43 protein-coding genes and 2 pseudogenes are annotated in these 46,154 nt (G+C 61.7%); 25 read left to right on the top strand and 20 right to left on the bottom strand.

Annotation, left to right across the window (positions count from 1 at the left end; genetic code table 11):
- Window positions 1-673 (top strand): IS3 family transposase (locus E2K76_RS17360; protein ID WP_136685715.1); only part of this gene is annotated, 673 nt, incomplete at its 5' end.
- A gap of 275 nt (window positions 674-948) precedes the next feature.
- On the opposite strand, the gene E2K76_RS17365 is transcribed toward E2K76_RS17360, so the two are convergent.
- Window positions 949-1,944, bottom strand: a complete 996-nt coding sequence (locus E2K76_RS17365; protein WP_136685716.1) for a tyrosine-type recombinase/integrase — start codon at window positions 1,942-1,944, stop codon at window positions 949-951.
- A gap of 198 nt (window positions 1,945-2,142) precedes the next feature.
- Here E2K76_RS17365 and E2K76_RS17370 point away from each other — a divergent pair, with 198 nt between their 5' ends.
- Together E2K76_RS17370 and E2K76_RS17375 are read left to right on the top strand one after the other, a co-directional pair.
- Window positions 2,143-3,219: a hypothetical protein gene (locus E2K76_RS17370; protein ID WP_136685717.1), complete on the top strand. Its 1,077-nt coding sequence runs from the start codon at window positions 2,143-2,145 to the stop codon at window positions 3,217-3,219.
- Window positions 3,220-3,415: 196 nt separating this feature from the next.
- A pseudogene (locus E2K76_RS17375) lies at window positions 3,416-4,194 on the top strand (IS5 family transposase); the annotation flags it as partial.
- 212 nt (window positions 4,195-4,406) lie between these two features.
- On the opposite strand, the gene E2K76_RS17380 reads toward E2K76_RS17375, so the two are convergent.
- Entirely contained in the window at window positions 4,407-6,017 is a 1,611-nt protein-coding gene (locus E2K76_RS17380; protein WP_136685718.1) for an ABC transporter substrate-binding protein, read from the bottom strand.
- Between the two features lie 57 nt (window positions 6,018-6,074).
- Window positions 6,075-6,752: a GntR family transcriptional regulator gene (locus E2K76_RS17385; protein WP_136685719.1), complete on the bottom strand. Its 678-nt coding sequence runs from the start codon at window positions 6,750-6,752 to the stop codon at window positions 6,075-6,077.
- A gap of 83 nt (window positions 6,753-6,835) precedes the next feature.
- Between E2K76_RS17385 and E2K76_RS17390 the strand changes: the two genes are divergently transcribed.
- The 8 genes from E2K76_RS17390 (at window position 6,836) to E2K76_RS17425 (ending at window position 16,052) form a co-directional block, all read left to right on the top strand.
- Window positions 6,836-7,831: an Ldh family oxidoreductase gene (locus tag E2K76_RS17390; RefSeq protein WP_136685720.1), complete on the top strand. Its 996-nt coding sequence runs from the start codon at window positions 6,836-6,838 to the stop codon at window positions 7,829-7,831.
- Complete coding sequence (locus tag E2K76_RS17395) at window positions 7,828-9,048, top strand: iron-containing alcohol dehydrogenase (RefSeq protein ID WP_136685721.1); 1,221 nt, start codon at window positions 7,828-7,830, stop codon at window positions 9,046-9,048. Before E2K76_RS17390 ends, E2K76_RS17395 begins: the two co-directional genes overlap by 4 nt.
- The gene (locus E2K76_RS17400) at window positions 9,048-10,520 is read left to right on the top strand and encodes an NAD-dependent succinate-semialdehyde dehydrogenase (RefSeq protein WP_136685722.1); all 1,473 of its coding nucleotides are present in this window, start codon (window positions 9,048-9,050) and stop codon (window positions 10,518-10,520) included. The genes E2K76_RS17395 and E2K76_RS17400 overlap by 1 nt, the downstream gene beginning before the upstream one ends.
- 5 nt (window positions 10,521-10,525) lie before the next feature.
- Window positions 10,526-11,635 (top strand): mandelate racemase/muconate lactonizing enzyme family protein, encoded by a 1,110-nt coding sequence (locus tag E2K76_RS17405; protein WP_136685723.1) that lies wholly within the window; start codon window positions 10,526-10,528, stop codon window positions 11,633-11,635.
- Window positions 11,636-11,699: 64 nt separating this feature from the next.
- Window positions 11,700-12,638, top strand: coding sequence for an ABC transporter permease (locus E2K76_RS17410; RefSeq protein WP_136685724.1), 939 nt, complete (start codon window positions 11,700-11,702; stop codon window positions 12,636-12,638).
- Window positions 12,635-13,513 carry an ABC transporter permease gene (locus tag E2K76_RS17415; RefSeq protein ID WP_246033006.1) on the top strand — a complete coding sequence of 293 codons (879 nt, stop codon included), beginning with the start codon at window positions 12,635-12,637 and terminating at the stop codon, window positions 13,511-13,513. Before E2K76_RS17410 ends, E2K76_RS17415 begins: the two co-directional genes overlap by 4 nt.
- Window positions 13,510-14,250, top strand: a complete 741-nt coding sequence (locus tag E2K76_RS17420) for a fumarylacetoacetate hydrolase family protein (protein WP_136685725.1) — start codon at window positions 13,510-13,512, stop codon at window positions 14,248-14,250. Before E2K76_RS17415 ends, E2K76_RS17420 begins: the two co-directional genes overlap by 4 nt.
- Window positions 14,247-16,052, top strand: coding sequence for an ABC transporter ATP-binding protein (locus tag E2K76_RS17425; protein ID WP_136685726.1), 1,806 nt, complete (start codon window positions 14,247-14,249; stop codon window positions 16,050-16,052). The genes E2K76_RS17420 and E2K76_RS17425 overlap by 4 nt, the downstream gene beginning before the upstream one ends.
- A gap of 22 nt (window positions 16,053-16,074) precedes the next feature.
- Here the strand turns inward: E2K76_RS17425 and E2K76_RS17430 are convergent, their stop codons facing one another.
- Window positions 16,075-17,142: a Gfo/Idh/MocA family protein gene (locus E2K76_RS17430; RefSeq protein ID WP_169053373.1), complete on the bottom strand. Its 1,068-nt coding sequence runs from the start codon at window positions 17,140-17,142 to the stop codon at window positions 16,075-16,077.
- Window positions 17,139-18,461, bottom strand: a complete 1,323-nt coding sequence (locus tag E2K76_RS17435) for an FG-GAP repeat domain-containing protein (RefSeq protein ID WP_136685728.1) — start codon at window positions 18,459-18,461, stop codon at window positions 17,139-17,141. The genes E2K76_RS17430 and E2K76_RS17435 overlap by 4 nt, the downstream gene beginning before the upstream one ends.
- 117 nt (window positions 18,462-18,578) lie before the next feature.
- Between E2K76_RS17435 and E2K76_RS17440 the strand changes: the two genes are divergently transcribed.
- Window positions 18,579-19,547, top strand: a complete 969-nt coding sequence (locus E2K76_RS17440; protein ID WP_136685729.1) for a LysR family transcriptional regulator — start codon at window positions 18,579-18,581, stop codon at window positions 19,545-19,547.
- Window positions 19,548-20,024: 477 nt separating this feature from the next.
- Here the strand turns inward: E2K76_RS17440 and ilvD are convergent, their stop codons facing one another.
- The 3 genes and pseudogenes from ilvD to E2K76_RS17455 all read right to left on the bottom strand — a co-directional run bounded on the left by ilvD (window position 20,025) and on the right by E2K76_RS17455 (window position 24,469).
- The gene (gene ilvD / locus E2K76_RS17445) at window positions 20,025-21,863 is read right to left on the bottom strand and encodes a dihydroxy-acid dehydratase (RefSeq protein WP_136685730.1); all 1,839 of its coding nucleotides are present in this window, start codon (window positions 21,861-21,863) and stop codon (window positions 20,025-20,027) included.
- Window positions 21,864-21,917: 54 nt separating this feature from the next.
- A pseudogene (locus E2K76_RS17450) lies at window positions 21,918-23,151 on the bottom strand (thiolase family protein).
- A gap of 55 nt (window positions 23,152-23,206) precedes the next feature.
- Window positions 23,207-24,469 carry a CaiB/BaiF CoA transferase family protein gene (locus tag E2K76_RS17455; protein WP_246033007.1) on the bottom strand — a complete coding sequence of 421 codons (1,263 nt, stop codon included), beginning with the start codon at window positions 24,467-24,469 and terminating at the stop codon, window positions 23,207-23,209.
- 171 nt (window positions 24,470-24,640) lie between these two features.
- Here E2K76_RS17455 and E2K76_RS17460 point away from each other — a divergent pair, with 171 nt between their 5' ends.
- The 6 genes from E2K76_RS17460 (at window position 24,641) to E2K76_RS17485 (ending at window position 30,423) form a co-directional block, all read left to right on the top strand.
- Window positions 24,641-25,402, top strand: a complete 762-nt coding sequence (locus tag E2K76_RS17460; protein ID WP_136685731.1) for an SDR family NAD(P)-dependent oxidoreductase — start codon at window positions 24,641-24,643, stop codon at window positions 25,400-25,402.
- A 59-nt stretch (window positions 25,403-25,461) separates the two neighbouring features.
- A complete protein-coding gene (locus E2K76_RS17465; RefSeq protein ID WP_136685732.1) occupies window positions 25,462-25,890 on the top strand; it encodes a VOC family protein in 429 nt (142 codons plus the stop codon).
- 39 nt (window positions 25,891-25,929) lie between these two features.
- Window positions 25,930-27,249: a 3-hydroxyacyl-CoA dehydrogenase gene (locus E2K76_RS17470; RefSeq protein WP_136685733.1), complete on the top strand. Its 1,320-nt coding sequence runs from the start codon at window positions 25,930-25,932 to the stop codon at window positions 27,247-27,249.
- Between the two features lie 68 nt (window positions 27,250-27,317).
- On the top strand, window positions 27,318-28,667 hold the full coding sequence (locus E2K76_RS17475) for an MFS transporter (RefSeq protein WP_220432286.1): 1,350 nt from the start codon (window positions 27,318-27,320) through the stop codon (window positions 28,665-28,667).
- A gap of 53 nt (window positions 28,668-28,720) precedes the next feature.
- Window positions 28,721-29,563 (top strand): hypothetical protein, encoded by an 843-nt coding sequence (locus E2K76_RS17480; protein ID WP_136685734.1) that lies wholly within the window; start codon window positions 28,721-28,723, stop codon window positions 29,561-29,563.
- Window positions 29,560-30,423 (top strand): IclR family transcriptional regulator, encoded by an 864-nt coding sequence (locus E2K76_RS17485; RefSeq protein ID WP_220432287.1) that lies wholly within the window; start codon window positions 29,560-29,562, stop codon window positions 30,421-30,423. Before E2K76_RS17480 ends, E2K76_RS17485 begins: the two co-directional genes overlap by 4 nt.
- An 81-nt stretch (window positions 30,424-30,504) precedes the next feature.
- On the opposite strand, the gene E2K76_RS17490 is transcribed toward E2K76_RS17485, so the two are convergent.
- From E2K76_RS17490 to E2K76_RS17535, 10 genes are all read right to left on the bottom strand, one after another.
- A complete protein-coding gene (locus E2K76_RS17490; RefSeq protein ID WP_136685736.1) occupies window positions 30,505-31,089 on the bottom strand; it encodes a carboxymuconolactone decarboxylase family protein in 585 nt (194 codons plus the stop codon).
- Window positions 31,090-31,184: 95 nt separating this feature from the next.
- Window positions 31,185-32,069 carry an NAD-dependent epimerase/dehydratase family protein gene (locus E2K76_RS17495; RefSeq protein WP_136685737.1) on the bottom strand — a complete coding sequence of 295 codons (885 nt, stop codon included), beginning with the start codon at window positions 32,067-32,069 and terminating at the stop codon, window positions 31,185-31,187.
- Window positions 32,066-32,383, bottom strand: a complete 318-nt coding sequence (locus tag E2K76_RS17500; RefSeq protein WP_136685738.1) for an antibiotic biosynthesis monooxygenase family protein — start codon at window positions 32,381-32,383, stop codon at window positions 32,066-32,068. The genes E2K76_RS17495 and E2K76_RS17500 overlap by 4 nt, the downstream gene beginning before the upstream one ends.
- A 168-nt stretch (window positions 32,384-32,551) precedes the next feature.
- Window positions 32,552-33,169: a nitroreductase family protein gene (locus tag E2K76_RS17505; RefSeq protein WP_136685739.1), complete on the bottom strand. Its 618-nt coding sequence runs from the start codon at window positions 33,167-33,169 to the stop codon at window positions 32,552-32,554.
- 89 nt (window positions 33,170-33,258) lie between these two features.
- Window positions 33,259-33,612, bottom strand: a complete 354-nt coding sequence (locus tag E2K76_RS17510) for a putative quinol monooxygenase (RefSeq protein ID WP_136685740.1) — start codon at window positions 33,610-33,612, stop codon at window positions 33,259-33,261.
- A gap of 155 nt (window positions 33,613-33,767) precedes the next feature.
- Complete coding sequence (locus E2K76_RS17515; RefSeq protein WP_220432288.1) at window positions 33,768-34,706, bottom strand: LysR family transcriptional regulator; 939 nt, start codon at window positions 34,704-34,706, stop codon at window positions 33,768-33,770.
- 58 nt (window positions 34,707-34,764) lie between these two features.
- Window positions 34,765-35,364 carry an alpha/beta hydrolase gene (locus E2K76_RS17520; protein WP_136685741.1) on the bottom strand — a complete coding sequence of 200 codons (600 nt, stop codon included), beginning with the start codon at window positions 35,362-35,364 and terminating at the stop codon, window positions 34,765-34,767.
- On the bottom strand, window positions 35,361-36,311 hold the full coding sequence (locus E2K76_RS17525; RefSeq protein WP_136685742.1) for a glutathione S-transferase family protein: 951 nt from the start codon (window positions 36,309-36,311) through the stop codon (window positions 35,361-35,363). The genes E2K76_RS17520 and E2K76_RS17525 overlap by 4 nt, the downstream gene beginning before the upstream one ends.
- 29 nt (window positions 36,312-36,340) lie before the next feature.
- Window positions 36,341-36,751 carry a DoxX family protein gene (locus E2K76_RS17530; protein WP_136685743.1) on the bottom strand — a complete coding sequence of 137 codons (411 nt, stop codon included), beginning with the start codon at window positions 36,749-36,751 and terminating at the stop codon, window positions 36,341-36,343.
- Between the two features lie 117 nt (window positions 36,752-36,868).
- Window positions 36,869-37,777 carry a LysR family transcriptional regulator gene (locus E2K76_RS17535; RefSeq protein WP_136685744.1) on the bottom strand — a complete coding sequence of 303 codons (909 nt, stop codon included), beginning with the start codon at window positions 37,775-37,777 and terminating at the stop codon, window positions 36,869-36,871.
- A 120-nt stretch (window positions 37,778-37,897) separates the two neighbouring features.
- On the opposite strand from E2K76_RS17535, the gene E2K76_RS17540 reads away from it, so the two are divergent.
- From E2K76_RS17540 to E2K76_RS17565, 6 genes are all read left to right on the top strand, one after another.
- Window positions 37,898-38,077, top strand: coding sequence for a tautomerase family protein (locus tag E2K76_RS17540; RefSeq protein ID WP_136685745.1), 180 nt, complete (start codon window positions 37,898-37,900; stop codon window positions 38,075-38,077).
- Window positions 38,078-38,133: 56 nt separating this feature from the next.
- Window positions 38,134-39,111 carry an alpha/beta fold hydrolase gene (locus E2K76_RS17545; protein WP_136685746.1) on the top strand — a complete coding sequence of 326 codons (978 nt, stop codon included), beginning with the start codon at window positions 38,134-38,136 and terminating at the stop codon, window positions 39,109-39,111.
- Window positions 39,112-39,178: 67 nt separating this feature from the next.
- The gene (locus tag E2K76_RS17550) at window positions 39,179-41,089 is read left to right on the top strand and encodes an FUSC family protein (RefSeq protein WP_136685747.1); all 1,911 of its coding nucleotides are present in this window, start codon (window positions 39,179-39,181) and stop codon (window positions 41,087-41,089) included.
- Window positions 41,090-41,160: 71 nt separating this feature from the next.
- Window positions 41,161-42,156, top strand: a complete 996-nt coding sequence (locus tag E2K76_RS17555; RefSeq protein WP_220432289.1) for a zinc-binding dehydrogenase — start codon at window positions 41,161-41,163, stop codon at window positions 42,154-42,156.
- Between the two features lie 122 nt (window positions 42,157-42,278).
- Window positions 42,279-42,560, top strand: coding sequence for a metal/formaldehyde-sensitive transcriptional repressor (locus E2K76_RS17560; RefSeq protein WP_136685748.1), 282 nt, complete (start codon window positions 42,279-42,281; stop codon window positions 42,558-42,560).
- Between the two features lie 15 nt (window positions 42,561-42,575).
- On the top strand, window positions 42,576-43,685 hold the full coding sequence (locus tag E2K76_RS17565; protein ID WP_136685749.1) for an S-(hydroxymethyl)glutathione dehydrogenase/class III alcohol dehydrogenase: 1,110 nt from the start codon (window positions 42,576-42,578) through the stop codon (window positions 43,683-43,685).
- A 50-nt stretch (window positions 43,686-43,735) separates the two neighbouring features.
- Here E2K76_RS17565 and E2K76_RS17570 read toward each other — a convergent pair whose 3' ends face one another.
- Together E2K76_RS17570 and E2K76_RS17575 are read right to left on the bottom strand one after the other, a co-directional pair.
- Window positions 43,736-44,425 carry a hypothetical protein gene (locus E2K76_RS17570; protein ID WP_246033008.1) on the bottom strand — a complete coding sequence of 230 codons (690 nt, stop codon included), beginning with the start codon at window positions 44,423-44,425 and terminating at the stop codon, window positions 43,736-43,738.
- Window positions 44,426-44,480: 55 nt separating this feature from the next.
- Complete coding sequence (locus E2K76_RS17575) at window positions 44,481-45,041, bottom strand: LacI family DNA-binding transcriptional regulator (protein WP_136685750.1); 561 nt, start codon at window positions 45,039-45,041, stop codon at window positions 44,481-44,483.
- A 113-nt stretch (window positions 45,042-45,154) separates the two neighbouring features.
- Here E2K76_RS17575 and E2K76_RS17580 point away from each other — a divergent pair, with 113 nt between their 5' ends.
- Window positions 45,155-46,045 carry a LysR family transcriptional regulator gene (locus E2K76_RS17580; protein WP_136685751.1) on the top strand — a complete coding sequence of 297 codons (891 nt, stop codon included), beginning with the start codon at window positions 45,155-45,157 and terminating at the stop codon, window positions 46,043-46,045.
- Window positions 46,046-46,154: the final 109 nt, after the last annotated feature.

The raw sequence follows: 46,154 nt of genomic DNA on the forward strand, positions 1-46,154 counted from the left end.
GATGACCTGGCATCTGCAAAACGAGGGGCACGGTGTGAACCAGAAGCGCATCCGGCGGCTGATGCGGCTCATGCGTTTGATGCCGATCTACCAGAAGCCCAACACCAGCAAGCCGAGAAAAGGGCACAAGACCTATCCCTATTTGCTGGGCGGACTGCGTGTCCATCGCCCAAGCCAGGTCTGGTGCGCCGATATCACCTACCTGCCGATGCGGCGCGGCTTTTTGTATCTGGTTGCCATCATGGACTGGTTCACACGCAAGGTCCTGGCCTGGCGCATCTCGAACACGTTGGAGGCTGACTTCTGCGTCGAGGCGCTGAACGAGGCCATCCACCGCTTTGGCGCCCCCGAGATCATGAACACCGATCAAGGCAGCCAGTTCACGTCCTTCGCCTGGACTGACCGCCTGAAGCGCGTTGGCACCCGGATCTCGATGGATGGCAAAGGCCGCTGCATCGACAACGTCTTCATCGAGCGCCTGTGGCGATCGCTGAAGTATGAATGCGTCTATCTGCACGCCTGGGAAACAGGATCACAGGCAAAGGCCGCCATCGGATATTGGATCACCTTCTACAACCATCGGCGGCCACACACTGCCCATGGCGGGCAGCCGCCTGCCGTGGTCTACTTCAACAGCATCGAAACCGATCAGCAGGCGCGGGCAGTAGCTTAAATCAGCCGGGAATCTGTCCAAGGATCGGGGAGTAGCTCATGTCACCGCTCCACTTCGAAGCCGTGAGTCACGCACAAAAGCGCAAATCAATGCGTCCTGACCCTGGCATGGGCCCAACAGCTAAAGAATTCCATTGTTATCAAATATGGACATATAGTTGGGTGCATTCGATCGTAAGTGTTCTGCCTATACAGTGGTGCTGCCGCGCATACCGACCGCGACCGCGCACCGTGCGGAGCCTCCATTTTTCAAAGCAATCTCTCCAAGTGAGGAGTTCAACCGAGAAGATCCGTCGCCGGGTTCCCCTCGATCTCCACATCCGCGTAGTAGCGCTGTGCCTGCAAGGCCGAGCTGTGCAGCGAGAGTTTCATAGCGGCCGCCAGCGGGACGCCATCAAGCGCTGTCTGGGTCAGGAACCCGGCGCGTAGCCCGTGCGGGGTGGCATAATCCTGAGGCAGCCCTGCCAGAGCCAGTCGATGCCGCAAGATCACCCGTAGCGCGTCGGATGCCAGCCGCCGTTTCAGGATCCGCCCGGAGCGCGAAACGGGCCGGAACAAGGTGCCGCTGGCGTCCGGGTCGAGATCCAGCCAGTCCTGTAGGGCAGCGGCGGCCCGCCCTTTCAGGGGCAGGCGCGGCGCTGCGTCCTTGCCGGTGGTTTTGGTTTCCAGCAACCGCAGCCAAAGCACGCCCTTCTCTTTCCAGTCTTTGGCGTCGATATCCGCATGATCGAGGCCGCTCACCTCGCTGCGGCGCCGGCCGCCGGAGGCGAAGGCCAGCATCAGCATGGCGCGATCGCGGATGCCGCGGGGGGTGGCATCACAGGTTGCGAGCAGCGCCTCGAGAACGTCGCGGGTGATCGGCCGCGGCGACTTCGGCTTGCGGGGCCGGGCCGTCGCGCGTCGGGCTTTCACCCGTGCCTGTGCCACGACAGGGGCCTCGAAGGGGGAGGGCAGGTTGCGCATCCGGTGAAACGCCCTCCAGCTGGCGATGCGGCGGTCCAGGGTGGCCGGGGCAGGGCAGGCAAGACTGCGGCGCAGCCCCTGCGCGATCAGCGCCATTGCCACGGCCTGCGCCGGGTGCCTCGGGTCCTTTAACGCAGTGGAGTGGTCGAGGACGAAGCGCAGGGCGACGGCATCGCCCTCCGGCCAGACCAGGTCGGCCCCGAAGCTGAGCCGCTTCCAGGCGGCGATGTAGACGAGATCGCGCTCCCAGGCCCGCAGCGTGTTCTCCGGGGTGCCGCGCCGGTATAGCTCGGTCAGGTCGGCCTGCATCTCGGGCAGGGCAAGAGCGGAGACGGCGGATGGGAGAGCAGGACGGGTCAAAGGCAATTTCCGGAGCGGGTTTTCCTGCCCGAGGATGCGGGCGAACGGGCGTGAAAGCAAGAGTCATGATAAGGGATACTTATCGTGACAAATGAGTTGCATTGATGGATATCGACATAAACCGCATAACGAGATTAAACTGCGGATATGAACTCGCACCGCATTGTTCCTGAATGGTCTGATGACGATCCGCGCTGGTCGCGGACCTCCCTCTATGACCCCCCGGAGACCGATGAGGCAGACAGCGGTGACGTATGGGATCTGCCCTTACCTCGCGCCGATCGCCGCGACCTGCTTGATCCGAGAGCCTGGCGCGCCGCCGAAGCCGCGTTGGCCGCCGATCTGGCGCGGACGGCCCAAGCAGTCGGACGTCTCGATGAAGCAGTGTTCCGGCTGGGGCCCGGGGCGATCCAGCGCCTGGCGTATCGGGAGGTGGAGGCGATGAGCCGCGCCGAAGGCGTCTGGCTCGACCGTGACCGGATCGGCCGGTCAATGCTGGCCGCCGGCGGCGATCCCGAACGCGCCCGGGTATTGGGCCGCGCCCGTTGGGCGCTGCGCCGGCTCTGTACTCCACCGGGAGCCGCCGGTGATCTGCGCCGCTTTTTGGGTTTGCACGAAATCAACGGGGCCGGGCGGGACATCGAGCCCGGGCTGCCGGAGGTGCGCCCGATCGGTCCGGCATTTGAGGCAGCCGAGGCCGATTGGCGGGCGGCGCTGGATCGGCTTGGCCCCGCGCATCCCCTCACTGCTGCGCTGTTTGGGCTGCGCGCCTGGCGCTTGGCCGGCCTGTCGGCACCCGAGGATGTGATCGAGGCCGCCACCGGCGCGGGCCGCGCCGCCGCTCTGGAAAATCGCGCGCTGCCGTTTGTGCCCCTCGCGCCGCGGGGGCTGTCCTGGGGCAGGGGCGGGGCGGTCGAGAATCTGCTCGCGCTCTGGCTGGCGGAGATCCGCGACGGCGCCCTGACGTCCCTCGCCGAGCTCGAGCGCGTCGCACTCTGGCAGCAACGGGCGCTGGCCGGGGTGGCCAATCTCGGCGGCGCCAATCCAGGGCGCGTGATCTCGGCGCTTGCCGCCCGCCCCTATGCCACTGCCGAAGATCTGGCCACCGCCGCCGGTGTCAGCCGCGACACCGCCGAGCGCCTGCTCCCAAAGCTGCTGGCGCGGGGGCTGGTGCGCGAGATCACCGGACGCGGGCGGTTCCGTCTCTGGGCGGCAGGAACGTGATGTGGACTTGGGGGCCTTTAATTGAGTTAGATAACCTCGGGACTCATCCGATATGGAAGGCCGAGTTGGGGTGGACCGTTAGACATACTGGCACTGACATGCTCGACAAACTGACCCGCGACCGGACTAGGTCGTGTTGAATAAAGGGATTCTGCTGGCTCGGGTCCTGTGATTCAAGCTCATCTCTACGTGGGAGGTGATCTTAGCTCGCAACCTTATATCCGACGGTGACTCAGCCTTCTTCGAAGGCTTTATTCGTTCAGTTCGTCGCCCGAACGGGCGTAGACCTGCGGAACATCATCCTGTTCTGGATGGCATATTCTGAATTGCGCGAACTGGTGCAGCTCGGCGTGACCTGCCCGAAGAGTTCGGCAAGTGGTCGTCGGTCTACCTCAAGTTCCGCCGCTGGACGTTGGCAGGGCTGTGGGAGGACATCTTGGACGCTCTCAACCATGCTGGAGTTGCGCCGGACAAGCTGCAGATGGTCGACAGCACTTTGATGCGGGCGCATCATCATGCACCGGGCGCAAAAGCGGGACTCTGAAAGAGGCTCTTGGCCGTTCAAGAGGTGGGGTTTCGACCAAGATCCATCTGCGCGTCAACGGTGCTGGCCTCCCGATGAGGACCGAGGTCACACCGGGGCAGGATTCCGACTTCACCGGCTATGATCTGGTGATGGCCGAAAACCTGCCGCAGCCCGCCATTCTGGTCGCCGACAGAGGCTATGACTCTGATAAAATCCGCGAAGATACCGAGAGTCGCAACGCCCTGACGATGATCCCGATGCGCAAGCACCGCAAGGTTCGCAAGAGTGTCGATATGACAATCTACACTCTGCGCAACATGGTCGAGCGGTGCTTTTACAAGCTGAAGAACAGTCGCCGGCTCGCAACCCACTACGACAAGACCGCAGGCAGCTTCATCGGTTTCGTCGTCATAGCCTGCATCAGACTATGGCTCCGTCATTTGTTAACATTACCTAGGCAGGTAAACCACAGGGTCATCATCACCGCCGTTGTCAGAAAGCTGGTCACCATCGCAAATGCATTCCGCAAAAGTTGTCAAAAATAGGCGGACCATCCATCCTGACCTGAGCGGTACGATTGCTAGGTCTTGGAGAATGGGCGCCGAATAACATGCCGATGGCAAATTTTAGTTGTGTTCGGCGCACAATCTCGTCCTCTGTCTCAAACCTCGGCGAACCGCGCCCTGTCATATCGCCAGTATGGGTGACCAGCTGAAATTTGATAGCCGAGATCGATCCGAGGGCTTCTTGCAACGATGTATGATAGTGTGATCACCGGGATGACCGGGACATCCTTATGGACCCGGACCTCCATTTCGTTCGCGAGCTCGGCGCGTTTCTCGAAATCTGCTTCATCCATCGTTTTGTTCAGCAGCTCGTCGCAGCCGGGGATCGCCACACCGTAATGGCTCAGGTTCCTCCCGCCGCTGCCATCCGCCTTCACCACGGAGAACCCCGCCAGCATGTCCTGGAACGGGCGCGTCGGCACCGGCGGATAGGTGAAGGAGGTCAGCGTCAGGTTGTTCTTGTCGCGGCGGTTGTCGGCAAGGAAGGTCGCATGATCCACGATCTGCAGGTCGAGCGTGATACCCGCTGCACGCAGTTGTTCCTGCAGCATCAGCATGATCGAGGCATAATCCTCCCGCGCACTGGTATAGCAGGGAATGGACAGGCCGTTTGGAAACCCTGCCTCGGCCAGAAGCTCGCGGGCTTTGGCGATCTTGTCCGGCACATCCGCATCGGCATTCTGTTCCGGCAAAAGGGTGCCGGGAATGCCCGGCGCGATGATGCCCAGCATGGGTTGGCCGAAGTCACCGAACGCACCGGCGATGGCCGATGCGTCGATTGCCAGCCGAAGGGCGTGGCGCACCCGCAGATCGTCCAGCGGTGGGCGGGTCAGGTTCAATTCCAGATAGTTATGGCTGCCCGGACGGGTGAAATCGAACTGCGTCTCCGGCGCCCAGTTCGCCAGTGCCGTCGCCCAGCCGGGCGAACGCGCACCCTCGATCACATCAACCTCGCCCGAGGCAAAGGCGAGCGTTCGGGCCGTTGTGTCGGCGATGAAGTCCATGCGGAAATAGGGGATCTGGGCAGGACCGTCGAAGTAATCGGGATTGGCCGCCAACAGCACGCTTTGCTCGGGTCCGGCGGATTCGACCTGATAGGGACCGCTGCCAATGGGGCCGTAGGCAAAGCCTGCCTCGCCCAGTTCCTCATATGCCTTGCGCGAATAGATATAGGCACCCGTCGGCGTCAAGCAGTCGCAGAACAGGGGGTCGGGCCGATGAAGGGTAAATACGACCTCGTGCGAGGAGGGGGCATCGACCGCGGCGATGTTGGAATAGCTCGTCTTGGTATAGGTCAGGATCGTGGGGTCGAGGTGTCGGGAAAAGACGAACGCGACGTCGGCGGCCGTCAACTCTCCGTACCCTTTGTGGAATTGCACGCCGCGACGAAGGAAAAATCGCCATTCGGTGCGTGTCTCGTTGGTTTCCCACCGTTCGGCAAGCAGCGGTTCGAATTGTTCGGGGGTCGTGGCGAATGTTCCGCTGGGCGATTTGACCAGCGTGTCGAAGATCTGGCAGATGCCGACCTGCACCGGACCTGCGATCTTGACCGAGGACGGGTCAAGCGTCGTGGCATACCGCACCGCTGCCCCGTATCTGATCGTGTTCTGCCGCGTCGCTGCCGCCTTTGCGGGCCGTGGTGCCGCGGCGATGACGCCAAGCGCCGCCCCGCCAGCCAGAACGGCCCGTCTTGAGAATTTCGTCATGCTTTCCTCCCTCGCGTGCCGTGTCCGTGCCGTTCTCCTCAGACGGCGCGGGCGGCATCAACTCTCCATGAATCGTTTGCTCGACGTCTCGATATGAACGCGCATCGCGGCTTCGGCGCCGGCGGCATCGCCGTCGCGTATCGCGGCCAGAATGGCGTCATGTTCGGTATTGGTCACGCTGGTGGTCTGTGCGTGGAACGACCGGCGGAACAGATGCACATGCGTGTGCAGCCGCCCGATCGCCTCTTGCAGCAGGTGGTTGCCCGATCCTGCGCAGATCATGTCGTGGAACTGGCCGTCCTTTCTGGCAAAATCGGCATAGCCGCGGCGTTCGGAAACGGCGGTGATGCGGTGCATCTCGTCGTTCACGGCGGCAAGACGACGTTTGTCGGTCGCCGTCATGCGGATGGCGGCCTGGGCGGCGGCAAAAGGTTCCAGCAGCAGCCGCAGTTCGTAAAGCTGGCGCAGCTGGTCATCCTCCATCTGCGTTGCGGCGCTGTATCCGATCAGATGCTCCTTCACGACGAGGCCCTGCACCTCCAGCCGCGAAAGCGCCTCTCGCACGGGGGTTTGCGATACGCCCAAGGCGCGCGAAAGCCCGTCAATGCCGATGCGGTGTCCCGGCGGGATCTCGTGCGACATCAGGCGCGCGTAAAGGGCGTTGTAAACCTCGTCCGCCAGACGCGCGGGGCGTGCCAGCTCGGTGTTCGGCGGGGCGGTATTTCTGGCGGCCATGGTTCCAAACCTCTTGACTTGATCCTGCATATCACCCTAGCGTCCACCTATCAATACCATATCGTATCGGATATGATAACCGAATGAACATCCAAGAATCAGTTTTACGCCGGGTTGCGATGCGCGCTTTGGTCCGCGTTGCGCCAGAAGAAAATGCCCGCCAGCAGGTCGATCTTCTGCTGGAGGCGGATTTGCGGGGCGTTCCCTCGCACGGGTTGCTGCGGCTGCCGCGGGTCATCGACCGGATCGCCAATGGCGTGACGGACCCTGCCGCAACAGGTCGGCACGAATGGCTGGCCGAGGGGTATCTGGATGTCGATGGCGGGCGGGGCCTCGGGCCAGTCGTCGCGCTGTCGGCTGTGGCTGCGCTGAAGGACCGCGTGGCGCGGACCGGCATTGCCGTCGCGGGGGTGCGCAATTCCAACCACATCGGAATGCTGGGCTATTATGCCGAGGCTGCGGCACGCGACGGTCTGACCATGATCGCGCTGTCCACCAGCGAAGCGCTTGTCCATCCGTGGGGCGGGCGGCGCGCGATGATCGGCACAAACCCCATCGCCATCGGCGTTCCGGTCGGCGCGGGAGAGGTGTTCATGATGGACACGGCCACGGGCGTCGTCTCGATGGGCGAAATCTACGATCACGCCAATCGCGGCCAGCCGATCCCTGACCACTGGGCGCTGGATGCCGAGGGGCGTCCGACCACCGACGCCACTGCCGCCAAATCCGGGGCCATCGCGCCGTTCGGGCAGGCCAAGGGCTATGCGCTCGGCCTTGCGTTCGAACTGCTGGTGACGACGCTGGCGCAATCGGCCATCGGGCGGGCGGTGCAGGGCACGCTGGACGACGACCGCGTCTGCAACAAGGGCGACGTGTTCATCCTGATCGACGGTCCTGCCGTCGATCTGCGCGGATATCTGGAGGAGCTGCGGGCCATGCCTGCGGTCGAAGGGGCGAACGGTGTCCTCATCCCCGGCGAACGGGGGCGGGCCTGTCGGGAGGATCGGTTGCGGTCGGGTGTGCCCGTCGCGGACGAGGTCTGGCACCGGATTGTCGAACTTGCGGGAGGGGAAGAATGAAGAATGCAACCATGTTCGGTGTGACGCGCGCACCTGCGAACCTGATTTTCGGGGCGGGGCAGCGCCATGCGCTTGGCGATTATGCCGCGCAGTTGGGCCGCAGCGCCTTGGTCGTGACGGATGCGCGGATGGCGGGCGATCCCGAGATGGCGGCGATGCGCAAGTCCTTGGAGGATCGGGGCGTTGCTGTCACCGTGTTTTCCGAGGTGGAAGCGGAGCTGCCGCTGTCCTGCATCGCGGCGGGCGTCGTGGCGGGGCAGGGGGCCGAGGTCATCGTGGGCATCGGCGGTGGAAGTTGTCTTGATGCCGCTAAGGTCATCGCGCTCTTGCTGAAGCATGGCGGGCAGGCGTCGGACTATTACGGCGAATACAAAGTGCCGGGGCCGGTGCTGCCGCTGATCGTCATGCCCACCACGTCGGGGACGGGGTCCGAGGCGACGCCCGTTGCCGTGCTGGCGGATGAGGGGCGCGAGATGAAGATCGGCATCTCTAGCCCGTTCCTGATCCCGCACACCTCGATCTGCGATCCCGAACTGACGCTGACCTGCCCGCCGGGACTGACCGCAGCCTCGGGTGCGGATGCGCTGACCCATGCGATCGAGGCGCTGACGGCCGCTGCCTTCGACCCCGCGCCGACGCTTTCGACCGAACGGGTTTTCGTCGGGCGCAACACCCTGTCCGACGCCCATGCGTTGGAGGCGATCCGCCACATCTCGGCCAACCTGCGGGCCGCCTGCAAACCGGATGCGAGCCTTGCGGCACGCGAGGGGATGATGATGGGCGCGACACTTGCGGGGCTGGCCTTCGGCAGCGCAGGGACGGCTGCGGCCCATGCGATCCAGTATCCGGTGGGTGCGCTGACCCATACGCCGCACGGCATCGGGGTCGCGGTGATGATGCCCTATGTCATGGCCTTCAACCGTCCCGCTTGCGAACCGCAGATGGCTGCCATCGCCGCCGCAATGGGCGCATCGGATGCCGTCGAGGCGGTGGCACGGCTGTTCGCCGATGTCGGCATTCCGCGCACGCTGGCCGATCTGGGCATCACCCCCGACCAGCTTCCGCAGATCGCAGAGAAGGCGTTCCTTAGCGCGCGTCTGGTCCGAAACAATCCCCGCCCCCTTGGCCCCGCCACCATGCTGGCACTGGTCGAGGCGGCTTTCGAGGGCCGCCTGGACGGCCTCGACCAACCCATTCTGGAAATGGAGACGATCTGATGAACGCCATGCAGGACATCCGCGCGAAGCTGGGCTTTGCCATCGAGGACGTGCCGACCGACCTGTGGATCGGGGGCGAATGGCGCAAGGGATCGGGGCGGCTCGACGTGTTCGACCCCTCGACCGGGGCGAAGATCGCCGATGTGGCCGATGCTTCGCTGGACGATGCGATGGACGCGGTGCGCGTCGCGCACGAGGCGCTGCCCGCCTGGGCGGCCACACCGCCACGCAAGAAATCCGAGATCCTGCGCCGCTGTTACGAGCTGATGATCGAACGCCGCGACATGCTGGCGGAATTGATCAGTCTGGAGAACGGCAAGGCACTGTCCGACGCACAGGGCGAAGTCACTTATGCGGCTGAATTCTTCCGCTGGTTCGCCGAGGAAGCCGTGCGTCTGAACGGCGAGATCTATCACGCGCCCTCGGGGGCGAACCGGATCATCGTGCAGCATCAGCCGATGGGCGTTGCGGTTCTGGTGACGCCGTGGAACTTCCCCGCTGCGATGGCGACGCGCAAGATCGCGCCCGCGCTGGCGGCAGGCTGCACCTGCGTTCTGAAGCCTGCAACGGAAACGCCACTGACCGCCTATGCCCTTGCCGCGATCTATGCCGAGGCGGGGGTGCCTGCGGGCGTCGTCAACGTTATCACCACCGGTAAATCCGGCGCGACGGTCAGTGCAATGCTGCACGACCCGCGCGTGCGCAAGCTGTCCTTCACCGGCAGCACCGAGGTGGGCCGCAAGCTGCTGCGCGAGGCGGCGGATTGCGTCATCTCCTGCTCCATGGAGCTTGGGGGGAACGCGCCGTTTCTCGTCTTCGACGATGCCGACATGGACGCCGCGATCGAGGGCGCGATGGTCGCCAAGATGCGCAACGGGGGCGAAGCCTGCACGGCGGCCAACCGATTCTACGTCCAGCGCGGTGTGGCCGATGATTTTGCGCGGCGGTTGGCGGACCGGATGGGTGCGCTGGTTGTGGGCACGGGTTATGACAAGGCCACCCAATGTGGCCCCGTCATCAACAAGGACGCGATGGACCGCATCGGCGGGCTGGTCCGCGATGCCGAGGGTCGCGGCGCCAAGGTGCTGACCGGCGGCACGGCGCTGGACCGCGACGGCTACTATTTCCCGCCGACCGTGCTGACCGGCGTGCCTGCCGATGCCGAGATCGCGCGCGAGGAAATCTTCGGCCCCGTCGCAGCCATCTTCACCTTCGATACCGAGGAGGAGGCCATCGAGGCCGCGAACGGTAGCGAATACGGCCTGATTTCCTACGTCTACACCACCGATCTGGCACGCGGTCTCCGCGTGTCCGAGGCGATGGACAGCGGCATGGTCGGTCTGAACCGCGGCGTCGTGTCGGACCCGGCAGCCCCCTTCGGCGGCACCAAGCAGAGCGGTCTTGGCCGCGAGGGCGCGCATCACGGCATCCTCGAATTCTGCGAAGTCAAATACATCGCCGCAAGCTGGTGACCGGCATGAAGATCAAATCGGTCGAGCCGTTTCAGGTCACCATGGGCGCGGGCACCGGCTGGATGCCCCGCAGCGCCTTCGTCAAGATCGAGCTGGAGGACGGCACGACGGGCTGGGGCGAGGCATCGCCGATGCACGGCGGGCTTGCCTCGCTCGGGATCATCGCGCGGGACATGGTGCCGTATCTGGTGGGCAAGGACCCGCTGGATCACGCTGTGCTGCTGGACACGCTGATGCATCGCTGCATCAAGCTGGGGCCCGACGGCGCTGTGACCGCGGCGCTTGCCGCGCTGGACATCGCCTTGTGGGACATCAAAGGCAAACTGCTGGGCCAGCCGGTCCATAAACTGCTCGGCGGGGCGTGGCGGGACGAGTTCACCTGCTATGCCTCCATCGGCGGCAATGCCGCGCGGACGGTTGATCAGGTGGTGGCCGAGGTTGCCCGCCGCGTGGAGACCGACCGGCCCGCTGCGGTCAAGATCCGCTGGGACGGCGACCGCACCAGGCTGGACGTGGATATTCCCGGCGACATCGCCAAGGCCCGTGCGGTGCGCGAATTGCTTGGCCCCGATGCGGTGATCGGCTTCGACGCCAATAACGGCTATTCCGTCGGCGGCGCGATCCGCGTCGGGCGGGCACTGGAAGACCTCGGCTACAGCTGGTTCGAGGAGCCTGTGCAGCATTACCACGTCCGCGCCATGGGAGAGGTGGCGCAGCGGCTGGACATCACCGTCTCGGCCGGCGAGCAGACCTATACCCTTCAAGCGCTGAAGGACCTGATCGAGGCCGGCGTGCGGATGATCCAGCCCGACATCGTGAAAATGGGCGGGATCACGGGCATGATGCAATGCGCGGCGTTGGCCCATGCCCACGGGGTCGAACTGGTGCCGCACCAGACCCAGCCCGCCATCGGGCATCTGGCGAACCTGCATGTGTTGTCCACCGTGATGCATCTGACGCGTCCCGTGGAGCTGGCCGACATGTGGGAACGCGGCGCGCCGGTGTTCCGCAGTTACGCCAAGCCCGACAACGGGCGGTTCGCGCTGCCGCAGGCGCCGGGTCTTGGCGTGGATATGGACGAAGAAGAACTGATGCGGCGCAAGCTGCCGATCTGACGCCGTGCCGGTCCCTTGGAGGAGGGACCGGCGTGGATGCCAAGCCATAGGGGAGGAGAGGGCGATGTTGCGCATTGTCTTGACGCGATTATTCGATGCGATACCAACAGTGCTGCTGGTGCTGACGCTGGTATTCGTCTCGCTCCGGCTGTTGCCGGGCGATCCGGCGCTGGTGGCGCTTGGCGATCAAGCGACGGCGGAACAGCTGGAGCTGTTCCGCGAACAGACGGGGCTGAACGCGCCGATCTGGGAACAGTATCTGACATTCCTGCGTGATGCGGTGACGCTGGATTTCGGCACCTCGCTGATTACGGGCCAGCCGGTTCTGGACACCATCGCCCGCAACCTGCCCTATACGCTGGAACTGACCTTCGTCGCGGTGCTGCTGGGCGCGCTGATGGGTATTCCCTTCGGCATCTTTGCCGCCGTGCGCAAGAACAAGCTGCCCGACCAGTCGATGCGGGTGTTCACGCTGATCGGCTATGCGATCCCCGATTTCTATTTGGGCGCGTTGCTGCTTTTGTTCTTCGGGCTGAACCTCGGGCTGTTTCCGGTGATTGGCGGCGGCGAGGGGTTCCTTGACCGCCTGCACCACGTCGCACTACCCGCGCTGACGCTGGCCTTCGTCAAGATCGCCTTCATCGGCCGCCTGACCCGCACTGCGTTGCTGGAGGTTCTGAGCAAGGAATACGTCCGCACCGCCCGCGCCAAGGGTGCGCCGGAACGCGACGTGCTGCTGAAACACGCGATGCGCAACGCGATGCTGCCGGTGACGACGGGGCTTGGCTTGTCGATCCTTGCAACCCTGTCCGGTTCCGTCGCGATCGAACTGGTCTTCAACCGTCCCGGCCTGGGCGAGATGTTGATGAGCGCCATCGCGCAGCGCGATTATCCCATGATTCAGGGCGGCGTCATCGTATTCGCGCTGTTCGTCGTCGTCGTGAACACATTGGTCGACATCGGTTACCAGATCGTCGACCCCCGTCTGAGGAAAGCGGCATGAGCAGCATTGACGCCAACCCCGCCCTGTCCCTGTCGCGCAGCCGGACCGACATGTTGCGCAAGACGCTGCTGTCGCGCCCATCGACCGTGTTCGCGGTCGTCGTCATCGGCATCTTCACCGTGGTCGCGCTGTTTGCCCCGTGGATCGCGCCCTATGATCCGCTGGCGCAAAGCTTCTTCAAGGTGAACCAGTATCCGTCATGGGAGCATTGGCTTGGCACCGACCAGTTCGGGCGCGACGTGCTGTCGCGCATCATCCATGGTTCGCAAAACTCACTGCTGTTCGGCGTCATGGCGCCGACCATCGCGATGGTGGTGGGCACGACGCTGGGCGTCGTCTCGGGCTATTTCGGCGGGATGGTGGATCGGCTGGTGACGCGGGTGATCGACATGCTGCTGTCTTTTCCCGAACTGCTGTTTGCGATCATCGTGGCGGCGGCGCTTGGCGGCGGATTCTGGAGCGTGCTTCTGGTGATGACGGTCGTGTTCATCCCCGGCTTTGCCCGCGTCGCGCGATCCGCCACGCTGGCCGTGCGGCAGGAACCGTATATCGAGGCCGCTGTCGCGATGGGCATCCGCACGCCGCTGATCATCATCCGCCATGTAGTGCCGAACATGTTCGCGTCGACCATGTTGATGATGACGCTGTGGATCGCATCGGCCATCCGGCTGGAGGCGACGCTGAGCTTCCTCGGCATCGGCACCCGCCCGCCCGAGGCAAGCTGGGGCAACATCATCCGCGACGGGCTAACCAACATCTTCGGCTCGCCCTGGGCCATCATCGGGGCGGGGTTTTCGATCACGCTGGTCGTGCTGGCCTTCAACATAATCGGTGACGCCCTGCGCGACGCGATGGACCCGGAGAGCGCGGAATGACCCGACATATCCGGTATGGCGAGGCGGGGCGCGAGAAGGCAGGCATAGCCGGTATCGAAGATGTGCGTCTTGGCGCCTGCGTGGCCGATGTCGGCAAGTTCATCTGCGTCGGGCTGAACTATCACTGCAATGCGCGGTCCTTGGGACTGCCCACGCCGTCCGAACCGGCCATCGCGATGAAGCCGCTTTCGGCCATTTGCGGCCCCAACGATCCGATCGAGCTGCCGCGCGGGTCGGTGCAGACCGACTGGGAGGTGGAGTTGGGCGTGGTCATCGGCAAACGCGCGAAATACGTGACCGAGGCCGAGGCGCGATCCCATATCGCCGGATACTGCCTCGTGAACGATCTGTCCGAACGCAGCCATCAGCGCGACAGGGGTGGCGATTCCAGCAAGGGAAGGGGGCATGACAGCTTCGGCCCCATCGGTCCGTGGTTCGTGACGGCGGACGAGATCCCCGACCCGCAGGCGCTGGACCTGTGGCTGGAGGTGGACGGCATACGCGTCCAGTCCGGCAACACCGCCGACATGATCTTCGGCGTCGACCACCTCGTCTCCTACATCTCGCAATTCATGACCCTGCTGCCGGGCGATCTGATCGCGACCGGAACGCCCGCCGGCATCGGCATCGGCATGTCGCCCCCGCGCTTTCTGTCCGCCGGACAGCGTGTCCAGCTGGGCGGAACCGGCCTTGGCACGCAGGATCACATCGTCATCGCATCGGAGGTTCCCGCATGACCGGCCCCGTCCTTTCCGTCCGCAATCTGGCCACCAGCTTCCGCAAGGGGCAGGGGTGGAGCCGCGTCGTCAACGGCATTAGTTTTGACGTGGCCCCGCGCCAGACCGTTGCCGTGGTGGGTGAATCCGGTTCCGGCAAAAGCGTTACCGCCATGTCGATCATGCGGCTGCACAATCCCGAGAAAAGCCGCGTCGAAGGGCAGGTCCTGCTGGAGGGTCGCGACATCCTTGCGCTGCCCGAGGCGCAGATGCGCCGCATCCGCGGCAACGACATCGCCATGATCTTTCAGGAGGCGATGACCAGCCTCAATCCGCTGCATCCCATCGGCAAGCAGATTTCCGAAGCGATCCTGCTGCACAACGATTGCTCGGCTGACGAAGCAAAGCAGCGCGCGGTGGCGCTTCTGGACAAGGTGCGAATACCCTCGGCGGCGTCTCGATACGACGATCTGCCGTTCAACTTCTCGGGCGGAATGCGTCAGCGCGGGATGATCGCGATGGCGCTGGCCTGCAAGCCCAAGCTCTTGATCGCGGACGAGCCGACGACGGCATTGGACGTGACCATTCAGGCGCAGATCCTCGACCTGATCCGGGAGTTGCAGCGCGAAGAGGGCATGGGCGTCGTCTTCATCACCCACGACATGGGCGTTGTGGCCGAAATCGCGGATCAGGTCGTGGTGATGAACCGTGGCGACGAGGTCGAATCCGGTTCGGTCCGCGACATCTTCTTCAATGCGACCCAACCCTACACACGCAAGCTGCTGGGCGCGGTTCCGCGTCTGGGCTCAATGGCGGGAGAGCCGCTGCCGCGCAAGTTCCCCGAGATCGACGGCGTGACGGGCGCGGCGCTGGAGCGTGACGTAATGCCCGACACGGTGCGCCACGACCAGCCTCCGGTCTTGTCGATCACCGGTGTGACGACGCGGTTCACGATCAACAAGGGCCGTTTCGGACGTGCCTCGGGGCGCGTGCATGCGGTGGAGAACGTCAGCTTCGATCTGATGGCGGGCGAGACGCTGTCCATCGTCGGCGAATCCGGCTGCGGCAAATCCACGCTTGGCAAATCGATCCTGCGGCTGGTCAAATCGCAGGAAGGCAAGGCCCTCTTGAACGGGCGCGACCTGTTCGGACTGTCGAAGTCGGAGCTGCGTTCGGCACGGCGCGACATCCAGATGATCTTTCAGGACCCCTTCGCCAGCCTCGACCCGCGCCAGAGCGTCGGTCGCGCCATCGCGGAACCCTATCTTGCCCACGGCATGGGAACCGAAGCCGAAGCAGGCCGCGTCGTCGGCGACCTGCTGGAGCAGGTGGGCCTGTCCGCCGACATGGCGCAGCGTCTGCCGCACCAGTTCAGCGGCGGGCAAAGGCAGCGCATCTGCATCGCGAGGGCGCTTGCCCTGTCGCCCAAGGTGATCGTCGCGGATGAAAGCGTCTCGGCGCTGGATGTCTCGGTCAAGGCGCAAGTTATCAACCTGATGCTGGACCTGCAGGCGAAATACGGCCTGTCCTATCTGTTCATCAGCCACGACATGGCTGTGGTCGAGCGCATCAGCCACCGCGTTGCCGTCCTTTACATGGGCGAGATCGTGGAGATCGGCCCGCGCGAGGCGATCTTCGCCAACCCGCAGCACCCCTACACGAAGCGGCTTCTTGCAGCCGTGCCAATCCCCGATCCCGACCACAAGCGGCCCTCCAAGGTCGCCGATGTGACGGAGTTGCGCAGTCCTATCCGCGATCTGGATTTTGCCCCGACCCGCCGTGATTACAGGCAGATCGGCGAAGGGCACCTTGTTATGGCGTGATGCATGTGGCTGACTAGCAGCGTCAGTCCAAGAATCGAGCCATGATCTGGTTAATCAGGATCATATCCTCAGTCGCATCGGCGATATCAGTCTGGACCTCTTCGCCGGACAGCGCCTGGTGGAAAGCCAGCCATTCGCCGACGAATGCGTCCTGACGTGGCGGCTGCATTGTGGTTTCGGTGACACCGCTGCCCGCGGCATCCTTCATATGCAGCCGTGCGGGATGGTGACGGATGAATGGCGAGTCGTAGTCCAAACGCACGATCCGCGTGTCGTTCATCACTTCCAGACAGGCGTCGAAACGGGCGATCTGGTCCACGCCCGTCTCGAAGTGGCAGATGAAGTCGCCGTAGTCGAAATCCACCTGCAGGAACCGCCCCTCTCGCCGGTGTCGAGCTGAAATCACGGCCTTCGGCATCCCCAGCACACCCCGCATCGTGGACAGACTGTGCGTGGATAAGCCAAGCAGCAAATTGTGCACAAAGGCGCGCGGCCCTTCGTCGGTGCCCGCCACGGCGATGGCGGCGGCCTTCGTCGCACGCGACACCTCGTCGTGAAGGTATTTCGGAACGTCGTTGCCGGTGATGATCGCCGCTGTTGGATCAACGAAAGCGCTGTTGGGGCCGATGATCTCGCGCAAACGAGCCATGTTGATGCCGCCCTGCATCGCGGCGACCAGATGCGCCGCGTCGTGGAAGGCGGGTGTGTGGCGGCGCATGTAGCCGATCTGCACCGTCGCGCCCGTTTCACGCGCGGTGGTGGCAAGAAGGTCCGCTTCCTCGACCGTCAGGCACATGGGCTTTTCAATCAGCACATGCTTGCCCGCCTGCATCGCGGCGACGGCGTGGGGCCCGTGCAGCGCCGAGGGGCTGGCGACCAGCACAGCGCGGACGTCGGGATCGGCCAGCAGCGCCTTTACGCTGTCATGCGGCGCTGCGCCGGGCAGGCGACCCGCCACCCCGCGCAGGACGGTGGGCGAGGCGTCATGAAGCGCTGCGATCCTGAACCGGTCAGAAAGTTGCGCCAGCGCGGGGATGTGTAGGTGCTGCGTGACCAGACCGCAGCCGATCAGCCCAATACCGACGGTCACCGTGCCACCTCCGGCGCGGGGGCGGGCAAGGATGGCATCGGGGGCAGTGCCGCCTCAAACCCCGCGATGTCTGACAAAAGCAGGCGGGCCTGCGTGCCCCAGCCGTCGATGACGACATCGGGATGACCGTCGCCGTCCAGATCGCCTTGGCTCATGCTCCAGCTGCGGCCCACGGTGATGCCGGGCACAACATCGCCTGTCACGTCGGTGAAGCCACCGTCACCGTCATTCTGCCACGCGCGTAGTTGCAAGGGCACGAAGCCCGGCACCTGGATCGCGCCGACCAGCAGATCCGGCGCGCCGTCGCGGTTGAAGTCCACGACCGTTCCCGCCCAGCTAGAGAATGTGTGCTTCGGTAGACGTTCCGCCGTCTCATCGCTAAATCGGCCTTCACCGTCGTTGATCAGCAGGCGGGTCTGGGGATCCTTCTCCCACCCCTGATTGTTGCTGGTGATGCTGAAGAATACGATGTCGTTCCAGCCGTCGCCATTGGCATCGAACACATGAACCTCGCGCGTTTCCATCGGAACGGGCAGGTCCAGCCGGTCCGACGCGTCCGTGAAGACGCCGCTTCCGTCGTTCAGAAGCAGCCGATTTGGGTGCGAGGGACTGGCGATGACCACGTCCAGATCGCCGTCATTGTCCATGTCGGCCAGCGCCACCCCCTCGGTCTGGTCGTCGGTTGCGGGCAGGTGGCTGTCGGTCGCGTCAATGAAGTGGCCCGGGTTGTGGGAATCGTTTAGAAACAGAATGTTGCGGGCCGGAACGATGGAGGCGCCATGGTCGACCTCGCCCGTGCTGCCGATGAAGATATCGGGCAAGCCATCGCCGTTCAGGTCGCCCAAGGCAAGACCATTGGCCTGACCCATGCGGGGCAGCCTGTCGCTGGCATCGGTGAACCCACCCTGCCCGTCGCCAAGGAACAGCTGGCTCACCTCGTCGGATTCGGCCACGGACACCACATCGGCATTGCGGTCACCGTCGAAGTCCGCCGTTCGCACATGCTCACTGTCATGCATAACGGTGCCGAACGCATCGGGTTGGTAGCTGAGCGTGCCACCCTCGTTGAGGTAAAGCCGATTGACCCCGTATTCGACCGACAGCACCACATCCAGATCGCCATCATTGTCCGCATCCAGCATGGCCGAATCCGTTGCGTGAAGGCTGGATGCGAGGGGCATTTTCGTCGCCGTCGCATCCACGAAGGCCGAGGATGGCGCTTCGGGGATAACGGCGAAGGCGTCGGTGGCGGGATCGCGGTCTTGCGCGGCCAAGGGGCCAGCGGCAAGACAGGTTGCGGCAAGGAGTAGACGGTTCATTCTGGACCTTTCTGGCAAGGGCTTTCCGTCAAAACTGGTGCCGGGCAGCGACCGGACTAGATGGCCTTCGTTGCATGGACATATGAAAACCATGCATGCAATTAGTTGGGCGCCCCGATGGTTTTGAAGAACGAACTTCCCGATCTCGCCACCTTCGCCGCCGTGGCCGAGGCACGGAGCTTCACCCGTGCTGCGGGGCAGCTCGGCATGTCGCAAAGTGCCCTCAGCCACGCGATCCGCCGGTTGGAGGAACGGATGGGCGTGCGCCTTCTGACACGCTCCACCAGAAGCATCGCGCCAACCGAGGCGGGCGAGCATCTGCTGGCAACGCTTCGGCCCGCGCTGGACCGGATCGAGGGGCAGGTCAATGCGCTGACGACCCATCGCGACCAGCCGGCGGGAACGATCCGCATCTCCAGCGCCGACCACGCGGCAGAGACGATCCTATGGCCTGCATTGCAGCGGTTCCTGTCCGAATACCCCGGCGTCACTGTCGAGGTGCAGGTCGAGAATGGTTTCGTCGACATCGTGGCGGAGCGGTTCGACGCGGGCATTCGGCTGGGTGCGAACGTGGCCAAAGACATGATCGCCGTGCCAATCGGGCCGCCGGAACGATTGGTCGTCGTTGCCTCTCCAGCGTATCTTTATCGCCACCCCGCGCCTAGTGCCCCACGCGAGCTTGTGGATCACCTTTGCATAGACCGGACCTATCCCAGCCGCGGTGGCGTCTCGACCTGGACATTCCAGAAGAATGGCATCGAGGAGAAGCTTCGTGTGAACGGCCGGCTTGTCTTCAACCGGCCGGAGATGATCGTCGACGCAGCTCTCGCGGGCTTCGGAATTGCCTATCTGCTCGAATCTCAAGTGCAATCGCATATAGACAGCGGCAGGCTGGTCAAGGTGCTGCGCGACTGGTGTCCCTCGCTTCCGGGGTATCACCTTTATTACGGCAGCAGGCGCCAGCACGCTGCAGCCTTCAAGCTATTGGTTAATGCGCTGCGGTTTCACACCGACAAAATGGCTGAGTTTCCGCGCGGCTCCGAAACGTCAGCGGGCTCGAAGGAAATAGATCGGGGGAAGGTGTAGCAGCTTTCGTATAGGCTTTGCGTCACCGCTGGACGCTATCAAAGTCACAATTACTTGGATCCTACTCGTGGAGATCAAACATCAGGCGAACTATTTTGAGGTTGTGCAAAGCATTTGGGGTCGCTGCCGTTGTCTCATCAGCTTTTGTAACCACTGTCCGGCGCTCCAGCGATCGAAAGGTGGTTCATGGCCTGTGTATAGGTGACGTCTCGCTGGTAAGGTTCGCCAGCCTTAATGTAGGCGTTGGTGCCGCTAAATATCTTCGGCATAGCCACGCTTTCATTTAGGTCCCACCAAATTCTGATCGACGAATTGGTGAGCTGTCCTGCAGGATGGCTTTGCTACACAGTGTGCGCAAGCACCTAGTTCCGCAGTGACCAGAGAACCGTAATGCCGCCACAGTTTTGCAGAGTGATACAATCTCCAGACTGAGTCTGCAGGATAGCTTAGCGTCGTAAACGAAAATCCCCTGAGTGGTCACGCCTTCGGCAGAATCCGCACCGCGCCCCTGTCGGCCGAGGAGGCAAAGGCAGCATAAGCTTTTAGCGCCGTCGTCACGTTGCGCTTGCGCGGGGCCGAGGGTTTCCAGCCGGCCGCGTTCTGCGCGGTGCGACGCGCCTCAAGCTCCGTTTCCGGCACGGCAAGGTTGATCGTGCGGTTCGGAATGTCGATCTCGATCAGGTCGCCGTTGCGCACCAGACCGATCAGCCCGCCCTGCGCCGCCTCGGGCGAGGCATGGCCGATCGACAGCCCCGAGGTCCCGCCCGAGAACCGCCCGTCGGTGATCAGCGCACAGGCCTTCCCCAGCCCTTTGGATTTCAGGTAGCTGGTCGGATACAGCATCTCCTGCATCCCCGGCCCGCCCTTCGGCCCCTCGTAGACGATGACGACCACGTCGCCCGCCTTGACCTTGTTCGACAGAATGCCTTTGACCGCGTCGTCCTGCGATTCATAGACCACGGCGGGGCCGGTGAACTTCAGGATGGATTCGTCCACGCCCGCCGTTTTGACGATGCAGCCGTCCAGCGCGATGTTGCCCTTCAGCACGGCCAAACCGCCATCTGCGGAAAACGGCGCGTTGACCGACCGGATCACGCCGTTCTGGCGATCCAGATCCAGCGTTTCCCACCGTGCGCTCTGGCTGAAGGCGGTCTGCGTCGGCACGCCGCCCGGGGCCGCGCGAAAAAAGTTGTGGACCGTCTCGCTGTCGCTGCGGCTGATGTCCCAACGGTCGATGGCGTCGCCCAGCGTGGGGGTGTGGACGGTCGGCGTATCGCGATGGATCAGGCCGCCACGCTCCAGCTGGCCGAGGATCGCCATGATCCCGCCTGCGCGGTGGACATCCTCCATATGGACATCGTTCTTGGCGGGGGCGACCTTGGACAGGCATGGCACCTTGCGGCTCAGCTGGTCGATATCCTCCATGCCGAAGTCGATGCCGCCCTCATGCGCGGCGGCAAGGATGTGCAGCACGGTGTTAGTCGATCCGCCCATCGCGATATCCAGCGACATCGCATTCTCGAACGCCTTTTTGTTCGCGACGTTGCGCGGCAGGACGGATGTGTCATCCTGTTCGTAATAGCGACGGGCGATGTCGACGATGACATGCCCCGCCTCCAGAAACAGCCGCTTGCGGTCCGAGTGGGTCGCCAGCGTCGATCCATTGCCGGGCAGAGACAGGCCAAGCGCCTCGGTCAGACAGTTCATCGAGTTCGCGGTGAACATCCCCGAGCACGACCCGCAGGTCGGGCAGGCCGACCGTTCGATCGCGTTCACGTCTTCGTCAGACACGCTGTCATCGGCGGCGGCAACCATCGCGTCGACCAGATCCAGCGCCTTGGTCTTGCCGTTCAGCACGACCTTGCCAGCTTCCATCGGACCGCCGGAAACAAAGACCGACGGGATGTTCAGCCGCATCGCCGCGTTCAGCATGCCGGGCGTAATCTTGTCGCAGTTGGAGATGCAGACCATCGCATCGGCGCAATGCGCGTTGACCATGTATTCGACGCTGTCGGCAATGATCTCGCGCGAGGGCAGCGAATACAGCATGCCGTCATGACCCATCGCGATACCGTCATCGACGGCGATGGTGTTGAATTCCTTGGCGACACCGCCCGCCGCCTCGATCTCGCGCGCGACAAGCTGGCCGAGGTCCTTGAGGTGGACGTGACCCGGCACGAACTGCGTGAACGAGTTGACCACGGCAATGATCGGCTTGCCGAAGTCCCCGTCCTTCATGCCGGTGGCGCGCCAGAGACCACGGGCCCCTGCCATGTTGCGGCCATGCGTAGTGGTGCGAGAGCGATAGGCTGGCATGATACTACCTGCGTTGGTTGTTCGACGCGCACTGAGCGCGGATCTTTGGCTTGGCTAGACCCGCTGCAGTGCGATGGCAATGCCTTGGCCGACACCGATGCACATGGTGGACAGGGACTTCTGCCCCGGCACAAGTTGCAACGCCGCCGTTCCGGTGATCCGCGCGCCGGACATGCCCAACGGGTGACCCAATGCGATGGCGCCGCCGATCGGGTTCACGCGCGGATCGTCGTCGGCAATTCCCAGATCGCGCAGCGTGGCGATGCCCTGGGCGGCGAACGCCTCGTTGAGTTCGATTACTGCGAAATCTGCTTGGGTCAGGCCCAGCCGAGCCATCAGCTTTTTTGACGCAGGTGCCGGCCCGAAGCCCATGACGCGCGGCGCAACGCCCGCCGTGGCCCCGCCCAGAACGCGGGCGATGGGTGTCAAGCCGTGCTTTTGCGCCGCTGCTGCTGAGGCAAGGATCAGCGACGCCGCGCCGTCATTGACACCGCTCGCGTTCCCAGCCGTCACCGATCCGTTCGGGAACAGCGGCTTCAACTTCGCCAAGGCTTCGGCGGTGGTCGCACGGGGATGTTCATCCTGCGTCACCACCAGCGGGTCGCCCTTGCGCTGCGGAATGGTGACGGGCGTGATCTCTTGGGCCAGACGGTCGCGCGCGGCGGCGGCTTTGGTCTGCGAGGCCAGCGCCATTGCGTCCTGCGCCTCGCGGCTTATGCCGAAATCATCCGCCACGTTCTGTCCCGTCTGCGGCATGGAATCGACGCCATAGGCCGCCGCCATCGCAGGGTTCACGAAACGCCAGCCGATGGTGGTGTCGTGAATCTCGGCAGCGCGGCTGAACGCGCTTTCGGCCTTGGGCATCACGAAGGGTGCGCGGGACATGCTTTCGACCCCCCCCGCGATCATCAGGTCCGCCTCGCCCGCAGTAATCGCCCGCGCCGCCGTCAGCACCGCATCCATGCCCGACCCGCACAGACGGTTGATGGTCGTGCCGGTGACCTCCACCGGCAGNCCCGCACAGACGGTTGATGGTCGTGCCGGTGACCTCCACCGGCAGCCCCGCTAGCAAGGATGACATGCGCGCGACGTTGCGGTTGTCCTCGCCCGCCTGATTGGCGCAGCCGAAGATCACGTCGTCCACCGCCTCCCAATCGACGCCCGCGTTCCGCGCCATCAGCGCCCGCAGCGGGATCGCGCCAAGATCGTCGGCACGCACCGACGAGAGTGCCCCGCTGTAGCGCCCGATGGGGGTGCGGATGTAATCACAGATATAAACGTCTTTCATCTCACCACTCCGATAGATTTCGTCCCGTTCGATGGCGTAGCCAAGTGCAGAACGACTAGATCAGCGGTTGGGGGGCGCTCGAGGTATTTGAACCGAGTGCCCCACTGGCAAATAAAACCTGAATTGCTTCGTCGTCACAGCCCAGATCTTTTAGGATTTCCTTTGTATCCCAGCCTTTAGGATGCGCAGTCGTCTGAAGCCTTGAATATACACCATTGAAGCGCGCCGTGGATCGGATCGCTGTTACCGTGCCTTCCGTGGGGTGTTCCTCGCTCGACAAGAGGCCGACCGCTTCCAGGTGCTGATCCTGGGGCAGTGTTTCGAGGGTATGACAGGGCATAGCTGCGACATCTGCTTGCTGGAAGATATCCAGCCACTCTCGTGTCGTCTTCCCGAACAGTCCCGCTCCCCGCACAGCAAACCAAGCATCAACGTTCTTTGCGCGGGCGGAAACGGTCTTGAACCGCGGGTCATCCAGTAGCTCTGGCCGGTCAATTGCCTTCAAGAAAGCACGCACCTGAGAATCGGTGTTAATAGTCACCGAGATCCAGCCGTCCGACGTCTGGAGTGGCTTATTCTTGGGGTTTAGGAGCCGTCTGTCGCCGGCCGCACCTACCGGAGGATCAAAGGTAGCCTGAGCCAGATGTTCCTGCAGCACGAATGCCGCCATTGTCTCGAACATTGGAATCTCAAGCGTCGTCCCGATTCCCGTAGACTGTCTATAGACATAGGCGGCCATGATTGACCCGGCCGCGATTTCACCGACAGCATGGTCGCAAATTACCATCGGCACGTAGGATGGCACACCATCCCGCCCGAGGAACAATCCTGGAATGCCGGCCGCGCCCTGCACTACACTGTCGTATGTTGGACGCCCGGCATAAGGCCCATCTGTGCCATATCCGGTGATAAGGCAGTGTATCTTTTCGGGATGCCGCGTCCGAATGGTAGCTCCGTCCAATGATAGGCGCTCCAAAGCCTGGGGGCGCATATTAGCAACGATGACATCCGCCCATGCGACGAGACGTTCCATAAGGTCTTTGGATTCTGGCGCCTTTAAATCGATGCAAATGTTTCGTTTGCCCCGATTCAGGTGAAGGTAGGTGCCGGAATGCTGACCTGTCGGAGATAGCCCTCCTAGGCCACGCATCAGATCGCCGTCTGGCGATTCGACCTTGATGACCTCTGCTCCGTATTGCCCCAGGCGCCACGTGCAGATGGGTCCCACCACAACGCTTGTTAGATCTAAAACGCGCATCCCGCGAAGCGGTGACAGTGCGCCTTCATCGAGAACCGTTTTCTGGCTGCCCATACTCATAATATCCAATCCTCCCTTAGGCCACACTTCCGAACTGTGCGGGCGCCGCGCCCCCACGCGGTCGTTCCAAATCGACGCCACTGTGGCTTCATTATTTTCACCTATGCTATAGTTGACATCAAATATGAAATGCTGCAAGAGGTGGAGAGCGAGGTAGGGGAGGACTGCGCAATGCTCATGAAAGATAAGGTTTGCGTTGTAACGGGAGCCGCATCGGCCTCCGGAATTGGCAGGGCAACCGCAGAGCTTCTTGCCGCGAACGGTGCGGATGTCGTCATGCTGGATATGAGCGATGCAATTCAGGCCGCTGCTTGCGACATTGCTTCACGCCATGAAGGGCGGACGATCATAGGCTATCAATGCGATATCACTTCGCCGGTAGCCTGCACGGCTGCAGCGCAGAAAGTGTCCAGACGTTTTCCGAAGATCAACGCGCTAATACACTGCGCGGGCCTGATCAAATCCGGCCGGTATGATGAGATCGAACCTCAGGATTTTGATCTCGTCGTGGCAGTGAACCTGACGGGATCGTTTAATATTGCGAAAGCTTTTGCGCCTACACTGATTGCCAGCGGAAAAGGATCGATTATCAATCTCGCTTCGGTCGCCGGACAACGAGGGGGCGGACTGGTGGGAGGCGCACATTACGCCGCTTCGAAGGGCGGCGTTCTCGGCCTGACCAAATCCCTGGCGCGAGAGTTGGGTCCTCAAGGTGTTCGAGCGAACGCAGTCTGCCCTTCGCTGATTGAAACGGGGTTTGTGACGGGATCCGTATCAACGGAACGCATCCGTGACTTGACGTCCTCAATCCCGCTGGGCCGGCCGGGCCTACCTGAAGAGGTGGCATCAGTCTGCATGTTCCTTGCGTCGGATCTTTCATCCTACATCACTGGCGCGACGTTGGACGTCAACGGCGGCAGCCACATCCACTGACGGCTCCCGCACTCGGGATATGCTGACAGCAATGCCTCTACATAAAATTGGAGATCAAGATGGCGACTAAATTCCATCACATCAATCTGTGCTCCACGGACATTCCCGGATTGGCACAATTCTATCAGAATGTTCTGGAGCTGGATGAAACCTTCTACGGCAGCCAAGGATCGGATCGCAAGCAGATCACGAACCAAGGTTATGGCGGTCATGTGACCTTCCTCACGGATGGCAACACGGAGATGCACCTCGCCACCCGAGATCTGACGGTCGCCTTCAAGACCAAGCAAGCAATCAACCCTCTTGATCGTGGCCACATCGCATTCCGCACAGATGATATTGAAGGCGTTAAGCGTCGCTTGACCGAGAGGGGCATCCCTTTCTCCGACTTTGGGACTTGGGCGATCGAGGGATGGCAGCAGATCTTTTTCTACGACCCCGACGGAAACATCGTCGAGGTTCAACAGGTCGAAGACGCGAAGGTCTGATCACTACACCTGTGGGGATTGAAAGGTCCGGGAGGGACAATGATCGAACCAGACACAAACGCCCAAACATACCTGGAGCGGGCTGAAAAGATCGCGGGGGACCTGCCTGGAGCAGCATGGCAGACCCGGTCGTTGGACCGGGTGGCTGTAATCGGTGCCGGCACCATGGGTGCGGGTATCGCGGTCAGTCTGGCCGACGGGGGGCTTCGGGTCGATCTTCTGGAGCGTGATGCGGCCGCCAGCAACGCCGGCGCGGAAAGAGTCCGCAACATCTACGCCGCGCGTGTCAAACGCGGGCGGATCGATGAAGCGACCGCTCAATCCCGTCAACAGCAGGTCACATCCGGTTTTGACTGGAGCGTCGTGTCGGATGTCGATTTGGTCGTCGAGGCCGCCTTCGAAGACATGACCGTCAAACAGGATATCTTCGCGCGTTTGGCCGGGATTGCCCGCCCGGATGCGATCCTGGCAACGAACACATCCTACCTCGACATCGACCAAATTGCGGCGGTGACACGGCATCCGGAAAACGTTCTGGGGCTGCACTTCTTTTCGCCCGCCCATGTCATGCGCCTGCTGGAAGTCGTTCAGGCGCGCCGCACCAGTGAGGAAGCGCTTGCGGCATGTCTGGAGCTTGGACGGCGCATAGGCAAACTGCCTATCGTGGCCAAAGTGTCCGACGGATTCATCGGCAATCGTATCTTCGCAATTTACCGCCGCCACGCAGAATACCTGTTGGAAGACGGCGCGTCCGTGCAGGACATCGATGCAGCACTAAAAGCCTACGGCTTTGCCATGGGGCCGTTCGAGGTATCAGATATGTCCGGCCTCGATATTGCCCGCGCCATGCGGCAAAGACGTGCCGCGACCCGCGATCCCCTCGAACGGTATGTCGATATCCCCGACCGCCTGTGTGACGCCGGTCGTCTGGGGCGGAAGGCGGGCCGGGGATGGTATGATTACATCGACGGCAAACCCGTGCCGTCAAACGAAGCAGACACGCTGATCACACAGGAACGGCGGCGCAAATCGATCAATCCCCGCTCCTTCACGGCAGAGGAGATCCAGCACCGGATTCTTGCTGTCATGGCGAACGAAGGAGCAAAGATCCTTGCCGAGGGTATAAGCCTGCGCCCGTCGGACATCGATCTGGTTTTCGTGAATGGCTACGGCTTTCCCGCTGGCAAAGGGGGGCCGATGTTCGCGGCGGACCGGAGGGGTCTGGATACCCTTCTTCGCAACGTCCAAGAGGCGTCGCAGGTGGGTGGCGCAGGATCCGACCCGGCACCATTGCTGATCGAACTCGCCCGATCGGGCGGCTCCTTCCAAGCGTGGCAAGCTGCAAAAACAGAAATCTAAAGACCTCATCCGGCGGCCGTGTCTCGTCAGCCGCACTCAATGACGGGCATCAGGGGGGAGGAACCCATATGTCTTCATCAGATCACGCGATCTCTTCTTCAAGAGAAGTCACCGACGATACCAAGCTGACGCCAATGGCTCGACGTGCCGCTCTTAGCAGCGCTTTCGGGGCCGCTTTGGAGTGGATCGACTTTGCAGCTTACGGCGCAATTTCGGCGACGGTTCTCCCGGTGCTGTTCTTCCCGGCCATGGATCCGGGAACTGCCATCCTGGCATCCTTTGCCACGTTCGGGGTGGGATTCTTTGCTCGACCATTGGGAGGTATCGTGTTCGGAATGCTCGGCGATCGCTACGGTCGCAAAAGTATTCTGATGGTTACGCTGGTCCTGATGGGCGTGGCATCGACCTTGATCGGGGCCATGCCAACCTATGCGTCCATCGGACTGTGGGCTCCGACACTTCTGGTTCTGCTGCGCTTCCTTCAAGGTTTCGCCCTTGGCGGGGAAGCGACAGGTGCCCAGCTTCTCACGATGGAACATGCACCTGCATCACGCAGAGGCTTCTTCGGGTCGCTCATCAATATCGGCAACTCGCTTGCGCAAGTTGTTGCGAATGCCATGCTGTTCCTGATCGCCGCCGTTCTCACGGAAGAGCAATTCATGGCTTACGGCTGGCGCATACCGTTCCTGATGAGCGTCATTCTGGTCTTCCTGGGCGTCTACATCCGCCGGAATGTCGCTGAAACTCCCGCGTTCAAGCAAGTTGTCGGAGACACCGCCAAAGCGGCACCACGCGTCCGATTGACCTTGGGGCAACTCCTGAAGACCCAGGGCCGCACAATCCTGCGCCTGATCCTGGTATGGGCGGCCATCGCTTCGTGCTTCTGGATCGTCGCCGTGTTTTCGCTGGGCTATCTCCGGAACACGCTTCAGGTCGACAACCGCACCGTCTACATGTGCCTGATGGGCGCCAACATGGTCGGGGTCGCGGCAGTGCTTTTGGGCGGATACATCAGCGACCGCGTGGGCAGGAAGCCGATCTTCATCGTCTCCCTCGCATTGATGGCCGTGATGTCGCTGATCTACTTCCCGATGATCAACACCGGAAACGGCATTCTGATCTTCCTCGCGATGGCGCTGTTCATCGGCATCATGCAGCTTCAGGGTGGCGCGCAACCTGCTTTTTTCGCCGAGCATTTTCCGACACCGGCGCGATACGCAGGCTCGGCCATGTCCTATACGGGGGCGAACCTGTTCTTCGCTGGTCCCACACCGTTCGTGGCAGCGTGGTTGCTTCAGGCCGCAAACGGTCATGTCATCGTCATCACGATTATGTGCCTCACCTTGGTCGCGATCTCCTTCATCGCCACGATGATGAGTCCCGAAACGCGTCACTTCGATATGGAACGCGAGGTCTGACCCGAAGCGCCCGGCCCATCGCCGGGCGTTCAACTGTCTGCCCGGAGATTGGGATGAGCGAACTACCCTTGGACGAGCGTGTCACGAGATACGAACACTGCAGCCTTCCGCAAGTCAGGCGCGTGGCCGCGATGCTGGATCAGAACCCTGACCGATGGTCAAACGGTGATCATCTGCCACGCGGATGGCAATTTATTCTTATGGGGGCCGATACCACGCGCTCGCAGTTACGAGCGGACGGTTTCCCCGGCCTTGGCGTCGCATTACCGGATGTCGGCCTGCCGCAGCTTGTGCTCGGGGGGCGGTCCGTCGAATTCATGAACGATATCGTGATCGGGCAGGCATACCGCCGGGAAAGTTACGTTCAAAGCGTGAAACACAAGGAGGTATCTTCGGGCCCCATGGCCATCGTCACGGTGGCACACGAAGTGTTTTTGGAAGATGGCGAGGATGCGGCATTCGCCGAAACTCAGACCTACATTCTTATGGCTAAGCGTCCGGAGTCCGGAAACACGCCCTCCCGCGAGTCTATCTCACCCCATGCCGCGATGAAAACTGTCACTCCGGATGACACCTTGCTGTTTCAATATTCCGCTCTCGGGTTCAATTCGCATCGCATTCACATCGACCGAGCCTATGCTCGTGAGGTCGACGGTTATCCGGACCTCGTGGTGAATGGAGGTCTGGCGACGCTCCTCTTGACGGAATATCTCCGAACCGATCTCGGGCATCAAATCAACGGACTTAAGGCGAGGCATATGGCACCCCTGTTCGTGGACCGCCCTCAAACGCTCATTGCGCGGCAAGAGGACGATTTGTGGACACTGCGCATCCATGACGAAAACGGACGATTGGCAGTCGACATCCAAGCACGCGCCACACCATGCGGGGGTTGAGGACGCTTGGCCGCGATCTTAAGACGGTATCGATACACACCGTTTTGAAGGCCATCCACGACATGCCACACGACCAAGAAGAGTCCGGAGAGTCGAAGCAGACTCAATACAATGCTCCTGCGTTGGAAAAGGGCCTGGACATTCTCGAGCTTCTGGCTCAGGGCCATCATGGCCTCACGCGCAAGGAAATCGCCGAGCGCCTCGGGCGCTCGGTGGGCGAGGTCTTCCGCATGGTGGAGACGCTCACCCGTCGCGCTTATATCGTCCAACGCGATGACAGTTACGTCCTTGGGATGAAACTGTTCGAGCTGGCGCATGAATTTCCTCCTTTGCAAAGACTGCTCAGACTTGCAATTCCGCGTATGGAAGTGCTTGCGGCAACGTCCGGACAATCTTGTCACCTATCTGTCCGGAACGGCAACAAGCAACTCGTGGTCGCACAGGTCGACACGCCTACCGGTGTCGGCTTTGGAGTTAAGATTGGAAGTGCGCTCGACATGCACCAATCAGCCTCGGGGCGCGTGCTGCTCGCATTCGACGAACGAGAGGTTGCCGATCGTGTCCTGTCTGCAGATGTTTCTCTCAACTCTGCCGAACGTTCGGCAGTTCTCGATGATCTTACGAAAATCGCCGAGATCGGCTTCGCCTTCATGAAAAGCCGACAATTCAGCGGTGTAGAAGCCATGAGCTTTCCGATCTTCGATGCGCGCCGTCATGCTTTGGCAGCCTTAACGGTGCCTTACGTCACCCGTCTGGATGATCAAACGAAGATGGCATCAAGTGACGTGTTGAGCCAATTATCTTTGATTGCTAGCGAACTCAATACGCATCTTCTAGGTAACGGGGCTGGCCCTGCCTAGGCCAGGATCATAGAAACGTTTAAGTTAGGTTGCTAATCGAGACCAATGCTTCGGCGTTAAGCCAGTCGACTCCAAATGCCGTCAGCCCTTGATCCATTTCCCGTCCTCTTGGGCGTCGATCGGAATGTCGAACGTCCGGATGTAGCCCGCTAGCATCCGATAATACCCCAAGACAATAATCGCATCACTAAGCTCGGATATCGAAAAGTGCTCCAGAGCATGCTTGAATAGCACTCCAGGCGCCTTGCCTTTTAACAGAATACTCTGGCCGAAGCGAAGCAGGATGCGCTCCTGTTCGTCGAAGGCCGACGTGTCGTCGATGCGGGCTTCCGCGATCGCGACAAACTGGTCTTGGCGCACACCAGCTGCTTGCGCGATGGAGACGTGCTGCTCCCATTCGTAGGTGACGCTTTCATGCGCCGCGACGAGAAGAACGATGAGCTCCTTGTGGTAGTCCGAGATGTTCAGATTTCTGAAGATGGCATTCGTCAGGTCGATCATCGGGATGAACGCACCCGGGCTGTGGCCGACCATGCGAAAGAAGTTCACCTTCGTCGGCAGTTCGTCGAACTTCTTGCGCACATCGGCGGGCAGTTTGGTGAAGTCGGGATACTCGATCGACACCTTGGAGGTGATCTTCTCGTTCGATTTCGATGTGTCGGACATGTTCTTTTCTCGATCTGTGTGTTTCGAATAGTGCGAAGCGGTTGACGGCAATGCGTCTTGCCAAAGTCGAACCTTTTTAAGTTCTGCGTTCTGATTCAGGACAGGTGGTCCTTGATCCACTGATGGACGCCCGGACCCGATGGCGACCAGCCAAGTCCTTGTGTGCGCAGACTGCGGACACGGCTGTTCGACGCTAATGAATATCGCGCCCTAGCCCGTCCCCAGAGAGCCTCGGCCTTGTCCAAAGTGATCGAGACCGGCTCGTCCAGACGCAGACCGTTTGCAATGGACTGCGCCAAGTCGCGGAAGGACGCCTCCCCGCTCTCCACGAATGCGAACATGCGAGGCGGAGCGCGATCAAGAGCAAGCAGATAGAGATCGACGACATCAGCGATATGAACCGTCGACCATTTGCTGAGACCCCGACCGATATACGGTGCTTGTCCCGTCTCGCGCGCGTAGTGGATCAACAGCGGAAGCTGAACGCTGTGTGCGTCTGGTCCCATGGCATCACCGTAAACCATGGAGTTGCACAGGACGATCGACCGTATTTCGGGTTCCGACAAGATCGCTTGATCGAGGGCAACGCGTGCAGCTTTGTCCGCATTTGGCGTGGGAAGGTGATCTTCGTCGTATATGGCTTCGCCGAGCTCGCCATTCGCGTCGTCTGCCACGATGCTAGTGCCGCTTGTATGCAACATAGTCTTGCCGGATCCGCGCAACGCCTTCAGCAACGCATCGATCGCCGGCCTGTCATCGCTGCTTGCAGCGTTCACGACCGCGTCCGAACGGCGCGCCTCATCTGCGAGAAGATCATGATCCGTAAGCGTGCCGCGGACAGGCGTGATTCCAAACGCTCTGCACGCTTCAGCTTTTTCATCGGACCGCACCAGGCCACGAACCTGATGCCCGCGGCGCACGGCCTCTGCAGCAAAGGATCCTCCGATGAACCCGGTGGATCCGGTGACGAAGATTTTCAAGCCCCCACCCGTTCTTGAAAGCCATTGATCACAACTTCGGTGTGGTCCACCACCGGAGGGGACGAAAAATATCCGCCGACGAGGTCTCGCCAGACTGCGTAATCGGCCGAGCCACGAAACCCCACCACATGGTCTTCAAGCGTTTCCCAATCGGCGACAACATAATATTGCAGGAGTTCTTCGACCGACCTCTCGAGCCGAAGACTCATGCAGCCCTTTGCCCGCTCGAATAGAGGAACTGCCTTGGCGAAGGCCCCTTCGAATTGACTTTCGGACCCGGGACGAATTGATATCTTGGCGACTTCGCGGATCATGTGGACGCGTTCTCCTGCAGCTATGAAAGCATTCCGTGTCCGAAGGGACGTATGTCACTCGACGCAGATGGTAAGTAGAGCCTCAGTCTACACTGAGTAGCATTCACTCTTATGAGTATCTTCACCCCGTCCTTTCTGTCGATGGCCCGGTTTCACTACGACAGTCCCTCAAACAAAGTCGAGCACGTCCGACAGCGGGCGGCGGGGCTTCTGCGGCCAGTTCTCGGGTGCGGCGGGGCCGACGGCCAGAAGCAGCGCCGGAATGTCCGTCTCGGACAGGCCGAACCCTTGCGCCACGGCGTCGGCATCGAACCCGATCATCGGGGCGGAGCCGAGGCCCATCGCCTGTGCCGCGAGGATCAGGGTCATGGCACCGAACGTCGCCGTCCGGATCGCCTCGTCCCGCTGCCGTTGTGGCTGGTTGTCGTAAAGGCTGCCCGCGGCGCCCTCCCACCCCGACGGCACCTCGGCCGGCATGAACCCGGCATCGACGCTGGGTGCCAGCCGTGCGGGGATGGTGCGGTGGTCGGCAAGCTGCCCGCAGATGATGAAGGTCACGGCCGCATCGGTGACCTTGGCCTGATCCCAGGCCATGGACCGGAGACGCGCCTTCGCCTCGGGCGTGCGCACCGCGATGAAGCGCCAGTTCTGCAGGTTGAACGATGTCGGCGCCTTGGTGGCCAGATGAACCAGTTTCTCAATCTCGGCGTCGGTCAGGTGTCCGGCAGGGTCGAACATGTTGGTGGTGCGACGGTCGTCGATCGCCGCAAGCATGGAATGTGTCATCGGGGATCCTTTCTGAATCAAACGCGCCGCCAGACATGCCATGAACGGCATCTCCGACGGATCCTTCTGTCTTGGTGACGAAGCGGATGTCAGCGCGTGAAGCCGTTCATGCTTGCGAAATACGTCGCACCGAACGCATCCAGCTTGGCGCGGATCTCCGGCGTGGGATCGCCGTAGACGAAGACGTTCTCGATCGTCACGAGCGAGAGGAACGTCTCCGCGAAGGGCGAGAACGTCTGCTCGACATGCGGCAGCACGCCCTGGATACGATAGCGTTCCATGATGTGGATGGCCGTCTTGTCGGCGTTGACCACATATTCGTAGGTCAGCGTATCTGCTTCGAGGCGGGTCGCCTCGACGATCTTCGCCACGAGCGCTTCGAACGCCGGGAAGTTCGAGGGTTCGATCGACATGTGGTAGATGGAATAGAGTTCGCCGTTCATCGGGTGCCCTTTGCGAAAGTCGGCCGGCCGTCACAGGCTGATGCAGAAAGCCCGCGACGTGCCCGCCCCAGAACCCGAGAGGTATTCACACGGGCGACCGCGGTAAATGCCGAGGAAAGCGACGCAGAGTATCCCTCGGTGCTACACCCGAACGGTCACCATCCACGGTCCCAGTCGGGCTGGCCCTGCAAGCGCCCGACTAGAAAGTCGATCAGGGCCCGCACCTTCAGCGCGAGGTGCCGCGCCGCGGGATAAAGCACGTGAATCTCCAGCGAAGGGCACGGCGTGTCGGTCAGGACCTGCAGCACGCGGCGGTCGCGCAGATGCGGACCCGCGATGAAACTCGGCAGGCGCGCGATGCCCAGCCCCGCCGCCGCCGCGTCAAGGCAGGTCTCGCCGTTCGAGAAGCGCAGCCGGCCCTGCACCGCCACGGACCGGGTGGTCTGCGCAGCGGGCTCCAGGAACTGCCAGCGGTCCGGCTCCAAAAAGTTCGTGTCGATGATGCAGTTATGGTCAGTCAGGTCCGACGGCATCGCGGGAACGCCATTGCGCACGAGGTAATCCTCCGAAGCCACGGCCACGATCCGTGCCTGACATAGCCGCCGCGCGATGAGGGAGCTGTCCAGCGGCGTGCCGATCCGGATCGCGAGGTCGAAGCCTTCGTCAACGATGTTCACCGCGCGGTCGGAGAACCTCACGTCAAGCTGGATGTCCGGAAAGGCCGCCGCGAAGTCCAGCAGCAAGGGCGACAGCACGATGCGCCCGAAGGACATCGGCGCGGTCAGGCGCAAGCGCCCCGAGGGCGTCCCCGAGGCGTTGCGGATGGAGGTATCGAGCGCGTCGAACTCGTCGATCAGCGGCTTGATCTGGGCGTGGTAGGCCAGCCCCGCCTCGGTCGGGCGCAGTGCGCGGGTGGTGCGTTGCAGAAGCCGCACGCCCAGATCCGCCTCCAGCCGCGACACCAGCTTCGAGGCTTGCCCCGTGCTGGTGCCGAGCCGTGCCGCCGCCGCCGCGAAGCTGCCGGTGTCGAGGACGGCAACGAACATCCGCTCTCGATCGAGGCGGTCCGGACGGGGCGTGTGATCGGCGGACATGCGGGCCTGCGCTGTGATGTCCCCTGTCTGTGGCATCCGACGGGGCATGGGGCAAGGCTCAGCTTCGGAACGCCTGGATCAGGAAATGCCCGATAGCCTCCGCCGCCTGGCGGTCGATCGTGTGCGGCATGCCGGAAATCAGGGTCAGGTCCGTCGCGACACCGGCCTCTGTCAGGCGCTGTTCGGCAAGGACCGACATGGCGGGCGGGATCACGTGGTCGTCGCTTCCGTGAATTAGCAGGGCACGCGCGTCGGTCGCGGGCGTCAGTGGCGCGGGCGTCGTCAGCCGTCCGGCCACCGCCACGACGCCCGCAAGCGGCAGACGGCCCGACGCGACCAGATCCAGCGCCATGATCGCCCCTTGCGAAAAGCCGACGAGGACCGTGCGCTCCGGGCCGACCTCGTGTTCGCGCATCAGCTGGCCCAAGACGGCGTCGAAGCTGTCACGGGCCGCGATGACCCGGGCCGGGCGTCCGTCCTCGGTGATGCCCTTGATAGAGAACCACTGATGCCCCCGCCCACCGTCGAACGGCACCGGAGCGTCGGGTGCCGCGAAGACGGTCTGCGGCAGCGCCCGGCGCCACATGTCGGCAAGCGGCGAGAGATCCGCCCCTTGCGAGCCGATACCGTGCAGGAAGATGACCAGAGAGCGGATCATGCTGTGCCTCCGATGCAGATGTCCAGCGCTGGTCCCACAGGCACGATGCCGGTCGGGTTCAACGCCTTGATAGAATAGTAGCCGCGCTTGATGTGGTCGATGCTCACCGTCTCCCGCACACCGGGAAGTTCAAGCACCGCGTGAAGGTGTCGGCTCAGATGCGGATAATCCGCGATGCGCCGCAAGTTGGTCTTGAACAGCCCGTGATAAGCGGCGTCGAAGCGAACGGTCGTCACGAACAGGCGGATGTCGGTTTCCGTGAACCGGTCGCCGAATAGGAAGGTGCGGCCGTCGGAGAGGCGATCCTCCAGCTCGTCCAGTTGGGCGAAGACGTCGTGGAACGCCATGGCGTAGGCCACCTGGGTGGTGGCGAAACCGGCGCGGTAAACGCCGTTGTTCAGGCGCGGATAGATTCGGTCGTTCAGCGCGTCGATCTCGGCGGCAAGGTCGGCCGGATAGAGGTCCGGCCCGCTGGCAAGCGCCCCGAACCCTGTGTTGAACATCCGCACGATATCGGCGGATTCGTTGCTGACGATCGTGCCCGTCGCCTTGTCCCACAGAACCGGAACCGTCGCGCGGCCCGTATAGGCCGGATCAGCGAGAGTGTAGATCTCGTGCATGTAAGTCTTGCCGTTCACCGGGTCGGGCGTGGCGAAGCGCCAACCCTGATCGCCCAGCTCCGGCTCCACCACCGTGACGTCGATCAGGTTGGACAGACCCTTTAGCTTGCGCGCAATCAGCGTGCGCGAGGCCCAAGGGCAGATCAGCGCGACATAGAGGTGATAGCGCCCGCCCTCGGCCTCGAAGCCTGCGGCTCCGGTCGGCCCGGCGGTGCCGTCCGGCGTGATCCAGTTGCGGAAGCCGGAGATCTGGCGGACGAAGCCGCCCTGATCATCCTTGGCCTGAACCGGTTGCCAGTTCTCGACCCATTTTCCATCGACGAGCATGTTGAGGCCTTTCTTAAGGTTGCTGAGGTTCAGGCGCGGCGCAGGGCAGTTGCCTTCAGCGCATGCGCGCCGTCGCCGGCAAGGGCCAGGACGACGAGACCGACGATCCAGAACGCGGGGAATTCCCAGCCGCCGTTCGGGTTGTTGAAAAAGAAACCTGCGGCCCCGTGGACGGTAAAGATGGTCCCCAGCAGCACGGGGATCATTGCGACGGCGGCGGCGCGGGGCATGATGCCGAAGATCAACGCGGCGGCACCGGCCAGTTCCCAAAGGATGGTGACATAGGCCAGCCAGCCCGGCAGGCCGAGCGATGCGAAGAAGCCGGCGGTGCCAGACGGCGTGAAGACGAAGATCTTGAGGCCCGCGTGGGCGAGGAACAGGATCCCGAGCGCAATGCGCAGCGTCAGAACGGCATAGGGGGCGGTGCGTTGGTCGATCATGGCGTGTTTCTTTCATGGCAATGTGTTGTTGCCACCGAGATAGCCGATACGCTCCCCCGTGATTATCCGGTCGAATGGACGTTTATTGCTTCCATTATGGAAGCAATCCAGCTCAAATCAAAGGAGACCATCGCGCCCTTTGGCCGCCAGCACGTCGACGACATGCCTGACGCGTGCCAGAAGATGCCGTGTTTCCGGCCACAGCGCATGGATGCCGACCGTCGCTCTTGCATCGTCAGCCAGAACTTCCACCAACCGTCCGTCTGCGAGAGGACCTGCCACCAGCGACCAAGGCATCTGCGCGATCCCGAGGCCCGCTATGGCTGCGTCGACGACCGCCGAGCCATCACCGATCTCGTGCGTCGGCGTCACGCGCAACCGCTCGGCCGGGCCGCCTTCACGTGCGATGCGATAGCCGATAGGCACATCACGGCGCACCCCCGTGATGCAGTCGTGCCGTGTCAGATCCTCGGGCATTTGCGGCGCGCCTCGGCGCGCGATGTAGGACGGTGCTGCAACCAGCGGCGCCCGCTGCTCAGCAAGCTTTCGGGTGATCAGGCCGGTGGTGTCTGCCGTTTCGCCGAAACGGATGACAAGGTCCATCTTCTCCTCCACCGGATCGATGATGCGGTCGGTGAAGGACAGGGACAGATGCAGGCCCGGATGCTCATGCGTGATGCCTGTAAGGATCGGCAGCAGAACCTGTCGTCCCCAGGCGGCGGGTGCGTCGATCCGCAGACGTCCCGCAATCTCGCGGTTGCCGGTCGACAGCGAGGTCTCGGCCGCACGGATCTCGTCCAGCGCCCGGCGCGCGACAGAGAGGTAGGCCTCACCATCCGGCGTCAGGACGAGGCGGCGGGTGCTGCGGTGGATCAGCGTTATGCCAAGGCGCGCCTCCAGCCGGCTGACGCTTTTGCCGACCGCAGATTTGGTTAGGCCCAGCACTTGGGCGGCTTCGGTGAAACTGAGATGTCGGGCGGTTTCGACGAAGGCTTGAATGCCCGCGAAGTGTTCCGATGAAGCCATAGTATCCTCCGAAGATACTCTGAACGTAATCTCGAAGAATAGTTGTTCGCAAGTGCAACGGTTATCTTCTGATTGCAAGCACGGCAGTCCGCCGCTGCCATCAATCAAAAGGAATATGAGATGCCCGTAGTGCGCGTAAGCTGGTTCGATGGAAAGACCGCCGAAGAGAAGGCAAAGGTCGCTCAGGAGATCACAGACAGCATCGTCAAGAACACCGGCACGGATGCCAGCTACATCTATGTCATTTTCGAGGATGTGAAGGCCTCGGACTGGGCGGGCGGCGGCAAACTGTTCGGCTGACCTCCGGCGCGCCTGGCTTGATCGGGCGCACCCTCTTTCTTGAAGTGGAGTTTCCGATGAAGCACCTGACAGCGACCGTCCTTCTGGCGTTGGCGCTCTGCGGCCCTGCATTTGCGGAGACTGCAGTTGACGTCATCGGCGACTACACCTTCCCTAATACGATCGAAGGAATGCCTGCGAAGCTTTCTGACATCGATGGCTTGGAGATCAACAGCTTCACCACCAATGACGGCGTGCGGCTGAACTACTGGGAAGTGGGATCAGGCGATCCGATCGTGTTCGTTCCCGCCTGGGGCGCAGGTGGTGCCGAACTGATCAATGAACTCGTGCTGCTTTCCAAAACGAACCATGTCTACGTTCTCGACGCACGCAATCAGGGCACGTCGGAACAGACCCTCAAGGGCCAGCGGATTGCTCGTCAGTCGATGGATCTGAACGAGTTTCTGGACCACGTCGAGATCGAGAAGACCGTGCTTGCGGGCTGGTCGATGGGGGTTTCGGTCATCTGGGGGTATGTCGACCTCTTCGGAACCGACCGCATCTCAAAAGCCGTCTTCGTGGATGAGCCCGTGTCGATCTACACCCATGCCGACTGGTCGGAAGAAGAGCGCCTGAACGCAGGTGGCATGACCACCTCGCCTGAACGCATGATCGAAGCCTACAAAGGGGCCCCGACCAATCAGCAGATCGTCGACATGAAGGTGGTGCATCGGTCGCAGATGCTGGACTCGCCCTATGCCCAGAACGCGATGGGGTTGGCAGCACAGGTTGGAACCGATCCAGAATTTACGATGCTGGTGCTGTTTGATCATGCGATGAACGATTGGCGCGATGTCATCCAGCACAAGCTGGACATTCCCGTAGCCGTCTTTTCGGGCGAGGAAAGCAACAACCTCCCTAGTCAGGAGTGGATTGCGAAGACTGCTCAGGACGGGCAGATGTTCAGCTACAGCAGCGAGGAGGAAGGCGATCATTTTCTCATGCTGAAGAATCCGCTGAAGTTCGTAGCCGACCTGAGGGCCTTCATCGACTAAACCGAGCAAGAGCAGCAGCGCGTCTGTTGGAACTGAGCCGCCGCGTGGTCAGGTTGAGGAGCGAGCGTTGACGAACTTCTGGCATGCCCTGCGCGATCCGGTGCTACGGCTGACTGCAATCCGGCTGACGCTCGCGGCAATGATTGCTATCATTGCCGCAACCATTTTGGGCATGAGCAACCCTTGGTGGGCTGCCATGGCCACATGGATGATCGGGCAGCCGCCGCGTGGCCTATTGCTGGAACGCAGTCTCGCCCAGATTGCGGGAACGATCGCGGGGGCGATCGCCGGGCTTATGATCGCCCTGACGTCCCAAATTGCCGTCGAGATCGGACTGCTGGCCCTTTGGTTGGGGGGTTGCTGCGGGCTGGCAAACACCTTGCGCCACCAGCGCGCCTACGCGGCAGCGGTGGCAGGACTGACGGCGAGCGTGATGGTTTCCCTGACAGCCGGCACGACCATCGATCTTGCGCATTTCGCGATGTCCCGCATCGGTGATACCTTCATAGGCGTGGCTGCGGTGATTGGTGTCGCCGCGATATCTGATCAGGGGCGTGCATCAACAGCTCCTTTCGATCGCATTGACGATGCCATAGCGCGCGGCCTTCGGCTTGCCGGCGCGACATTGCGGCTCGAGGATGACGAACTTCACGTGCTGGAGGCCGAGTTTCTCTCGTTGCTGGCCGTGATTTCATCGACTGCAGAGGATCTGGCCGCGGGCTCATGGCAGGCGCGCGGATATCTGAAGACGCAGCGAAATCTTCTTGCAGGTTTGCTCGATCTCGTCGTTCTGACCCGGCTCATCAGGCGTGTGGAAGGTAATTTGGAGCCGGGGACCCCTCTGCATCTCCTACAATCCGAGCTAGACGGTTTGGCGACCCTCCTTGATACGCACGGGACGTTTGAGACTGACGCTCTGCGAGCAGTCGCATCCCGTCTAACATCGAAATACCCTGAGCTTTCTGATTTGCTGGCCGACCTCGTCGACGAGGTTGAAAGCATTGGTGCAGATCAAGCCGCAATTGCGCTGAAAGCTGCCGATCACCGAGGACACAGCCTAGGCGCAACCTCTCGAATCGTTCCCCGCTCGGATAAGTATGCGATGCGCAACGCGGTTGCACGTGGCGTTGCTATCATCAGCTTGAGTGGCTCGATCTGGCTGACAAGCGGTTGGGAAGCAGGACGATTCCTAGTGCTCGGGGCGTCGATCCTGACCGCGCTCTTTGCAATGCTCGACGAGCCGCTGCCACTGGTTCGCCAAGCGCTGGCGGGCGGTATGGTGGCCGTTCTGGCAGCCGTAGGGTGGAGGTTGGAGGTTATCCCAGCCGTCGGCCATCATTGGATATCGCTTGCCCTCACAGTGCCATTGTTTTTCATGGCTGCGCATCTGCAAGCAAAACGCAGCGCAATGTTTTTGGGTCTGACGTTCAACATGTTCTTTGCGGTCATGTCGAGGCCTGTCGAGATGATGCCAGCAGCGCCTATGGCGGTCACGGGCGCAGGCCTGATGCTGGTGGCTGGGGTCATGCTGAGCTACATCTTTTATCGCTGGCTCATCCCGATGACTGCTTATCACAAGCGCCGGAACCTCGAGGCATCTATACGGTTCGAACTGGCTGCGATTAGTCGTCGGCGCGGTGGCCCATGGGCGGTGCGGCATCTGGCACGCCTTCGCCATCTAGTTTTGGAACTGAGTGTTCGAACACGCAGTAACGCCGCGCTCGGCGATGCGATGTCGGCGATGTCTATGGGGCACATCGTATACCGCATGGGACGCGTTTCCTCCGGGCAGGGCCGAGAGAGGCTGAGGGAATACGGCCTTGCGCAAATCGCGGATCCTATATCGGATCCAGCGGCGCTTGCTCGTGATCTCAGGTCGCGAAACGTAGCGGGAGCAACCGGAAGATTAGAGGGAAGACTGATATCTCTCATGAGCCAAGAGCTTGACGCACGCCCTAAGATATTCACGACTCGCTGATATCAGGCTGACACACATCGGCTGGTCGGAATATCGCCATCCGAAACGCCGCTGCCCAGAGGAATTTGACCATGACAATGCGCGCAGTCGTTCTTGATGAACCCGGCCCGCCGGAAGCTCTTCGGGTCAAAGACGTGTCAAAGCCGATACTTCTTCCCGGCACTGCGATCATCCGGGTAGGAGCTTTCGGGCTAAATAGATCCGAACTCTTCACGCGACGCGGTCAATCGCCCGGCATCATCTTTCCCCGCATTCTTGGTATTGAAGCAGTAGGCGAGATTGTGGAAACGGATAGCCCGGATTTTGCGCCGGGTGCCCGGGTCGCCACCGTTATGGGCGGTATGGGGCGGATTTTCGACGGCAGCTACGCGGAATATGTCCGAGTGCCGGTCGAACAGGTTCGCACGGTTCACACTGCCTTGCCCTACGCGATCCTTGGCGCATTGCCGGAGATGTTGCAGACAGCATGGGGCGCTTTGGTCTCTGCCCTTCGTCTTCGGTCGGGAGAAAGGCTTCTGATCCGCGGCGGCACCACGTCGGTCGGGCTGGCGGCAGCCGCGTTGGCTCGGCGAGCAGGTGCTATCGTGACCGCCACCTCGCGCCGCGACAGCGCTAGAGACTTTATCGGGACAGACTCCTTTCGATTGGATGACGGACGGCTTGCCGTGCAATCGGATCGCTATGACAGGGTGCTGGAGCTGGTGGGGACAGGCACCCTGCTGGACAGTCTGGCATGTCTTGTGCCGGGCGGGACGCTCTGCATGGCGGGCATGGTCGGCGACAGATGGACCCTCGATGCCTTCGAGCCGATGGTCGCCATTCCGAGCAAGGCCAGACTTACGACCTATTCCGGCGATGTTGAGGACTTCATGTCGATGCCACTGGACGATCTCCTGGAGGCCGTCGCGGCTGAGCGGCTGCCGGTGAAGATCGGACGCGTATTCTCTTTGGAAGATATTGTTGAAGCGCATCGGCTAATGGAAGCGGGCGGCGCTGATGGCAAGATCGTCATGCTCACTGCATTTGGGCACGCCGACGATCTTCGTCGGAAGACTTCAACGACGTAATCCTATCCCAGCTTTTCGCATGCTGGCCACTCCTGACGAGGCTTCGAGATCTACTTGACGGGTCCAAGGTGCGCGGGTATCCACAGCCACTTATTATACCCCCCCCCAGTATACGAGGAAGTATGCCGCATACTCTCGAAGACCGGAAAAAGACCCTCACCCGCCTTCGGCGGATTCAAGGGCAGTGCACCGCCTTGGAAGCGGCGTTGGAAAGCGGTGCCGACTGCGGGCCGATCCTCCAACAGCTTGCGGCCGTAAGGGGGGGCATCAACGGTCTGATGTCCGAAGTGCTGGAAATTCATCTGCGGGAAGAGCTCGAGCCGACGTCTGCTTCCCTTTCCGAGGGCCAGGCAGGTGTCGATATCGATGCCGTGCTCTCACTGGTCCGCTCCTATCTGAAGTAAATCGAGGAAAGTCTTATGAAATCTCGCGCAGCTGTTGCCTTCGCCGCCGGCGAACCCCTTAAGATTGTCGAGATCGACGTCGCCCCGCCCAAGAAGGGCGAGGTTCTGATCCGGATCACCGACACGGGCGTGTGCCATACCGACGCCTTCACCCTGTCGGGCGATGATCCCGAAGGCCTGTTCCCCGTCGTGCTGGGCCATGAAGGCGCGGGCATCGTGGTCGAAGTGGGCGAAGGCGTGACCTCGGTCGTGCCCGGCGACCACGTTATCCCGCTTTACACCGCCGAATGCGGTGAGTGCCTGTTCTGCAAGTCGGGCAAGACCAACCTTTGCGTTGCCGTCCGCGCCACGCAGGGCAAGGGCGTCATGCCCGACGGCACCTCGCGCTTCTCCTACAACGGCGAACCGCTTTACCACTACATGGGCTGTTCCACCTTCAGCGAATACACCGTGGTGGCCGAGGTCTCTCTGGCCAAGATCAACCCCGAGGCGAACCATGAACATGTCTGCCTTCTGGGCTGCGGCGTGACCACGGGCATCGGGGCCGTCCACAACACCGCCAAGGTGCAGGAGGGTGACACCGTCGCCATCTTCGGTCTGGGCGGCATCGGTCTTGCGGCGATCCAGGGTGCGCGGCAGGCTAAGGCGGGCCGCATCATCGCGATCGACACGAACCCTGCGAAGTTCGATCTGGCACGGGAATTCGGCGCGACCGACTGCATCAATCCCAAGGATCACGATCGTCCGATCCAGGAGGTCATCATCGAGATGACCGGCTGGGGCGTGGATCACTCGTTCGAGTGCATCGGCAACGTCCACGTCATGCGTGCAGCGCTGGAATGCGCGCATCGCGGATGGGGCCAGTCGGTGGTGATCGGCGTGGCAGGCGCGGGGCAGGAAATCTCCACCCGGCCGTTCCAGCTGGTGACGGGCCGCACGTGGAAAGGTTCGGCCTTCGGTGGCGTGAAAGGTCGCACCCAGCTTCCGGGCATGGTCGAGGATGCGATGCGCGGCGATATCCAACTGGCACCTTTCGTAACCCACACTATGGGCCTCGATGCGATCAACGACGCTTTCGACCTGATGCACGCGGGCAAGTCGATCCGCACGGTCATCAAATATTGAAGCTACGCGTGCGCACCTCCACCCTTGCGGAGGTGCGCATCATCGACGTGTCAGTCGTTTGGGGTAATCTTCAAATTACGAAAGTAGGCTTCAGTCCCTGACTCAAGCCAGACACCCACACCGCCACGCTGTTCACTTCCGAGCTTCAGATCATTAATGATCAGCGAAGGTCGGTCATTGCCATCAAGAAACAGCTTGGCATGGTCCCCTGACACTACGATTTTCATGGCGATCCAACGCTTCAGGTCGAGTTCCGCGTAAGATTCATACCTCTCGGGAAATTCCCGCCGTAACCTGTCAAAGCGATAATCCGGAAATGCTACATACTGAACGCTATGGTTTCGCCGAACCTGATCGTCGGCGATGCTATTGGTGGGGCGGAGATAGATGCTTTCAAAGCTACCATCGTCCGAGATACGAAAGGTCAGGCCAATGAACCCTCTGGCATAAGCCGGGGCCCCTTCAACCAACTCGCTCGCGACCTCCACTTCGATCACACCATCGCCGAAATCTATCGGCAGCCATGCCATGAAGTCCCGGTCTGACAGGGCTTCGGTTTCAGGATCCTGAATCGCTTCCTTGGGCATGAGCATCTTGAATGCGGCGTCACCCTGATACATCGCGCCTTCCAAGGTCACACCCGACAGCCGGAAATCATTAACTTCGAATTGCTGGGAGATCGCCATGGACCCGGTGACATTTGCGAGCAGCATCGCAGCTGCAAGTGATATTTTTCTCATAGAATTGGCCTTTCTTACTCTAAGTGCCTGCCGCTCATGACCATAAGGTCGAACTTTATCTGATTGCTGTCGCGTAGACTTTGCCGTCTGAGCTGGGCCCAATAGCGCCGCGTTTGCAGGCAACGTCATTGATGGAGCAAACGTGGTGGATCACATTGTCGGCCTCCGTCTCACCTGAAGCCTGGGCGTCCACGCAATCTTGAGCCGCTGGGATGACAAGATGTGGGATTGTGGCCTTGAGGGTGCGATACTCGCCGTAGCGCAGAATAAAATCGACCCTCTGCTCGGCGTAGGCGGTCTCTGCTGACCGCCCGCTCGCGGCAAGCGAACTTTCATCGGCAACCATTACGTTCATCCCTGCTGAAACCAGCTTGGGCACGCAACCCGATGCGAATGCGAGGAAAGTTGCGTCGAAGGCGGTCGTCAGCACGAGAACGCATTTCGAGCGTTGACTGCGAAGTGTCTGTGCTGCCGCGTTCACGGCATAGCCATGTTTATCGATCATGGTCATGATCCGCCTGCGCGTCGCTGGCGCAACCCTGTCCGGACTAGAGAGGGCACGGCTGACCGTGGCGGTCGACACGCCAGAAAGCGCAGCAACATCCTTGATGTTCACCTAAGCCTCTTCTTTCCGAGTTCGGCACCAAATTGGACGCGATTAAGGTCGAAAATTAGTGGTATAAAGGCTGCAACACTTGAAACGCGAGTTATCGAATGGGATAACTCGCCATGGACCTTTTCAACTGCATCACTGCCTTCGTGAAAGCCGTAGACCACGGATCGTTCAGCGCGGCCGCACGGCAGCTGCGGATCTCTCCCCAACTCCTTGGTAAGTATGTCGAGCGGCTGGAAGATCGGCTCGGGGCAAAGCTTCTCCACCGGACGACGCGCAAACATATGCTGACGGAATTCGGACACGACTATCTTCACCATGCCCGAACGATCCTCGCTCAGGTCGCCGCAGCGGATACCCTTGCGGCATCAATCTCAGCAGAACCCGCTGGCTTACTCCGAGTAAACGCTCCGGTTAGCTTCGGCATGAGTTCCCTCGGGCCGGTGTTACCTGAATTCATGCGGGTCCATCCGAAGCTGCGTGTCGACCTCACCCTCAGCAATCGGATTTCGGATCTTATGCAGGGCGGATTCGACATTGCGTTCCGAGTCGGCGATCTCGATGACAGTGGGCTGATGGCACGTGCGCTGGCGGATTATCATCTCATCCTCTGTGCAGCTCCGTCCTACCTCAGAAGCGCGCCGCACCTGAATACACCCAACGATCTCCGCAATCACGAATGCCTTGGTTTCGCCCACAAAGAGCTTTTGACACGCTGGACGTTCGATGGACCCGAGGGGCGCGAGGAGGTGCCGATCGATAGCCGACTAACTTCGAACCACGGCGAGCCACTGCTAAACGCTGCACTGGCGGGCATGGGGGTCATTTTACAGCCGCGCGAACTTGTCTTGCCTTATGTCCAAGACGGGCGCCTGCGACAGTTACTCCCAGAGTTCCGCCCGTCGTCGCGGTCCATGCACATCCTTTACCATTCCGACCGACAGATGGTGCCCAAGATCCGCAGCTTTATCGACTTTGCTGTTCGCATGTTTGGCAGAACATCGTAAGTCGCCCATGCCAAACGCAGCGTTTCCGCGTATGCATAAATTATTTTGCTGCCGCCGCGAATGTCCGGAATGTCCCGATTGTGTTGAAAAACTCGATCCAGATCCTGCG

This window comes from Falsirhodobacter xinxiangensis (assembly GCF_004959935.1).
GTDB classification, from domain to species: domain Bacteria; phylum Pseudomonadota; class Alphaproteobacteria; order Rhodobacterales; family Rhodobacteraceae; genus Falsirhodobacter; species Falsirhodobacter xinxiangensis.

Excerpts from the sequence above, each read along its gene's own strand:
- E2K76_RS17365 (WP_136685716.1), bottom strand. The coding sequence starts at position 1,944 with ATGCAGGCCGACCTGACCGAGCTATACCGGCGCGGCACCCCGGAGAAC.
- E2K76_RS17370 (WP_136685717.1), top strand. The coding sequence starts at position 2,143 with ATGAACTCGCACCGCATTGTTCCTGAATGGTCTGATGACGATCCGCGC.
- E2K76_RS17380 (WP_136685718.1), bottom strand. The coding sequence starts at position 6,017 with ATGACGAAATTCTCAAGACGGGCCGTTCTGGCTGGCGGGGCGGCGCTT.
- E2K76_RS17385 (WP_136685719.1), bottom strand. The coding sequence starts at position 6,752 with ATGGCCGCCAGAAATACCGCCCCGCCGAACACCGAGCTGGCACGCCCC.
- E2K76_RS17390 (WP_136685720.1), top strand. The coding sequence starts at position 6,836 with ATGAACATCCAAGAATCAGTTTTACGCCGGGTTGCGATGCGCGCTTTG.
- E2K76_RS17395 (WP_136685721.1), top strand. The coding sequence starts at position 7,828 with ATGAAGAATGCAACCATGTTCGGTGTGACGCGCGCACCTGCGAACCTG.
- E2K76_RS17400 (WP_136685722.1), top strand. The coding sequence starts at position 9,048 with ATGAACGCCATGCAGGACATCCGCGCGAAGCTGGGCTTTGCCATCGAG.
- E2K76_RS17405 (WP_136685723.1), top strand. The coding sequence starts at position 10,526 with ATGAAGATCAAATCGGTCGAGCCGTTTCAGGTCACCATGGGCGCGGGC.
- E2K76_RS17410 (WP_136685724.1), top strand. The coding sequence starts at position 11,700 with ATGTTGCGCATTGTCTTGACGCGATTATTCGATGCGATACCAACAGTG.
- E2K76_RS17415 (WP_246033006.1), top strand. The coding sequence starts at position 12,635 with ATGAGCAGCATTGACGCCAACCCCGCCCTGTCCCTGTCGCGCAGCCGG.
- E2K76_RS17420 (WP_136685725.1), top strand. The coding sequence starts at position 13,510 with ATGACCCGACATATCCGGTATGGCGAGGCGGGGCGCGAGAAGGCAGGC.
- E2K76_RS17425 (WP_136685726.1), top strand. The coding sequence starts at position 14,247 with ATGACCGGCCCCGTCCTTTCCGTCCGCAATCTGGCCACCAGCTTCCGC.
- E2K76_RS17435 (WP_136685728.1), bottom strand. The coding sequence starts at position 18,461 with ATGAACCGTCTACTCCTTGCCGCAACCTGTCTTGCCGCTGGCCCCTTG.
- E2K76_RS17440 (WP_136685729.1), top strand. The coding sequence starts at position 18,579 with ATGGTTTTGAAGAACGAACTTCCCGATCTCGCCACCTTCGCCGCCGTG.
- ilvD (WP_136685730.1), bottom strand. The coding sequence starts at position 21,863 with ATGCCAGCCTATCGCTCTCGCACCACTACGCATGGCCGCAACATGGCA.
- E2K76_RS17455 (WP_246033007.1), bottom strand. The coding sequence starts at position 24,469 with ATGAGTATGGGCAGCCAGAAAACGGTTCTCGATGAAGGCGCACTGTCA.
- E2K76_RS17460 (WP_136685731.1), top strand. The coding sequence starts at position 24,641 with ATGCTCATGAAAGATAAGGTTTGCGTTGTAACGGGAGCCGCATCGGCC.
- E2K76_RS17465 (WP_136685732.1), top strand. The coding sequence starts at position 25,462 with ATGGCGACTAAATTCCATCACATCAATCTGTGCTCCACGGACATTCCC.
- E2K76_RS17470 (WP_136685733.1), top strand. The coding sequence starts at position 25,930 with ATGATCGAACCAGACACAAACGCCCAAACATACCTGGAGCGGGCTGAA.
- E2K76_RS17475 (WP_220432286.1), top strand. The coding sequence starts at position 27,318 with ATGTCTTCATCAGATCACGCGATCTCTTCTTCAAGAGAAGTCACCGAC.
- E2K76_RS17480 (WP_136685734.1), top strand. The coding sequence starts at position 28,721 with ATGAGCGAACTACCCTTGGACGAGCGTGTCACGAGATACGAACACTGC.
- E2K76_RS17490 (WP_136685736.1), bottom strand. The coding sequence starts at position 31,089 with ATGTCCGACACATCGAAATCGAACGAGAAGATCACCTCCAAGGTGTCG.
- E2K76_RS17500 (WP_136685738.1), bottom strand. The coding sequence starts at position 32,383 with ATGATCCGCGAAGTCGCCAAGATATCAATTCGTCCCGGGTCCGAAAGT.
- E2K76_RS17505 (WP_136685739.1), bottom strand. The coding sequence starts at position 33,169 with ATGACACATTCCATGCTTGCGGCGATCGACGACCGTCGCACCACCAAC.
- E2K76_RS17510 (WP_136685740.1), bottom strand. The coding sequence starts at position 33,612 with ATGAACGGCGAACTCTATTCCATCTACCACATGTCGATCGAACCCTCG.
- E2K76_RS17515 (WP_220432288.1), bottom strand. The coding sequence starts at position 34,706 with ATGTCCGCCGATCACACGCCCCGTCCGGACCGCCTCGATCGAGAGCGG.
- E2K76_RS17520 (WP_136685741.1), bottom strand. The coding sequence starts at position 35,364 with ATGATCCGCTCTCTGGTCATCTTCCTGCACGGTATCGGCTCGCAAGGG.
- E2K76_RS17525 (WP_136685742.1), bottom strand. The coding sequence starts at position 36,311 with ATGCTCGTCGATGGAAAATGGGTCGAGAACTGGCAACCGGTTCAGGCC.
- E2K76_RS17530 (WP_136685743.1), bottom strand. The coding sequence starts at position 36,751 with ATGATCGACCAACGCACCGCCCCCTATGCCGTTCTGACGCTGCGCATT.
- E2K76_RS17535 (WP_136685744.1), bottom strand. The coding sequence starts at position 37,777 with ATGGCTTCATCGGAACACTTCGCGGGCATTCAAGCCTTCGTCGAAACC.
- E2K76_RS17540 (WP_136685745.1), top strand. The coding sequence starts at position 37,898 with ATGCCCGTAGTGCGCGTAAGCTGGTTCGATGGAAAGACCGCCGAAGAG.
- E2K76_RS17545 (WP_136685746.1), top strand. The coding sequence starts at position 38,134 with ATGAAGCACCTGACAGCGACCGTCCTTCTGGCGTTGGCGCTCTGCGGC.
- E2K76_RS17555 (WP_220432289.1), top strand. The coding sequence starts at position 41,161 with ATGACAATGCGCGCAGTCGTTCTTGATGAACCCGGCCCGCCGGAAGCT.
- E2K76_RS17560 (WP_136685748.1), top strand. The coding sequence starts at position 42,279 with ATGCCGCATACTCTCGAAGACCGGAAAAAGACCCTCACCCGCCTTCGG.
- E2K76_RS17565 (WP_136685749.1), top strand. The coding sequence starts at position 42,576 with ATGAAATCTCGCGCAGCTGTTGCCTTCGCCGCCGGCGAACCCCTTAAG.
- E2K76_RS17570 (WP_246033008.1), bottom strand. The coding sequence starts at position 44,425 with ATGAGAAAAATATCACTTGCAGCTGCGATGCTGCTCGCAAATGTCACC.
- E2K76_RS17580 (WP_136685751.1), top strand. The coding sequence starts at position 45,155 with ATGGACCTTTTCAACTGCATCACTGCCTTCGTGAAAGCCGTAGACCAC.